We start from the raw sequence: 55,123 nt of genomic DNA, 5'->3' as shown, positions 1-55,123 counted from the left end.
ACCGGTATACGCTGACGGAGAAGGATATCCGCCGCTAGAGCAATCGCGCAACAGTGCGCAGCGGTTTGCGACAACGACATGCGCAAGACAAGAACGTAAAGCGTGGCAGGCGAATCCTGGAGATCGCGACACGCTTCAGTTTCACGCCCGGGATCAACCGGGCACGGAGATGAGACATGTCAGTCGACAGGAAACATCTGAGCGTGGTGGGCAGACGCCCGCGCGCTCACCCCGAAGACGCCGATCTCGAAACGGCTGTCTACGATGCGCTTGCCCATACGGGCGATCTCGACCCCAGCTATATTTTCGTGACGGCGCACGGCAGCGACATCACGCTCGCCGGCTGGGTTTCCGTCAGCGAGGAAATCTCGCTCGCCGAGCAGGTGACCTTGCAAACGCGCGGCGTGCGCAGCGTTCACAACGAGCTGTCGCGGGATCTTTAGCGCACCCATTCGTCTCGGCGCGGCTGCGCGCCGACCTCCGGCAACGCTCGAACGCAGGCCGGAGGCGAGGAGCCCGGCCCCAGCGCCGGGTTCCACGTTGCCGGGCACGTTTCACGTTGCCGGGCACGCACCGCGTTGCCGGGCGCGAGCCGCCCGGTTCCCCCACACGCGACCGATCGCGATCGGCCCACACGACCGACGGATAAGTGATGCGCAAGAAAATCGACGAAATCACCAGACCGGCCCCTTCCCCCACAGGCCGGCACGCCACTGCCAATGAGAACCGCCCTGCCCGAAGCCCCTCAGCAGGCGAGATGATCGCCGAAGCCGAAACCGCCCGGGCCACGCTGGATGCGGACGGCGATGAGGCGGCTGCGGCGGAAAAGCCCGGTGAAGGCCAGGCAGACAACAGGGCGCCGGCGGGCGGCCCGCTTCCGACTATGGAAGAGCTGGAACTGGCCCGTGACGACCACAGCAGAAAGATCGCCGGACGAAAGGCGGATGGGGAAGATTGAGCTGCGCGCGCACGGCGGTTTCGTCGCGCAAGGCAGGCTCGGAAAGCCCGAACCCGCGCGCCAGCATGGCCGAGCGGCTGCATTTTCTGTAGCGTGAATCGACAAAAGCGCCACCGACCAGCCCCGGATAGCCAGCAATGCCAGACATCCGCATCGACCCATTCCCCACGCCCGATGAATTCGCCGCTCTCTGGTCCGCCGCCTGGGATGGCGCGCAAGCGCCGGATCTCGCCCGCATCCTGCCGCGCAGCCTTGCCCATCTCGGCGCCTACCACGAGGGCCGGCTGATCGGCTTCGTCAATGTCGCCTGGGATGGCGGCATCCACGCCTTCATCCTCGATACTTCAGTTCATCCGGATCTCCGCCGGCAGGGTATTGCGACCGCGCTGGTAATGGAGGCGGTGCGGATTGCCCGGGAGCGCGGCGCCGAATGGCTGCATGTCGATTTCGAGCCGCATCTGACCGGCTTTTACCGCGCCTGCGGTTTCAGGCCGACGGAGGCCGGCCTGGTACAGCTGACCTAGGCCTGGGCTACGACAGAAGCGGCCGGTAGCCGCCGCCGGGCTCGCGCCGGGTCAGGAAGAAGTGCAGGAGATTGGCATAGCCGCGCGCATCGTCGATGGCGCGATGCGTGTGCTCGATATTGCCCAGCCATTCGCGCGGATAATGGGCGATATCGCATTCCCACGGCTTGCGGCCCGTCGCACCCGCCACCAGCGACAGGATGCAGAGCGGCGGATGGCGAAACAGGCGATCGGCAATCCACGGCCCTTGGAACAGCGGCCGGCCGCTGAACCGCTTCAGGTAATGATCGAGCCAGGGACCATCGAGCGCCACGGGATGGGCGGCAAAGATCGGCTCGGCCTTGAATTCTTTCACCCAGGCGATGAAGCGGGCCATGACCTCGGCAGCCGGCTCGGGGTTTTCAGTCGCGGCCGCAAAGGCTTGCGGATGGGCCTGCCAGAAGGCCGTCGTCACAGGGTCCTGCCCCGCGCCCTCGAGCGGCTGCAGCACCGCCTCGAACTCGCCGAGAGCCTGGCCGGTCTCGGAAACGGCGACGGAGGCGAAGGACAGCATCGAATGGGTACCCGGTATCGGGCCGTCGAATTCGCAATCGGTGACGATGTAGATATGCGGCACGCGGGTTCTGCTCCCAGGTCTGCTTCGGTGTCGAGGGCAGCATAGCGGGATATTTTCGGGTTGCTATGGGTGGTTTGGGGTGATGGGCGTCGATTGAGGACTTGACGCCTCTCTCTCCTCCGTCATTCCTGTGACAAGCACAGGAATGACGGAGGAGAGGATTGCTAGCGCGCCACCCATCAGCTCCGCTGCGACTACCATCCTGGCAAACCACCCCCACGAGAAAACGCCCGGCCACCCCATGATGACCAGGCGTCCTCAACCCGCGCCGTATCAGGCTCTGGGGATCAATTATTGTGCGCCGCGCAGGCTTCGTCCATCGGGGTGGCGTTGCTGGTGCCACCCTGGGTTTGCAGCTTGCCGGTGCCGGTGCTGCTGGCGGCTTCGCCGTTGCAGTTGAGCTTCTTCATCTTCATGCTGCCCATCTTCGTGCTGCCGGTCTTGGTCTTGTCCGTAACGACAGGCTTCTTCGCGCCCATGCCGGCGCCGCCGCCGGAATCGACGGTGCTCTTGTCCATCGTGTGGGCCGTCGGGGCCGGGTTGGACTGGGCGAAGGCGGATGTGGCCATGCCGAGGGCCAGCAGCGATGCTGCGACAATTTTCATGCGCATTGGTCTTCTCCTGAGAGCATTCGGTTGCTGATCTCTAGTGAACAGCGCGTGGCCAAGATTGTTCCCGGCAATTTTCACCTGCCGCGCTCCCTTCCCCTTTTCAATCTCCGAGCGCGCGCCATCTTAAGCTTCAATCGGTTTCGGCCGGTGACCGCTTCATTCGAAACGGCCAGAGGGGCAAAGGCCGAACACAGAGGCGCAGCGGAAACGAGCCGCCACGCCCGCATTCGACCTCAAGCCCGGAAAACCCCGCCGGGCTTTTTTCCTGCGCCGTCGCGCTTCAGGGCCGCTGGCGCCCCGGCTTCAGTTTGCGAGATACTTCTGCAGGAAGCCACGAATGCTGGCGATCGATTGTTCCGCCGCAGCCGCGTTATATTCCTCCACATGCCCGAACACTGTCTTCGGCGTGGTCACGGCCTCATCATCGAAATCATGACGCGCGCCGGGATAGATATGCAGCTCGACCGGTGGCCCCTTGCCGATGAGCCGCGACACGCGCTGCCGGCAGCGCTCCGCCGGGCTCCAGTCATCGAGATCGCCATTCAGGATCAGCGTCGGCACCGTCGCATCGCTCTCATGCGGCGCGCAGACCGGATAATAGGCAACCGCCGCCCTGAATTTCTCGTCCATCAGCTGCTCATTGCCCTCGATCTTCGTCGCCTCCAGCGTCGCAATCCCACCTGCCGAAAAGCCCATCAGCGCGACGCGCTTGGCATCGACGAAGCCGCTCTTCGTCAGGAAGTCCAGCGCCCCATAGGCATCGAACACCCGATCGGGAAGATAGGTCTTGCAGCTATTCTCGATGTTGCGGGTAGTAAAACTGTCGACCACGAGCGTGACATAACCCCAGGAGACCAGCCGCTCCGGCCAGACCTCTTTCACATGGGCATGAATGCCGCCGCATCCGTGCATCAACACCACAGCCGGAAACGGCCCATCGCCCGGCGGGCGGGTGAGATATCCGATGAGCGGGGTCGCCTGCGGTGATGGCAGCGCTACGCCCTGTTCTTTCGCCTTGCGCTCGCGGAATGGACTTGGCTTGACGGTGGCACTGTCGAAGTGAACCAGCTCGTCGGCATAGGCCTGCGGCACGATGCCCAGGGAGACGACGAGGCAGAAGAGAAACCGCGCGATTTTCACTGAACGACCTCTGGCGGATGCATGGTACGACATTGACACCTTCACCACGCAATTTGGGTGAAGCGACGGTCAAGGCAATGCGGCGGAGAGGCGCATGTTCCGGCGACCGCTGCTGGTATGGAGCGGTGTCACGGTGGGGTGACAGCGATTGCGGTTCAAACAGGCCGATCGCCGAGAAGATCACAGAGGTCGAGCGAGATCCCGCATGGCGGCGGCCGTCAGCGTTTCCATGCGCTCCCTGAGCGCCTTCTCGTCCACATCCTTCCCGGCGGCGCGGATATCCGCAACCATCTTGGCGATCACGCCTTCATCATCGGCTCCGGTCAGCCTGAGATCGATGATCTCGCCGATATAGGCCTCGCTGTCTGTGCCCGTCATGCCGCAGACCCAGCGGGCGAGCAGTCGGTCGCGGCGCGACCGCACCTTGAAAGCCATGTCGGAATCCAGGAAATACATCTGCTCCAGCGCCTTCTCGCGATCTTCGAATACGGTCATGAGGAAAGCCCCCCCGTCGCATTCGTGGTCTCCAGCAGATGGTCGAGAAGTGCGGGCTCGATCCTCACGATCCGGCGCAAGCGGCTGCCTTCCGCAATCGAGGGCAGATGAATGAAGGTTCCGACGCGTCGGTAGGCGATGCGCGAAAGCCCTTCGATCGGCTCCTCATCCTGCACGATCTTGTAATCACCGGCCGGATGGATCTCACCAACGAGATCGGGCAGCGTGAAGGAGGCGGAGAAATGGACGATGGTGTTGGTTGTGCGTGTTGACGATGCGTAGGCTGACATGGTGACAGGCTCCAGGTGAAGGCGGTTGACCGCAGCCGGGTGAAAGCCTCATCGGGCTACGGCATCGGTCTGGCAATCGGAATTCGGAAGCGTGGCTGCCTTCTAAGTCTCTGACACCGGCGAGAGCCATATGGCCAAACGACGACCGGATATCATTGCGCCCCAATTGAGTCGCGATTAGGACGAAAATATAAAACAGCAGTTTTATCGAGTTTTTACACTCATATCCAAAGAATTTTTTAAATATAATTGAACAATTACAACAGAAATATCAAATAAAATAATAAACAAAACGCAGATTTTTTATTGTGTTATTATTTAAGAACGCGAAATCGCGTGCTTTTTTTAAAGATTGGAATTCGTGATGCAAAATATAACATGGCTTCGCCCCGGCCTGTGGGGCGCCGTGTGCGGCGCGGCCGCATTGGCGATTGTGGGTTTCAGCTGGGGAGGCTGGGTGACCAGCGGCAGCGCCCAGAAGGCGGCCGGCATCGAGCGCACCTCGGCGATCGCCGCCGCGCTGACACCCTACTGCCTCGACCGCGCCAAGAGCGATCCGGCCTCGGCGCAGATCATGGCCGAGCTGAACGCAGCCGGCACCTATGGACGCAGCGACATCATCAAGAAGGCCGGCTGGGCTACGCCGCTCGGCACCACCGAACCGAACGCGGACCTTGCGCAGGCCTGCCAGATCGCTCTTGGAAAGCCGAGCTGAGCGTTTCGCCCCCGCAAAAACGAGGCCGGCGAGAAATCCCCGGCCGCTTGCCCCACCGACCGCTCACCCAGGCCACCCGCTCGCCAATCCTTCCCGGAGGATGATCATGTACAGACAGAAATTCGCCTGCGCCATGAGCGCAACGATCTCTGGCTGCGATCAGGCGCCATGACCGTCAATCCCCGTCCGGCAGCGGCAGACCGCTGAGACCATGGGGATACCCGCCTTCGATAGCGATACGGCACGCCAAGCAGCGCCGGCGCAGGAGCGATGAAGGGCGGCGGCTTCAAGACACGAACAGGAGGCATGCAACATGCCTGGAAACACACCCGACAAACCTGCCTCTCATAGGGATGGAAGGCATCACAACGCCAATGCGAAGCGCCCGGCAAGGAGCCCCTCGGCCGTGGAACTGATCGCCCAGGCCACCGCTGCCCGCGCCACCCTGAACGGCCACCAGCCCGGACCGTCAGACAAGGCTCCGGCCGGCAATGATCTTCCGACAATCAAAGAACTCGAGGAAGCGCGCGACGACCACAAAAAGAAGATCGCCACCGAGAGAGAAGCCGACGGGAGAGCACGCGAAGCCCACAAGAAAGCCCGCGCGGCTGATGGGAAAGACCAAAAATCCAAAGAAGAAACCGAGGCGCGAGCAATCCGCGCCCGGTGGAGGCCCGCGGCATGAACGGCAGGCTCAGCGCTGCAGCCGGATCGCCGCCTGGATCAGATCCTGATGGAAGCGATGGTTGCGCAGATCCTCGGTCATCGTGACCAGCCTTTCCCGCGCCAGCCCCGCCGGCTCTCCCCGCGTAAGCATCCCGTCGATCAGGATCTCCTGCGCCGAAATCATCTGCCGGTCGGCAACCACTTGCCGGCGCGCAACGTCCAGATCCTTCAGGGAATAGGTCATGGATAATCATATCACATGCCGGACATGCTGTACGGAAATCCGTTGGGCTCACGCCCCTGCCATCCGGGTGGCTACAGCATCGGCCCGAAAATCGGAATCATGCGCGCGAGCAAGGCCGGATGATCTCCTGCGGTGAGGTTCCCCTACTCCGCAGCCTCTCCGCGCTGCGGCTCCACCGCATCCACCTCTTCCAGCGGCGCCAGAACCTCCACCTCATACGAGTAGCCCTCGAGCATCGTATAGGTATGCTCGATCGTCTGGATCTGCTTTTCAGTCTTGCGGATGGCGTCGGCGATGGCTTCGCTGCGGGCGCGCAGCATGGAGCCGAGCACGTCGGTTTCCGGGCGGCGGCCGAGGCGGTCTATGTGTTTGCGCACGCGGGCGCGGTGGCGTTCGAGCTCCAGGATGTGGAAGCGGCTCTTGACGATATCGTCCGACAGTTTGCGGCGCATGGCTGCGACCGGGTCGAAGCTGCCGGGTTCGCGCTCGTCGAGGATCACCTCGTTGACGAGTGATTCCAGCATAAGGACACCTTCGAGATCCTTGGGGTCGGCCAGTTGCGGATCGTAGCCCGTATCATCGTAGACGCGCCGGCGCACGGGATCCTGCAGGAGTTCGTAGGCGATCTGCAGCCGGTTGAAATGATCGGTGTCGCCGCCGGCATCCGGATGCGCGCCCTTGGCGGCCTTGCGCCAGGCAAGCCTGATCGCCTCGCCATTGGCGTCACGCTCCAGTCCAAGCATGGCATAGGGATCGATCACGCCGGCACTTCCTTCATTCACTGCTTCGTCCCTCCGAGACCTACCGGCTGGCTCGCGCCGCATCAAGCCCCGAAACACCCTGCCATAATTGCGGCCGCTCGGGACGAAATTGTGGAACGGGGTAGATTTTCCCACAGGCAAGGGGTTAACGGGTGCGATTTCTGCTGCGCTGGTCGGCGATAGAGTGGAGGATAGGGCTGAACCCAGGCAAAAGAACAAACGGGCAGCCCTTCCAGGCCACCCGTCGTCTCGACCCTTTCTCGATCAGTTGCCTGGCTTGTTCTTGATCGCCGCGTCTATTTGCCTCTTCACAGCATCCAGGTTGAAGGAGGCCGGATCCTGCATTGGCGGATAGTCAACCGCCGTAAGAGCGAGTTTGGCGACTTCCTGCTGAACACTGACGAAGCGCCAGAATTCGCGAGCAAAGAAGTCATTCATGTAGCCCCCACCCAGGTCATTGAGGCTTTGTTCGCCAATCGACGGTGTTCGCTCGAAGGGATCCTGACGGATATTGACCATGGTGGGCATATCAGTCGTTACCTTCGCACCGGGCCAACCCTGCGGCTGTTGAAAGAACTGAAACTTGAAATCGTCGAGGCGTACGGCACCCAGAGCAGGGCCACCGAAGTAGAAAAATTCATGACGTGCGGACGGTGAATTGCCCTCCAGCAGGTCCAGCTGGTTGTAGCCATCGAGGTGGTTCTTGTAGGTCACGTCACCCAGCTTCACGCCCTTGAGCAACTGGTCGGTGATGTTGGGATTGCCGGCCGCCGCCACCAGCGTGGGGAACCAATCCAGAGCGGAGAAAATACCGTTCTCGACAGTGCCCGGCTTGACCCTGCCCGGCCAGCGGATGATAGCGGGTGCGCGGAAGCCGCCCTCCATCACAGTACCCTTGGTGCCCTTGAACGGGGTCATGCCACCGTCAGGCCAGGTGAATACTTCTGCGCCATTGTCGGTCGTGAAGACGACGATGGTGTTGTCGGTCTCGCCCGCGTCCTCCACGCATTTCAGGATGGCACCGACGCTGTCGTCCAGTTGCGCCATACCGGCTTCTTCGAGACCATAATTGGTCTCGCTGTTCATCAAAGCCTGGTACTTGGGAGACAGGAACGTCCAGACGTGCATGCGCGTCGTGTTATGCCAGACAAAGAACGGCTTTCCTTCGGTCTTGGCCTTGTCCATGAAGTCGCAGGAAGCCTTGACCAGCACTTCGTCGAACGTTCCCATGTCGTACTTGGCCTTGGGCGTTATGTCATGCATGTTCGGCACGTTGGACATATCCGGGTATGGCGCCAGCGGGCCTTCGTCGATGATCCGCTGCTTGCCGATCTTGCCCCAGCGCGGCTGCTGGGTCGCGTCATCAGTATCAGTGGCAAAGCTGTGCACCAAATCGCGCGGCCCGACTTTGTCACGGTAGGACTGGTCATTCGGGAAGGAATACCAGTAGGGGTCCGACATCGCATCGAGGTGGTACAGGTACCCGAAGAACTCATCAAAGCCATGGAGCGTTGGCAGAAACTTGTTCAAATCGCCGAGGTGGTTCTTGCCAAACTGGCCCGTGGCGTAGCCCTCGGTTTTGAGGACGGCGGCGATGGTTGCAGCCTTGTCCGGCATACCCACATCCGCGCCCGCCTGACCGACAGTCGTCAGGCCAGTGCGCAATGGGATTTCACCGGTGATGAAACTCGCCCGGCCGGCAGTGCAACTCGCCTCGGCATAATAGTCGGTGAACAGCATGCCACCGGACGCCAGCTTGTCGAGGTTCGGCGTCTTCCCGGACATGATGCCCCGGTGATAGGCACCGATGTTGAACCAACCAACATCGTCGCCCATGATCACAAGGATGTTGGGCTTTGACTGCTGCTGCGCGACTGCCGGTGCACCCAGTGCGGTTGCGCACGCGGAAGCCAGCAGACCAAAGCAAAGGTTTCTCATGGCACTCATGGTGTATCCTCCGTTGAGTTTGCTCGTTGCTCGGCCCCATTGGCACTGCCTCCTAGAGCAGAAGGATGCCCATCCTCTCGGCCGAAGACGATCTGATGTTGTGACAGTTCGCGGCATGGTGTTGTGGGAAGTCGGGTATGTTGGCTGAATGAATGCCGCGCTGATTATTCGCCATAGAGTGGCGACAGGCGTACCCGCTATCGAAGCGTCGATGGCTAGCAATGAAATACTTGCCCTGGCGTCTGCCGAGGTGTCAGCAGTCGCCTTGACTGATAATCGCACATTTTTACCTTCGCCACCAGATTGAAGGCTCTCGTCGCCACACTTCGATGATCGGGACCGCCCACGTCATGGCCGCTTTGGGCGCAAAATGGCCGCTGGAACCGCCGTGAAGCGGCTTGTGGCATTTGCTGCATCATACCGCCTTTCTCCACCCTTCTCTCCGCACGCTGATAAACGGGATTCCAGGGGAAACGGGAGCCCGTCAGCCGGAAGACGCAGCCCGCCGCCTTCAGGTTGCAAATCTCGCCTCGTCCCGTATTGGCACAACCTTGCAAGGCTCTGCTAATCTTCTGCCAACCATTTGAATCATCACCCATTCTCGCAACCGCGAAAGACATGCCACAATATTGCCGCTTGCTTTTTGCCCGAAATGCTGGCACCAACTGCAACACTCGGGCATTTCGCATGCCGGTGACTGGACTGAAGTGGTAATGCCCTTTCGGAGCGCCAACTCCGGTAGGGCGGTATGGGTGACACCCATGCGCGTAGATGTTCTTTCCCCGTACGTGACGTCTCGACTGACCCTTCGCGCCGGGCTCCAGGGCCGAAACGCGAAAGCTAAAGCCGTCCGCCTCCCCACCGCCGGGGGTGCGGATAAACTAACTACCAATGGGAAAAGGACTATCCCCCATGGCCACTAAGGGCACCGTAAAATTCTTCAACCAGGACAAGGGTTTTGGTTTCATCACGCCGGAAGGCGGCGCGAAGGACGTTTTCGTCCACATCTCCGCTCTCCAGGCTTCTGGCATCCAGTCGCTCCGCGAAGGTCAGCAGGTTTCTTTCGACACCGAGCCGGATCGCATGGGCAAGGGCCCGAAGGCTGTCAACATCCAGGCCTTCTGATCTGATTCAGGTCTTTCTGCGTTAAGCAGGCGACGGCGCTCCGCAAGGGGCGCCGTTTTGCTTTTGGGGGGACGTGAAAGGTACAGACCCCGCCCGTGCCTCGAAAAAAGACCCCTCCCCAACCCCTCCCTACAGGTGGGAGGGGCTTCTCGTGGCACCGCCTCACTCCTCCCGAAACATCGGGGATTTGGAAAGCGGGTGCGGCAGGTTAAGTCCCTCCCCCTTGTGGGGAGGGGTTGGGGAGGGGTTTTCACCACATCCTCTCAGCAATCATCCTTTGCCCCCTGAGCGGCTGGAACAGTGCCCGCATACCCCCTCGAAAATTCCCGCGCTGCCATCAGCACCGGCATCAGCGCCCTTCCCGCCTCCGCCAGCTGATATTCCACACGCGGCGGCTGCTCGCCGAAATCCCGCCGTTCGACAAGCCCGTCCTGCTCCAGCTCCCGCAGATGCTGGGTCAGCATCTTCTGCGAAATGCCCGGCATGTCCCGCTTCAATTTCAGGGTGCGCATCGAGGGCTCGGCGAAGAGCCGGAACAGGATCGGCAGCTTCCAGCGCCCGCTAATCATTTTGAGCACCCGCGTCACATGCGCGACGGAGCCGTCAGGCCCGAGGCAGACGGAGCGTTCTTCCTGTTCTACAGGCACTTTTAAGTGCGTAATTGTGTCGAGCATCGTCCTGTTCTTCTGTGCTTTCCTCCACTCCAAGATAGGAACACCGCGATGGATTTGAAACTCGACGGCAAGACGGCGCTTGTTACCGGCAGCAGCAAGGGCATAGGCGAAGCGATCGCCAGAGGGCTCGCCCGCGAGAAGGCCACCGTCATCGTCCACGGCCGTGACAGGGCCGAAACGGAGCGCGTGGCCCGTGAGATCATTGCCGAAGGCGGCCGCGCCCATGCGGTGACCGGCGACCTCACTATCGATGACGAGGTGGAGCGCCTGATCGACGAGGCACAGGCGCTTGCCGGCCGAATCGACATCCTCGTCAACAATGCCGGCGGCTCGGGCGAGCCGGAGGACTGGGCAAACAGCCGCCCCGCCTCCTGGGTCGCAGCTTACGACCGCAATGTCCTGGCCGCCGTGAGGGTGACCACAAGGCTGCTGCCTGACATGCGCGAGGCGGGCTTCGGCCGCGTCATCAATATTTCAAGCCTCGCTGGCCTGATGCCGCCTGCCGGCAGGCCTGATTACTCCGCCTGCAAGGCCGCCATGAACGCCATGACCTCTTCCATGGCCAAGGCGGTGGCGGCCGAGGGCGTGACCGTCAATACGATTTCGCCGGGCACGATCCGCAGCGCCCGCCTGGACGCCCGCTTCCGCGAGGTGGCGGGTGAGCGCGGCGTGGCTGCGGATGCCGCATGGGAGACGATCGAACAGGCGGTGCTGCCGCTCTTCGCCGAGGTGCCGCTTGGCCGGGTGGGAACGCTGGACGAAATCGCCGACGCCGTCTCCTTTCTCGTCAGCCCGCGTGCGGGATATATTACGGGCGTGAATCTCAGGGTCGATGGCGGGATGCTGCCGGCGATTTAGCGTGGGTACAGCAGGAGACCGGAATTCGACAGCAGCGCCAGCGGCCGAAGGAAGTTCGTGGCCGCTTCGCGCCATTTGCGGTCATTCGCGAGGAAGCTTTTCTACAATTTCTTGAAACTGCGCAGCAGTAAATCCCGTAAGCGTCGGCATCTCCCAGTCAAAAAATGACTTGTTAGAGATCGCATGAAGGATCAGCAGTCGCACGCCGTGCATTTCCTCTGGCGTGAGGCCAGGATTTGGCACCACCGACCTTAATTCCGCGGCGATTTTCTCGGCGGCCTTTCGAGGTGATGGTCCTAGAAGGATGACATCGTCGTCTCGTTCCAGCTCCTTCAAAGCACCGATGATAGTCTGAATGATTGTCGTGTTATAAGGTTCGTTCACTTTGGCGGCCTGTCAGCAGTGAAATTTGGACAGAGAGTCCATAACAGCCACAGCACCTGTGACAACCAAAAGTCCGCAATGGGCCGAGGGCGGTCATTGCGCGACTTCTCCTTCGCGCCAAAAGCGGACGAACCACGCAGTGACCAGGAGCGGCGAAACGATACAATCAGGAAATATAGGTGGCACGGTTTGCCTCCCGACAAAAGCTGCGCAAGCGAACCGACGGATAAGGGGGCCTTCATGTCTCAGCAGATCAAGACCAACGAGCGCGACGACGCCTTTGCGGTGCGGCGCACCGTCTTTATGGACGAGCAGGGCTATGAAAATGAGTTCGACAGCATCGACGACAACCCTGCCTGCGTGCACGTGACGCTCTATATCGATGGCGAGCTGGCGGGGTGCTCCCGCTTGTTCCCCGAGCCACTGAAGCGCGCACTTTCGCCCGAGAGCCCACACTCGCCCATATGCGCGTTCGACGAGGGCGTGACGGCAGGGGAAACGTACCTGCTGGGCCGTGTAGCCGTAATGCCGGCGTTTCGCCGCCGGGGTTTGGCGAGTGTGATCATCGCCGCGAGCGACGAGGCCGCGCGCGAGGCCGGCGCCAAACTGGTGAAGCTGCATGCCCAGGAATACGCGCACGATCTCTATGCCAAGCAGGGCTATAGGCAGATCAGCGATGTCGATTACGAGGACGAGGGCAAGCCGCACCTTTGGATGGCCAAGCGGCTGTGATCGCGGTCAGTTCCCTGCCTCAGCGACCTTCGTCCGCAGGGTCATGCGCCTGTTGGAAACAGTCGATCAGCATGTCGGTCAGCACGCGCACCTTCCGCGCGGGATACTGACCTGGCGGGCGTATGACATAGACGCCTGCCGGAGGGGGCGGATGGCGTGGCATGACCGGAACCAGCGCGCCGGAGGCGACATGATCATCGATGACGCCATCGGGAATCCAGGCGATGCCTAGCCCTTTCAAAGCAGCCGCAAGCAGAGCCAAGGCGTTGTCGGCCTTGAAGCGCCCCCGCGGGTAAACAGTGACAATCTCCTCGCCATCCATGAATTGCCAGGCCTCCGTTCCCTGCATGAGGGCCTCGTGGGTGGCGAGATCCTCCGGCTTTTCGGGGGCCCCATGCGCCCTGATATAATCGGGGCTTGCGACCAGCTTCCCGTAGATCGGCCCGACGCGCCTCGCGATCATGTTGGAATCCTGCAGATAGCCGACGCGGATCGCGCAATCAAAACCCTCGGCGATGAGATCGACGAAACGATCGCTATAGACGGTCTGGAGCTGGAGCTGCGGGTGGCGCTGCGCCATGTCCGCGAGCACGGGCGCGAAGTGGGTCGGGCCGAAGGACAGCGGAACGGCCACTCTCAGGCGGCCGCGAAGATCGCCGGCGGGTAGGATCGTTTCCCGGGCGATGTCGATCTCGGCACAGACCCTCGCCGCATGATCCCGAAAGGTTATCCCAGCCTCCGTGAGAGCCGCGCCGCGGGTCGTACGTGCCAGAAGCTGGACGCCGAGGTCCGCTTCGAGCCGGGCGAGCCGCCGGCTGACGATCGACTTGGTGACGCCCAGCCGGCGCGCAGCGGGCGAAACACCCCCAGCATCGGCGACCTCGACGAATGTCCTGAGCTCTTCGATATCCATTTTAGCGTTCCCCGTTGCGCGACACAGCATGGCAGAAGCGAGCACTACCGTATCGCAAAGGGGAATGACAATGTCCCGCGCGGAGGCGGCGCGGCTGCCAGCGCAGGTCTTTCGTCGAACCAAACTCAAACAGACGGCAGCAGAGGATCCCTTCATGACCTTTCGTAATGGCCTTGCTTCGCTTCTTCGTCCCGAAGATTCGGTACTCGTGCTGATCGACCACCAGCCTTACCAGCTTGCGAACCTGAACAGTCACGAACCTCAGATGGTCGTCAACAATGCGACGGCCCTGGCGAAGGCCGCCAAGGCTTTCGGCGTCCCCACCATCCTGACCAGCGTGGTCGCTGCTCGTGGCGGTCTCATCTTCCCGCAGATTACCGATGTGTTTCCCGGCCAGGAGGTGATCGACCGGACGTTCATCAACACCTGGGAGGACCAGAAGGTTGTGGATGCGGTCAAGGCGACGGGCCGCAAGCAGCTGATCATCGCTGGTCTATGGACCGAGATCTGCGTCGCCATGCCGGTAATCCAGGCCCTCGGCGAAGGCTGGGATGTAACTGTCATCACCGATGCATCGGGCGCCGTTTCGGTCGAGGCCCACGCGGTCGCCATCCAGCGCATGATTGCGGCCGGCGCGAACATGATGACATGGCTGGCGCTGGCCGCCGAATGGCAGCGCGACTGGGCCCGTCTCGAAACTGCGGGCAAGATGACGGACGTGCTAGTGCAGCACGCGGCCGGCAGCGGCATCGCCTATCTGTGGGAACAGCAGCTGCTCAACACGCCGGTGCCAGGCACCGCAGGCTGATCTGGGCGGGGATGACGACAATCTTGAACGAAGCGATGCGAAAGTTCATCGCTTATCCAGGCTCGTCATCCCCACCAGTTGGACGCGAAGGTTCGATGTTTCGTTAGGCCGAAAGGCGTCATCCGTAGATTGACCACCCTCGCATTCATTCCCCACCCAGATAGGTCCCGATATACTCCCCCCGCTTCCAGACCTCGGCGCACAGCCGGGCCTCGACACCCCCGGATGTCACCGGGCGAAGACACAGCATGCAGTCGGCAATCACCTCCCCCGGCTGCAGGATCGCCTCAATAGTGGCTACCTCCTGCGCGATATCAGTGCAATCAGCCATCGCCAGCAGTTGCCGCTCCGCCACCCTTGCGGCTTCATGCAGTTTGCGCCTGAGCGCAACAAGCACCGCATCGTCGTCGCCGGCCGGCGCTTGCTGCATCGTGCCGCCACCCGCCTCGATCCGCGCAAGCAACAGCTCGATGCTGCGGCCGAGATCGTCACCAGCCGCCAGCCGCGTCCGCCATGCCTCGACCGCCCGCCTGCACCGCGCACGTTCCCGGCCGATCGCCGAAGCAATTGCCATCAGGTCTTCGGGAATATCCTTCAAGAACGCCACCCATTGGGCGCAAGAATGGCTGGCGTTTCTGCCGGCTGGAAGCATGCCGCCGAGCGGTGATAAACATCATCGGACACAGCAGATAGAGCTGCGATCCACCGTGATAGCGTCTCGTGTGCGAATGCCTTGATGGTAGTGATGTCGCTCCTTTCGAGCGGGCAGGCATGCATGTAAAACTCTCCTGTTGGATATCGCCGCCGTCATAGGGTTGTACCTGCCAATGCCGGCAACAATCAAGGAAATTATTCCTATCATCGATCACGATCCATATCAGACGAGACTTTTCAGGGACCGGGAACTCGCGAAAGCAAACAAAGATAGGTTTATGTTCCGCATCGGCACACGGCGCTCAGGCTGCCTCGCTGTGGCGCTCCACGAGCTCGGCCCATTCCATTGCCGCGTGGCGGCCGAGAACCGTCTTGTCGTTCCCGATGACGGCGGCGATGCGCCGGAAGAGTTCGTCGGCAAAGGGCGCGGGTCTGCCGGATTCGGTATTGCCGGTCGGGTGCAGCACCGTGCCCTCGGCAAGATGGATCCTCTCGACGCTGAACCCCTCATGATCACCCGAGAGTTCTGCCGAGCAGCATAGCAGCAGGCCATTATCGTTCCGGCCGAGGATGGGGATGACGAGTTCATCGAAATCGAACCGCAGGCTGAAGGCGTTCATCGGCCGATAACCTCCTGCTGGAGGCGCTCCGCACGGATGAGCTGAGCCTCATAGCGGCCGGCGAGCGAGAGCACGAAGCCGGCGGCGAGGAGGAGGCCGGCAAGCGGCTGGAGCCTGCCGATGGCATCGAGGCGGCGGACGCCCGGCATCAGCGCAGGCGCGCGGAAAGGCGCCTCGCCCCTTGCTTCAAAATATCTCGATATCATGCGGCAACTCCTGCATCGGCTTTGATTTCAGCGATGCGGGAAGATGCGATGCCAATGGTTGAGTGGTGGAATGGCGGCCGGCGGGCCTATGCGGCCAGCGAGCGTATATCCTTGGCCACGTCGGCGAGATCATTGTCGAGCTGGTGATCGCGCCCCGGCAGCGAGCAGAGGACAGCATCCGGGATCGCCCTGGCGTAAGCCTCGATATGGGCAAAGGGCACGGTGTCATCCTCGCTGCCGTGATAGATGAGCACGGGCAGCCCCTCCGGCAGGCTTTCGGAAAAGTCATCGCGCCCGGCGATCTCATCGCTCTCCCATCCGCCGGCCCCCATGAAGGGCGGCGCGATGAGGATGACGGCGCCGGGCTCGAATGCCGGCCACTCTTCGGCAAGCGTGTGGAGAAGCACCGTGCCGCCGAAGGAATGGCCGATCAGGATGGCGCCGTCTTCGAGGGTCTGGAACTCGGTGACGACTGCGGCTTTCCAGGCCTGATAATGCGGGTCCGCTTCATCGGGCATGCGGGGGTAGCGGATAGCATAGGCCTCGCCGAGTTCGCGGGCGAGGCTGTCGACGAGCTTGTTGTCCCACTGGTCGTGGGTGGTATCGCCGGCGCCCTGGATGAAGAGGATCTGTGTTGGCATGGGTAATGTTCCCGGTTGTGACCGTCAGGGAGATGGGTCGTTACGGGAACAGGGCAAGAGCCTCGCCCCCTGCTTCGGCCCCCCCAAGGAGGGAGATTGACGAGGGCGGAATTCGCCAGCAGATGCCACCAACCTTGGTGGATGCGCTCAGAACAGCTTTGCGCCAGAACCGAGCAAGCGCGTGCAGATCGTGGGTCTCACCTTCCAGGCACTATCGCCTTCCACCGATGCGGCGCATATCCACAACGCGGCCATCACGCTGCCGTATGGAAATCTCGAACCGGCTGTTGCCTCTCCGGGCACGATAAACGAAGAAACGACCACGGCAATCGATCCGCCTGACGTCCCTGAAACCGCGACTGCGGAGCAGCCTCTCGCCCTGACTACAGGTAATCCCTCTGCCTCTGTTGAGATTGGTGCCAACGCTGATGGAGATCTGGGTCTGTGCGCTTGCTTCAGTCGGCACGGATATAGATGAGACTGACAGGCCGACAGCCAGCGCGAGTGACAGAAACAACGATGATCTGGACAAGGCATCCTCCCTTGGGTAACGGGGTCTGAATACACCATGCTCGTTTGCCGGCGGAATTATACAACCGTGGGGATAGGAGCGATAGAGGGTCGCGTCAGTACGAGCCGTCTCCGCTGCCCATTCGGTTAACCAAAGGCATATTGAGGACCGGCCAGGACGGTTCGAGACCCGTGGCGCGACCCCCGGCAGAACGGAGGGGGTACTTCCGGCACACACCCTCCTCATCCATGCACCCTCACCCCGCAGCAACCACCTTCCCTCGCTTCAACACGACAGCGATCACAAACCCGCAAACCGCCGTCGCCCCACCGACGAGAAACACGCTGCCATAGCCCGCCCGATCCGCCAGCACGCCCGCCAGCGGCCCGGTCAGCCCGTAGGCCAGATCCTGAAAGGCCGAAAATCCCCCGAGCGCCGTGCCGCGCAGATGCGGTGCCACGAGATGCACGACTTCTCGCCCCATGGCGGGAAAGATCATCGAGCAGCCGAGGCCGGTCATGAAGGCGCCGATCAGCGCGACGGTGGGATCGCCGGCACTCCAGATCAGCAACTGGCCGATAGCCTCGACCGCGAGTGACACGACGGCGACCGCCAGCCCGCCATAGCGATCCGGCAGGTGGCCGAAGAGCAGGCGCACCAGCACGAAGCCGCAGCCGAAGGCAGTCAGGCCGAGGCCGGCATGATCCCAGCCGAGATCGCGGAAATAGAGGGTGAAGAAGGAGCCGATTGCGGCAAAGCCCATGCCCTGCAGGCAGACGATCAACCCATGCACCCAGATGCGGCCGATGACGGCGGCAAGCGGCGGGCGCTCCCTGCCCGGATGGGTGGCAACGGCGGGCACGCTGCGGATTGCGGCAAGCCCCAGCAAGGGCAGCACCGCGCTGACAGCCATCGTGCCGGCAAAGCCGAGATGATCGAGCAACAGCAGCCCAACAGGCCCGCCAAGGCCGAGCGCGCCGTAGATCGCCGCACCGATGAGCGCCAGCACCCGGCCGGAACGCTGCGGCCCGACAAGCCCGATACCCCAGGCAATGACGCCGACGGCGACGAGGCTTTCACCAAGCCCGATCAAAAGCCGCCCGGCAACGAGAATGGCGAAGGCCACAGCCGGCGCCTGCAGCGAGAGCCCCGCGGCAAGCGAGATCAGCGCGCCCGCAACATAGAAAAGCAGGCCGCGCTGCACGGCAAGCTTGGCGCCCCTGCCATCCGCAAGCCCGCCGGCATAGCTGCGGGTGAGGATGGTAGCGAGAAAGGCAATGCCGACGCCAAGGCCCGCCCAGCCATTGCCGAGGCCAAGCGCGCCGGTCACGAACACGGGCACGACCGGAAGGGCAATCGCAACGCAGAGATAGGAGATGAAGAGGATCGCGGTCAGCAGGTAAAGCCGGGCCTGCTCGCGATCACCAGTAAGACGGAAAGCCATGAAAACCTCCTGGCTATTCCCTCGTCCGACGGGCACAAAAAAACGCACTCCGACCGGCGAGGATCGATAAGTGCGTTGCTTGACGTCAAACGCTTACGGCCAGCGGACTGGCATGGGCTGGGAAATACGGGATATGTGGAGGAGTGTCAACGGTGGGATTGGGACACTCCGTCGCCCCTCACATCAGCACCAAGCGGCCACCTAAGCCGATTTCATCGCACCTGCATTGAACCTGGAGCGATCGACGAGAACATCCCTCTTCTGCCCCCACAACAGGCCGGCAACGAGGTTTCTCGCCTTGATGCTTTCGAGCTCCAGCCGGCGCAACTGCTTGCGCACCTTGCTGAGCGGCAGGAAGACCAGATCCTTTTCCGGGCGCACGAAATCTGCACTCTCGCCCTCACCCTCCAGAAACCGCTGCTGGATGACGGGCGCCGGCTCGATCTGGTAGGCGGCAAGCCAGGAGCGGTGCCAGAAATGCGCATCGATCAGCGAATAGGTGGTGGTTTCCGCAAGCATGCGTTTTGCCGCCTCAGGGCCGATGACATAACCGGCCAGCCCCACGCGGTTCTGATAGACGCGGGTCGCGCCAAAACGGCCGGCCTCGTCCTGCCATGCGCGCTTGCGGTTGAGGATATGGCGACGCGGGGCGAATTCGAGATCGTAGACGCTGTTCCACGCATCGTTGCGGGCTTCGATATTGGCGAGGACAGCGGTGATGTCGTCTGACAGCACCGCATCGTCTTCGAGGATGAGCATCTTCGCGCCATGCGCGATCACCGCCTGCCAGGCCTTGCGGTGGGACAGGAAGCAACCGATATCCTGCCGCCGCGTCGGGCTCGGCCAGTTGCTGGCAGCCGTCTGGCATTCCTCGGCCGTGAGATCGGCAGCTTCGAATGCGTCGAGAAACTCGAAGGACAGGCCGAGTGCGGCCAGCTGCCGGATCTGGAAGCTCCGCCGAACCTCCTCTGCCTTGCGGCTGATGATCAAAATTCTCAAGTGAACTCCCTGGCGCCCTACGCCTGCCCTGTCAGCGCAAGCATATAACCGTGTTCCGATGCGAGCAAAAGTGCGGAATTCGCCAGGGTCCGGACTCACAGCAAGCCGGCGGCGGGGCAGACGGCAACCCCTTGCCCAGAGGCCCAAAGCAGCGAATTGCTAGGAGAGGAGATAGCGAGTAGAATCCCAAAGGTTAATTCGACCATAGGGAGTGGGCAATGAGCAGACTGTTGATACTGTCGGCTGGTGCCATCCTGGCACTAACGTCCGTGGCGTCCGCTGCGCCGGCTATGCAACCTCTAAAGATTTCTAAGGAATGCAGCCAGTACAGCGGCGATACCCCGAGCTTCTGCACCATTACGGAATCGAACCTCGCGGCGATCCCCGCGGGCACCAAGATCTTTTACTATGGGCCGGTGACCGGCAGTCCCCTTTTCGGCAGTAGCACGACGGTTATTGCCGTCGGTAACGGAGACACTGCGGTCGGGTACTGCGTCACCTACGACACCGCCAGCCCGATGCAAGGAACCTGCGCGTTCCATGCCGGCAGCGGAACGCTTGCCGGGTTCCAGGCGGTCGTCAAGGTGACGGTCGACGACAAGCAGATCTATCACTGGGACGGGGGCTATCTACTTGGCGCCGCCAAGTGAGAACGAATGAAATACTGCTCTCGTCGGCTGTTTGCCGTGAATTCCTGCCCTGGCTCATAACCAGCAGGTGACAGTGGCGGCGAGGCAGACGGCCGCAAGGAAGTTCATCGCAGATCGATCCTACCGGGTGCCGCTGATCACCCGGCAGCCATCGACTGCTGCTTGCCGCGCATGTCGGTAGGCAGCAGCGCCTGCAGCCGCGAAAACTTCTCCTCCGTGAGCCAGAAACAATTCCGATTCATCTTTGGTCTCCCCTTGGAGACCGTGAATCATGGAACCGCCGTCAACGGAATCCTCTTTATGGGTCGGGGCCATAACAGATGCCACCGGCCGAAGCGAGTTCATGGCCGCTTTGCGCCGCAAGCGAACATGCCGTTCTGGCGGTGTGCTGGTTGCGCTGCTTCCGTGGGTGTAGACTGCCGCCACTGTTGCATGTTCATGCAAGGCAACGATGATGAGTACCCCCGCATTCGACCGGAAGCTGCTCGCGATCCTGGCGGCGGATATGGTAGGCTACTCGAAGGCGATGGAGGCCGATGAGGCCGGCACCATCAGGCGACTGAAGGCCATCCGCGCCGACCTGATCAATCCCGCCATTTCTGAGCGCCACGGCACCGTTATCAAGCTGATGGGCGACGGCACGCTTGTCGCCTTCGACAGCGTGGTCGACGCGGTTGCCTGCGCCGCGGAGTTCCAGAATAGCGTGGCGGCGCGCAACGCCGACCTGCCGGAGCCTGAGCGCATCATCTTCCGCGTCGGGATCAATCTAGGCGATGTGGCCCTGGTGGATGGCGATCTCTACGGGGATGGGGTGAATGTTGCCGCGCGGCTGGAGCAGTTGGCGGAGCCTGGCGGCGTGATGGTGTCGGGTACGGCATACGATCACCTCCAGGGCAAACTCGACTGGCCGCTCGATTTCGCCGGCGAGCAGCAGGTCAAGAACATCAGCCGCCCGGTGCGGATGTATCGGCTGAGGCTCGACGGCAAACGGGCGCGTCGCCCGCTTCTCGGAATGATACCGCACTGGGCCGGGACGGCTGCGGCGGCAATCGTTACGCTTGCTCTGGCGGGCGGCGGGGTCTGGTGGTTTTTGCAGCCCGAACCGTTGAGCGGCAAGCCGTCGGTGGCGGTGCTGCCCTTCGACAATTTTGGCGGCGACGAGGCGAGCGGGCGTCTGGCCGATGGCCTGACGGAGGACATCATCACCGACCTCGCGCGCTTTCCCGAATTCGAGGTGGTGGCGCGCAATTCGACGGAAGTTTTTAAAGGCAAGCCGGTGGATGCCCGCCAGGTCGCAACTGCGCTCCATGTCGGCTTTGTATTGGAAGGCTCGATCCAGCGGCAGAGTGGCCGGGTACGGATCACAGCACAGTTGATCGATGCAAAAACCGGCCACCATCTTTGGTCGGAGAATTGGGACCGGCCCGCCGAAGACGTGTTCGCCGTTCAGACCGAAATCGCCGAGCAGGTCGCCAACCGTCTCGGCGGCGGCGTGGGACTGATTCAGGCGGCCGGCCGGGCTGCGGCCAAACGGAAACGGCCCGAAAACCTGAATGCCTATGATTATTATCTGCTCGGGTCCGAGAAGATTGAAAATCTCACCAAGGCAGATGCGGAAGAGGCTATCACGTTTCTCGACCGCGCTGTCGAGCTGGACCCGGGGCTCGCACGGGCCTGGGTGGAACTTTACCATGCCCATGATCTAATGGGCGTGTTTGGCGTCGATCCCGAGAGCAACCGCAAGGCGGCTGCCGATGTGGCCGAACGCGCGGTGCGGCTTGATCCGAGCGACGCGGAAGCACATGCGGTGTTTGGTATGAGCCTTGCCAACAAGGGCGACATGGGCCGCGCCAAGTCTGAGCTGGACACGGCCCTTCGTCTGGCTCCCGGTTCGTCCGAAATCCTGACTTTTTATACCGGCTTTGCCGCACGCTTCGGTGAACCCGAACGCGGCGCTCAAATGGTCGACCAGGTCATGCGGCTCGATCCGAACTATCCGATGTGGACGTCCAACTTCTTCTCACCTGCCTATTTCATGGCGGGCCGGTATGAGGACGCGGTGAAGATGCTGGAGCGCATGACCCCCAACAATTACCAGAAGTGGACCTGGGTGGTGCGCAGCAGTTCCCTCGCGGCACTGGGTCGAACCGACGAGGCGAATGCTTCGGCCAGAGAAGCTCTCAAGCAGCACCCGGACCTGACTGTGGAGAGCATGATCAATGAACCCGGCCTAAGCTCAATAGAGCGCAGCCGGTTCATTGAGACGATGCCGTTAGCCGGCTTCCCGGCATGCGCCAAGCCCGAGGCGCTGGCGAAACTCGCCAAACCCGTGCGACTGCCGGAATGCGAGGCGGCGAAGGCGGACCCTATCGCGCAGCCATAGAACAGCCCTGTGCAACGCGCTTGCGAGGCACTGATCGCCCCCGGTACCAGCGAGCACCCGCAACATTAGTCCTGCGCCGGCCGCCACGTGACAGGCAGAATTTAGCACCGAGTTGTTCTCCTGTGAATCCGGGCAGCCGGCTCTTGGCAGATAGGCGCATCCGTGGAATGTTCTACTTATGTTCAAATTGAAGGGTGTGTCATGGATGGACTGCAGGCTTTTATTCTGGAAGCAAAAGCGGCGACATATGTCGGAGGCGGCAGCCCATCACCGGGACGACACAGGTAGAAAAATATGGCTGTCCCTCAGAACAAAGATGAACTGCTCAAAGCGATAAATTCAAACTTCGACAAGCTGTTGAAAGACCTGCGCAACGTCCCGCTGTCGATGGTTGATGAACGCAGCATGGAGGGCCACGCCAAGGGCACGGAGATGAGCTTTGCGAACCTCGCCGCCTATCTGGTTGGGTGGAACGAGTTGGTGCTGAAATGGCTCGGCCGGGACGCGGCCAGTGAGCCTATCGACTTCCCTGAAACCGGCTTCAACTGGAACGAGCTGGGCCGGCTCGCCGAGAAATTCTATCACGACTATCAGGCGGTCCCCTATCCACAGCTGCTTGACCGGCTGGAAGCGGCCAAGGGCCGAATTGTTTCGGAGGTCGAGACCCGCCGCGACGACGATCTCTATGGCCGCCCTTGGTATGAGAAATGGACGATGGGGCGCATGATTCAGTTCAACACGTCATCGCCCTACGCCAATGCGCGTGGCCGATTACGGAAGTGGTTGAAAACGAAAAGCATGTCGCGCAATTCCGGAAATTTGCGACAAGGTCAGCACCACTGAACTCTCAGGAAATTTCTATCGCAAAACCCGCTCGCAAAAGTCAAAAGCGAACCGCCGGCGAGCGGCGCAGCTCTTTCAGGAATCCGTCAGCCGTCCAGGCGCAAGCCCTCTGCCTCACTGCGGATAGAGGGTCGAGACACGGCCGGCGAAATAATAGGCGACGATGCCGATCCATTCCCGCAGGCCCGTCGTAAACAGGTCGGCATTGTCAATCGGATGGCCGGCCGACAGCGCCAGGCCTTGTTCTCCAGTCGTACGGTAATCGGCGACCCAGGGCGTGACGTCCATGCCGAGATTGCGGAAGATTGCCACCGCACGCGGCATGTGGAAACCCGATGTCACGAGCAGGCAGTGGTTAAGGTTCAGTCGCTGCAGGATCACCCTTGTATTGATGGCATTCTCATAGGTATCGCGCGACTCCGCGTCATATTCGACACGGGCCGGGTCGATATGGAAATCGTCGAACATCCTGCGGATGATATCCGCTTCCTTGACGTAGCCGCCGGTGAGACTGCCATCGCCGCCAGACATGATGATCCTGGCATTGGGATAGACGCCGGCCAGCCGCACAGTTTCGATATAGCGATCAGCCGCGTCATCCAGGTTGTAGCCACCGCGCACGCCATCGACCTTTGTCGCGATCCCGCCGCCGAGCAGGACGATGCAGGCGACATCGGCAGGAGCGGCCGGCCGTGGAAAACGATCCTCCAGCTCCTGCACGATCAGTGCACCCGATGTGGTGTAAAAGCTCACGAAGATGAGCGTGAGCGACAGGAGCCCGGCCGCGATGGCGAGCCGCCGGATACGGAAGATCATCAAAATGACGCTGAGACCGATCAGCAGGAAGCCGATCGTGACGGGTTGGGACGTGAGCCAGAAAACCTTCGCGAAGAAAAACATGGGCGTGCCGGTATCCTACTGAAATGCGGCCACGAAAGCCTATTCGTGGATCCGGGGCAAGTCTGGCTTTTTGGAGACGTCCTGCCTTTTCCAGCTGATCAAGTCAATTGATAGGGAGAGTGGCGCGCAAGTCCCGCTCCCCCATTCCGCTTCGCCGCTCGCAGTACGAATTTACGGTGGCATTTACGGTAACGTACTTCCCCGGCATGCGTGTGGTGTGTTTAGGACGTGGGCAGCATAGGGGCGCAGACATTAGCCCGCCGACCATTCGGTCTCGCGTATGCGCCGGAGCCCCGGACATGACGAGAGCCATGATGAGCGGCATCGGGTCCGTCGCGCTGCTCCTCGACGGCATCGAGAATCGGAAACGGAGGGGTTTCTGTGAGACATTATCAGGGAGACAGTCCGAAACATGCGAGGCGCGCGCCCGCCGGACCGCCGCAAAGTTTCAAGCGACCTGCGGCCATGCTTGCCGCCACGGTATCGCTTTTCATCGCCTCGGTATCCCTTGGCAACGTCCAGGCCGCCGATCTCGTGATCGCCGTGCCGAACTGGCCATCGGGACAGGCGACGGCCAATATATTGAAGGTCGCGATCGGCAAGAATTTCGGCCTCGAGGCCGAGTTGCGCGAGATGGGAGAGCTCAATGCCTTTGCCGGGCTGGAATCCGGCGAGCTCGATATCCACCCGGAGGTCTGGCGGCCGAACCTCGATGCGGCAATCGAAAAATATGTCGATGAGAAGAAGGCGGTGGTTCTCGCAAAACGCGCCGTTGCCGCCTGGCAGGGCCTCTGCGCCACCGAGGACGCTGAAAAGGCCGGCATCAAGAGCGTCAAGGATCTCTCGGACCCTGAAAAGGGCACCCTGCTCGATACCGATGGCGATGGCCGCGGCGAGCTCTGGATCGGTGCCGCAACCTGGACCTCGGCGAGCATCGAGCGGGTGCGCGCCTTGAGCTACGGTTACGCCAGCAACCTCACGCTGGTGGAGGCGGAAGAGGATGTCGGCATGGCAGCCGTCGATGCAGCCGTCGCCACCGGCCGGCCGATGGTCTTTGCCTGCTATGCGCCGCACAATGTCTTCGAACTGCACAAGGTGACGCGGCTGGAAGAGCCGGCTTACGACCCCGCACGATGGAAGATCGCGCCCGGCAGCGATCCGCTCTGGATCGAACATTCGAAGGCGGATGTCGCCTGGCCGCCATCGGAATTCCACATCGCCTGGTCGACGTCTTTCGGCGCCAAACATGCTGACGTCGCCGCCTTTCTGGAGAAGGTCGATCTGACGCCTGAGGAAGTGACTGCCATGACCTACGCGCTGCAGGTGGAACGGACGCCGCCCGCCGATTACGCGGAAAAATGGGTGGTCGAGAATGCCGCCCGCATCCAGGGATGGGCAAAACCATGAACAGGACATTGCAGAAAACCGCCCTCGCCGCGCTGGCGCTGACCCTCGCCGCCTATGTCGCCCTCGCGGCCGGCACCCAGATCTACGATCCCAAGACGCGCCAGTGGGTCGATTACGACAAGAACACGGCGCGCAAATATTTCGCCCGCAACAAGCAGGTCCCGGATGCCTTCCGCCGGCAGGTCGTGACCTTTCGCACGGCTGAGGAGCCGGGCACGATCATCATCGACGGCAATCAGCATTTTCTCTACCTCGTGCAGCCGGGCGGCCAGGCGATCCGCTACGGCATCGGGGTCGGTCGCGAAGGCTTCGGCTGGGCCGGAATCGTACGCGTGGGCCGTACCGCCGAATGGCCGACCTGGACCCCGCCCGCCGAGATGGTGGCCCGCGACCCGAATGCCGCCAAATGGGCAGCCGGCCAGCCGGGCGGCCCCGACAACCCGCTCGGCGCCCGCGCGCTCTATCTCTATGCCGGCGATGCCGACACGATCTACCGCATCCACGGCACGCCGGAATCCTGGTCGATCGGCCTCGACGTATCCTCGGGCTGCATTCGCATGAACAATGACGACATCATCGATCTGCATTCGCGGATAAAGGTCGGCGCCAAGGTCATCGTCCTGATGCAGGGCGCGGCCCTCTATAAAGGCGTCTGAAACGGGGGAATTAGTATGCGCATGTTCTTGAAGAGCCGGCCGCTCCCGGCCCTGCTCCTTTGCTCGCTATTGGCACTTGCCGCCTGCCAGTCGGCCCCGCCGCCCGACCAGATGTCGCGCACGGCGGTCGAGACCGCTCCTGCCGACCTGCAGCTGCTCTGCGCAGATGCCGCCGCCAAACAGGCCGGTCTCGACAGGGCGAAAGTCCTGCCGACGAGTTCGCGCCCGGTCGAAGCCGGYGGCTTCACCGTCGATCTTGACGCCTCGGGCCGCAAGTTCGCCTGCGTCATCGACCGCACGGGCGTGGTGAGGAGCGTTCAGCCCGCGTAAGAGCGGGCCGCTCCCGACGCCCACCATTTGCCCCGCCGAAAAGTGAGAGCTCCGATGCCTGCCCGCCGATCAAGTTTTGATATTGCGGGCGATCGGCAGGTTGCATGCCCATGCCGTTCTCTTTTGAAGATTATCGGGAGTGTCGGGCAATCGTCAAAAAAGAACGGTATGGTAGCAATACGCATCGGGTCTGCAGCGCGTTCATTTTCTCGGTACTGTCTATCTGAGGAGGAAGGTAAATGCCGTTTGTGGAATCTCAGGTCAACACGTTCACGGTCAATTTTCAGTACAATGCCGCGACCACCCAGCTGCCGGGCGGCGGATGGGTGACCACATGGGCCTCCATGCTGGAAGACGGCAGCGGTTCCGGCGTTTACCAGCAGGTCTACGACGCGACAGGTGACCTCGTCGGTCCCGAAACCCGCGTCAACACCACCGTCGAGGGCAATCAGGACATGCCGGCTGTGACGGTCCTTGCCGATGGCGGTTGGGTGATTACCTGGGGAGACCAGGGGATTTCCACCCCCGGGGTCTATCAGCAGGCATTCAATGCGGATGGCACGCCGCGTGGCGGCGAGACCCAGGTCAACACGTTTGAAGGCGCCGGACAGGGGTTGCGGTCGGTCATGGGGCTAGCCGATGGAGGCTGGGTCGTCAGCTGGCTGTCGGTAGGCCAGGACGGTTCCGGATACGGGATCTACCAGCAGGCCTTCGCTGCCGACGGCTCCAAGATCGCCGGAGAGACCCGGGTCAACACCCACACCGATGGAAACCAGTGGCTGGGCTCGATGGCGCCACTCGATGGCGGCGGCTGGGTCGCCACCTGGTCATCGCCCGGCCAGGACGGTTCCGAAACCGGTGTATTCCAGCAGATCTACAATGCCGACGGCACGCCGCACGGCGGGGAAACCCTCGTCAATACCTACACCAATTCCTATCAGGACAGCGCATCCGTGGTGGCGCGCGACGGCGGCTGGGTCGTCATCTGGGAATCGAATGGCCAAGATGGATCCAGCGGCGGGATCTATCAGCAAGCCTATAATGCCGACGGAACGCGGCTCGGCACGGAGACACGAGTCAATACCACGACGGACGGCAACCAAGCCTATCATGGCTCCGCCGCATTGGGCGACGGTGGCTGGGTGGTGATCTGGATTTCGGGCGACGCCCATATCATGCAGCAGGCCTACAATGCGAACGGGACGCCGCAAGGCGGCGAGACCCAGGTCGATACCGATGGGACATATGCAGGGAACCAGAAGGTGACGGCTCTTTCCGACGGCGGCTGGGTGGTGACCTGGATGGTGATCGGCAGTAGTGAGACCTTTTATCATATCTACCAGCAGGCGTTTAATGCCGACGGGACGAAAAACGGCGATGAGACGCTCCTCAACACGCTGACCCACAGCTACAAGGATATTCCCCAGGTGGCCGCGCTCGATGACGGCGGCTGGGTCGTCAGCTGGGCGTCCGACAGTGATTATACCGATGTCCAGGGATATGACTCCGGCATCTTTCAGGTCCGCTTCGATACCGACGCCCATGCGGTGGAGCTTCAGAGCAACCGCATCTACGGCACCTATCCCGACAAGAACCTGGTCGGCACGGCCGGAGACGACGCCATATACGCGAGTTCCGGCAACGATACGCTGACAGGCCTTGCGGGCAATGACCATCTGGACGGAGGATACGGCCACGACCGGATGACGGGCGGCCTGGGCGACGATACCTACATCGTCGACACCTCGGCCGACAGGGTCGTGGAGCTGGCAGGACAGGGTACCGACACGATCCTTGCCGAAGTGAGCTACTCGCTGGCGGCCAATGTCGAGAACCTCGCCTTTGTCGCGGAGGGTAACCTGTATGCGAGCGGCAACGCGCTCGATAACGTCATGACGGGCAATAGCGGTAACAATACTCTCGGCGGCGCTGCCGGAAGCGATACGCTTTCCGGTCTCGATGGCAACGATTATCTCGATGGCGGCGCCGGCAATGACAAGCTGTACGGCGGCTCCGGTGACGACATACTCGCGGGCGGTACCGGCGACGACACCATGGATGGCGGGGATGGAAACGACAAATACAAGGTCGACAGCGCCGGCGACGTCGTCCACGATACCGGCAGCAGCGTCTGGGATTGGAACGATATCATCTATTCCACGGCCGAAACCTATTCGCTCGCAGGAACCGAAGCTGAAACGCTGATCCTTCAGGCGGGCGCCGTGACCGGGATCGGCGATAGCGGCAACAACCAGATAACAGGCAATGCTGCGGCCAACACGCTCGTCAGCGGCGGCGGCAGTGATGGCCTAGCGGGCGGCGGCGGCGCTGATACTTTCGTCCTCGCCGCACCCAGCGCATCGAACTTCGCTTTCATCAACGATTTTGGCGCGGACGATTTCCTGTCGTTCCAGCCCGGCGATTTCCAGGGCATGACCGCATCCACCCTGGATTTCCATGTCGGCAAAACCGCCATTGGCACAGACGCCCAGTTCTACTTCAACACCTCCGACCGCACGCTCTACTGGGACGATGACGGCACCGGAGGAGACGGCGCCGTCAGAGTTGCCACACTCAACGGAGCCTATATCCTGCAGTCCGGCGACTTCCTGTTCGCCTGACTTCCTGTTTGCTTGATCAGGCGCCGACGCAACATTCGTGGCCCCGCCGGCGCCTTTTTGCTATTTGTACTCGTCATAGAGCGAGAGAAGCGAGGCCTGCTCGGCAATCGTCGTCTTGATCGTTTCCGCCGTTGCCGGCTTCTTGCTCGCCGCGTCGATGGCGTCCTGGAAATTCTGCAGCGCCTCCTTGGAGGCCTCCAGGGCCTGCGCCCGGATGCGCTCGGCCATGTCGGCATCGAGATGGCCGACCTTGAGCGGCAGAAGGATCTTCAGGCCCTCGATGATCTCATTCTTGTCGATCGCCCCCTTGCTGGTCGGATCGAAGGTCGACCAGCGTTCTTCGGCGGCATCGATATCGAAGATCCTGTTATCGGCATCGGCCAGCCGCTTTTGAGCGGCCATGTACTCGTCCTTGCTCATCAGCCCGTCGCCATCGATATCGGCATCGTCGAGCGTCTGCTGGGCGGTGCGATCATAGAGTTCGGCCAGCAGTTGATCATCCGTTTTTTCCGGAGCGGTATTCACCAGTTCCCCGGTTGCTTTGTCGACCCTCCCCTCGCCAAAAACACTGACGGAAACTCTGGGCATATAGCTGAACACGTTGCGGGTTGAATTATCGGAGCCGACGATCACGGTGTTTCATCCTTTTGTTTGGCGTGTGAATGCGCGCAAACTGGAAAGCAGAACTTGCTTGAAACTGGCCGAAAACGGGTATTTGAGCCTTGCGTTACAACTGTAACGAAATTCCCGGAGAGGGCTATTCTCCTGCCCGCAGAACCGAGGGATAGGCAGCACTGCCCTCCCCGCCGAGCCGCTCCAGCATGATATCGATCAGCGCCCGCACCTTGGCCGGCACATGCGGCCCCGGCGGGCGCACCACGTAGATCGCGCCCTCATCCAGATAATAGTCGACAAGCACCGGCACGAGCGTGCCCTTGCGGATCTCATCGGCGACAATGAAAGACGGCAGTTCCGCCACGCCGAGCCCGGCGAGCGTCCAGCTCAGATGCACCTCGGCATTATCGGTCAGAAGCCGCCCGTTCGGGCGGATCGACACCATGCGCTCGCCGACCCGAAACTTCCATTCCGGAATATGGCGCCCGGAATAGATGATGCAATCATGCGAAAGCAGGTCTTCGGGCCTCTGCGGGCGGCCATGGCGGGCGATATAATCGGGGCTGGCGACGATGAAGGGCCTGACCGGCGCGATGCGGCGCGCAATCAGCGAGGGGTCGCGCAGCTCGAAGAGCCGGATCGCCGCATCGTAATGCTCGCCGATGAGATCGACAGCGCGGTCGGAGAAGGACACATCGAGCTCGAGGCGCGGATGGCGGCCGGCAAGTTCGGTCAGGATCGGCCCGAGATAGCGCTGGCCGAAGGCAAGCGGCGCGGCAAGCCTCAGACGCCCGGTGACATCGCCGCCGGCATAGGTGGCGACGGCATCCCGCGCTTCCTCGAGTTCGGCCAGGATGCGCCCGCAGCGCAGCTTGAATTCAAGCCCGGCCTCCGTTGGACTGATGCCGCGCGTGCTGCGGTTGATCAGCTGCGCGCCGAGATCCGTTTCCATGCGTGCAATGCGCCGGCTGACGATCGACTTCGAGACGCCGAGCTGCTGGGCGGCGCGGTTGAAGCCGCCGGTTTCGACCACCGCCACGAAGCTTCTGATATCATCCAGGTCGATCATCTGCGTTCCACTGAGCGCAACACCCTGTTGACGGAAGCGGGCATTGTGCCGCCCTTGCCCCCGCTCTAACCTGCCACGACTCTATTCAGCCTGATGGCTACTATCATGACGGATGTGGTGTCGCCAATGGCGGCCGCGAGGTGGATGCGCGCTCAAAAACGGCGCGCGCCCGCAACGGGAAACTATTGTCTCAAGCAAACTATTGCCCCCGCTGAAACATATGAGCCGAAACATATTGGCTGAACACATAGGAAGCGCGCATGGCCGACACGCCGATAGCGAGAAACATCGCTGCTCGATGGAATGACGCCAGACGCAGCGAGCGATCTGCCGAACAGGCGCCGATCGTCGTCATCAAAGGCGGTGTCGGAAGCGATCTGCCGGCAAGGCGCCCGCGCGGCGACGCACATCACACGGTCTCCATCCATCACCTTCCGGTTCCGGTCCTGCAGCTCGACGCCACCGGCCTGCGGGCGCTCTTTGCAGGATTGAAAGCCAGGGGTGACGCCGAGCACCTGTTTGCGAAGGGCATGTGGCAAGGGGGCATTTCAAAGGCGGGTCTTTTCGTCGCCGATGCCAACGAGATGGCCGTTTCTCTTTTACAGGCCTCTTCGTCAGAGGATCTCGTGGGGCCGGCAAGCTACCTGTTTGCGGCCTCGCCCGAGACCATCAAAAGGCTGATGCGCGCCTGGTTTGACGGAACCAAGCTCTTCTCCGAGCCGATGAAGATGCGCGGCTTCAAGGGCGCCGTCCTCGACGTCAAACTGTCGGTCACTTTCCCCTCGTCCGAAAGTCCCGACACATTGCTCGTCGCGCTGGAGGATATCACCGCACGGAGACAGCCACACGAACATGAGGTCGACCCGCTGCATACGGCGCGGCTATCCATCCTCGGCAGGCTTGCAACCTCGATCGCCCATGAGGTGAACCAGCCGCTTGCCGCAATCGTCACTGACTGCGAAACCACCATGCGGCACCTYTCGCGCGACGAGCCSAACCTTGCCAAACTCGGCGAGCTTGCCGCGCGCATGGCGGCGAGCGCCCATAGGGCGAGCGAAATCGTCAAGCGCGTCCGGGGCATGGCGAGCGGCCAGACGAACACGCGCATGCCGCTCGATCTGAACGACATCGTCAAGGACGCGCTGTCCTTCGTCGGCCATGAGACCGATATGCACGCGATCCGCCTTTCGGTTGCGTGCAGGCCCGGCCTGCCTGCCTTCCTCGGAGACCGCATCCAGATGCAGCAGGTCGTCGTCAACCTGCTCCTCAATGCCATCGAGGCCATCGTCAGCAGTGGCAAGCGGCCGCGCCGCATCGAGATCGCCACCAGCGAGGCGGACGGGAGGGTCCAATTCTCCATCCGTGACAGCGGTGGCGGCATTTCGGCTGCCGATCTCGGCCGCATCTTCGATTGCTTCTATACGACGAAGCAGGACGGCGTTGGCGTCGGCCTCTCCATCTGCCAGTCAATCGTCCTCAACCACGGCGGCGACATAAACGCCGCTAACGCCGGCGATGGCGGCGCCCTCTTCCGCGTCTCGCTGCCGGCAGGCTGACATTGCGTGATCCGGGTTGCGCATATCGGGACTGACGCCGGACAGAGCCCCCTGACAGCTTTCCTTTGCGCCAACCGACCGCTAATGCGTGTGAGCAAAAGCACAGGAAAGGCGCCCGATCATGACACGTTCCATCAAGTCCATCGCGGTATTCTGCGGATCGAACTTCGGCGCAACGGAAGATTTCGCCGATGGAGCCCGGGCGCTTGGCCGGGCCATGGCCCGTGAGGGTATCGGCCTCATCTATGGCGGCACGACAAAGGGCCTGATGGGCATCGTCGCCGATGCCGTGCTCGAAGCCGGTGGCACGGCGCATGGTGTCATAACCGAAAGCCTGCATCAGCGCGGCCATTCGCACCCGAAGCTCACCACGGATGAAATCACGCCGACGCTCCGCATCCGCAAGCAGCGCATGGCCGAACTTGCCGATGCCTTCATCGCGCTGCCGGGCGGCATCGGCACGATCGAAGAACTGATGGAGGTCTGGACCATGAACCAGCTCTCCGAGATCGATAAACCCGTCGGCCTGTTGAACTCCGCGGGCTTCTTCGACGTCTTTCTCAAGTTCATCGACCACATGGTGGAAACGAAATTCCTGCCGCCGGCGCATCGCTATTCGATTTCGGTCAATGCGGATGCGAGCGGGTTGATTGGGGATCTGCGGGCGTTTCAGCGGGTTGAAGTGCCGAAGTGGTTGTGAGGGGCCTCTCCGGCACGCTGGGTCGGTGCCGTGGTAAAAACCCCTCCCCACAAGGGGGAGGGACTAAACGCGGCACCGCGTCACTCCTCCCGAGACGTCGAAATTGTGGAAAGCGGGCGCGGCAGTTTAAGCCCCTCCCTCTTGTGGGGAGGGGTTTGGGGCGGGGTCTTTGATCAGGGCCGAACCAGCCGCAATCCCCCTACTTCCCACCAAGCTCCTGCCCGACCAGCGACAGCCAATAGCGCACCCCATGCGCAATCGCCTTGTCGTTGAAATCATAGGCCGGGTGGTGCAGGCCCGCGCTATCCCCATTACCGATCAGGATCATCGCGCCAGGCCGCTTCTCCAGCATGTAAGAGAAATCCTCCGCCCCCATCGACGGCTCGTAAGCCGCATCCACCTGTCCATCGCCGGCGACCTTCGATGCCGCCGCAACGATGGCCGACGTCCTCCCGGCATCGTTGACCGTGACAGGATAACCCGGTCGCCAGTCGATTTCTGCTTCGGTTTCGAACAGCTTCGCCGTGCCATGCACGATCTCGCGGAACCGCTGTTCGACGGCCTTCCTCGTATCCGCCTGCATGGTGCGGATCGTGCCGCCGAGGCGTACGGAGGCCGGGATGACATTCAGCGCCTTGTCGTTACCCGCTTCCGAGAAGGTGATGGAAACGACGACCGGATCGAAGGGATCGGTGAAGCGCGAGGCGATCGATTGCAGCGCGGTCACCATATGTGCGCTGACGAGAACGGGATCGCGCGTCATGTTCGGCGCAGCCGCATGCCCGCCCTTGCCATTGATGGTGATGACGAAACGGTCGGCACCCGCCATGAACGGACCGGCGCGCGTCGCAAAGGAACCGATCTCCAGGCCCGGCTCATTATGCATGCCATAGACCTCGTCGATGCCGAAGGTCTCGAGCAACCCCTCCTCGATCATCACCCGCGCTCCGCCGCCGCCCTCCTCCGCCGGCTGGAAGATCAGCACGACCTTGCCGGAGAAATCCCGGTTCTCGACAAGGCACTTTGCGGTGGCAAGCAGCATGGCCGTGTGCCCGTCATGGCCGCAGGCATGCATGCGGTTGGCATTTCTGGAGGCATAGGGAAGATTGGTCAGCTCCGACATCGGCAGCGCATCCATGTCGCAGCGAAGCGCGATCGTCTTGCCCGAACCCTTCGTACCCTCGATAACGGCGACGACGCCGGTTTTGGCAAGCCCTGACGTGACATTCTCGCAGCCGAATTCCGCAAGCTTGCCGGCCACGAAGGCCGCCGTCTCCGGCAGATCGAAGAGCAGCTCCGGATTCTGATGGATATGACGGCGCCAGCCCTTGGCCTCTTCGGCGACGGCTTCGATAGTGCTCATGATGGTATCCTCGTGATGTGGCTGGCCGGGCCGTGGGGAGCGGCGAAGGTGGGGTAGTGCGAGATTAGCCGCTGCGGCTGCGATTTGCCAACCGGGGAATGGATCGGAAATACGAGAGAGCCGGACTTATCGATCGTCGCCGGCCATGCGCGTTCCAGGGCAAAACAGATCTTGTCCTAGTTTTTGACTCCCCGCTTTTTCCCATCGATTAGTCGATGCGGGCCTGGCCCCCTCAACGCAAGTTTGTCTCCCCAGTTGACTAGCCCGCATTTATCGAGGGAAAGACACCCACAGCCGATGCAATCGGAAAGTCCATCGCGCAATTTCTGGAGTTGATGTATCCGTGAGTTCAATTCCTCCCGCCACCGCTGGGACATGGTCTCCCAGTCTTCTTTGGACGGTGGTTGTCCCGCTGGAAGGCAAGACAACGCGTCACCAATGGAATTCAAAGAAATCCCAAGATTCTGAGCGACTTTGATTACTGCCACTCGCCGTAAAACATCGCTTGAATACCGTCTCTGATTTCCTGCTGTGCGGTAGCTTCGGACGAGACCCTTGGTCTCGTAAAAGTGAAGCGCGGAAACCGCCACCCCCGACCGTCTGGCAACGTCTCCAACAGTAAGCTCCCGCGCCATTTACCTACCCCCTTGACCTCAAGTTCACTTAAGGTTGTAGGAGACTTATCGCGGCAAGACAAGATACGTGATTTTCGCAGTTGGGCCGCGGTCAGGATGATGGATGGCTTTCTTCAGATATTCAAAAATTCGGAACTCCAGAGGACGCACGGCGATCGCGGCTGTGGCCTCGCAAACCTTTGCAGTTGCGTTCCTCGTGCTTACGTTTCGCGCTATCAGCGCCTATAGCGAAGCATCAACTCATGCCGTCTCAGAATTTGTGACAGCGATCGTCGGTTTTGAAACGGGTTTTTTCTATGCTGTATTTGCCTGGCCGCTAACGGTTCGACGAGCCGTCCTCGTTTCTGTCGCAGCAGTTGCGCTCGCAGCGTTCTACTGGGCGGTTTCTCCAGAGCCCCAAGACCAGTGGCTTGCCCAAATCATAGCTGGCGCAGGCGCCGGGCTATTGACCGCGGTAGCATTCGATGGCGCTTCTTCACGCCCCCTGCTTTTCCAAGGGTGCGGTGATGCTTGTATCTAGATACCCGCCAATGCGTAACATCAAGGCAACTTCTCATCGGAAGGCGCAGTAATGGTCAAACTGCTCGGCGATCGCGACCTCATCGGCTACGATGTCATGGCCAAGGCAATCGATGTCCTGGAATTGGCCTTTCGAGCGAGGCTCGACAACAAGATGGTATCGCCACCAAGGCATCACGTTTCCTTCGGAGAGCATGGCGATCTAGTCTTCACAGTGGGAGGGATACTTGGCGAAGCTCCACTGGCCGGATTCCGTGTGTACGATACGTTTCAGAATTCGAAGCAGTCGCAAATCGTCGCCGTCTGGTCGACGAACGAGGGGACGCTGAAAGGCCTGGTTCTTGGGGAACGTCTCGGTGCCATCAGGACCGGCGCAATTGGCGGCGTTGCGATACGGCATCTGAGCTCGCAGCATGCGAAGTCTGTCGCCGTAATCGGTAGTGGCGTCCAAGCACGAACTCAGCTTGCTGCGGCCGTAGCAGTCAGAGCGATATCCTCAGTTCGGGTGTACAGCCGGGATGTGGTCAACAGAAAAGCTTTTGCCGAAGAGATGCAACGCGATCTCGGTGTAGAGGTCACGCCCGTCGAAAGTGTTGCGAAGGCGACGATGGATGCCGACATCGTTATCTGCGCGACCTCGAGCCGGACCCCAATATTACATGCTGCAGATCTGACGCCGGGCGCTCACGTCAACACCGTTGGCCCCAAGCTTGTTGGAGGGCATGAAATTGGGCTCGACATCGCCGATACTGCCAAGATCATAGCCACCGATGCGCCCGAACAAATGCAAGCCTACGCGTCACCTTTTTTTCTCGCTGGCACGCGACACGAAAATCGAATGGTCGATCTGGCTGAGTTGGTTTCTATGCCCGGAAACACCTGGTCCTCGTCAGAGGACATAACTCTATTCTGCTCTGTTGGGCTCGCCGGAACCGAAGTATTGCTGGCATCTGCTCTGCTCGACGCATTTTGACCTCATAGATATTCCTGCGGCGTGCGCGCGGTGGCTGGATTCCCGTGACATCCCTCGCGCTGGTGCGGGCACACAGGAATGAAGGAGGTATATGGGTGCCTCACCGGCAGCATTCATCCCACCGCGCCGGGATATGCCGAAGCGAACGATGTAATTTTGACTAAGCTCTCGAGGCCACGCGCGGCGCGTGGCCCATGACAAGATTGGGCTCAATGCCATGCTCAAGGCAGAACTTCATGGCTGCCTTTCCGATATGCAGCAACCGTCATCCACACAGCCGACAGCAGGAAATAGAAGGCACCAAACCCCGCATAGGGCGCAATGTCGAGGATGCTCGGCGGCGTGGTACCGAACGACTGGCTGATCATGAAACCGCCGGCGAGTGTCGATTGCGCGCCGCTGAGGATCATCGCCCATTGCGCGCCGTAGATGCGCCAGCGCCGCACGCCGGCCGAAAGCTGCAGGAGGCCGGAAAGGATGGCCCAGACGCCGAAGACGGCGAGGACGGCATAGGTGCTGTTCAGGACGGCGATGATGACGGCAAGTGTGGTGATCGTGCTGACGGCGACGTTGAACGTCTGGGCGGGATTGGCCTTCAGGCCGCCGTTCGAGCGGGCATCCACCAGGTTCGCCGCCGCATCCCAGGCCGGATAGATGACGAGCAGCACGGAGGCGAGCGCGGAATGCCCTCCCGAGAGAATGGCGGCGAGGATCCAGCCGATCGAGAACAGCGCACGGACGAAATAATAGGATCGCAACCAGCTCGATTGCGGAGAAGATTGGTTTTGCATGACAGGCTCCTTGTTGTGTCTTCCTACTAGTAGGTAGATAAATTTGCAGAGTCAACCGTCAAACGCCGCTGCCCTCTGCTCGGCTGGAACACATGCTCGTGAGCGAGCACTCTGTGCCAAACTTGACAGCCTTCCTACCCGCAGATAGGCAAGCTGCATGGAACAGACGACCTCGGAAAAGATCCTTGATGTAGCGCAGTCCCTCGTCGTGGCGGGAGGCTATAACGGATTCAGCTATGCCGATATTTCCGATGCGGTCGGCATCCGCAAGGCAAGCATCCACCACCATTTCCCCACCAAGGCCGAGCTGGTGCAGGTCCTGGTCGATCGCTATACGCAGCGCGCCGAATCCGGCCTGAAGTCGCTGAGGGAGCACGTCCCCGGCCCTGTCGAGCAGCTGCAGGCCTATCTGAACTACTGGCAGAAATGCATCCTCGACGCGTCGGAGCCCTTCTGCGTCTGCGCCATGCTCGCGGCCGAAATACAGATGCTGCCGGAGCCGGTGGCAGCCCATGTGCGCCGGCATTTCGAGAACCTCGCAGCCTGGCTGACATCGGTGCTGAAGGCCGGTGTCGAGAAGAAGCTCTTCCGGCTCGCCAGATCGCCCGAGGAAGAAGCACAGATCCTGATGGCGTCAGTCCACGGCGCCATGCTGTCGGCCCGCGCGCTTGGCAACCCCAGCCTCTTTGCCGCGATCGTCGGCCCGCAGATCGCCAGACTTAAAGCATAGAAGCACTCAAGGCATAAAAGCGGTCGCCGCGCCGTCCCGATGGACCACATGCGTAAAGCCTGATGGCGTCTGCGTAATCAGCGGTATCAGGGCTGCCGGCTTGAGATCGAAGCCTGACAACTGCTCCGGCAGCGCCCAGCGAAATTCCAGACCGACATTGTCTTCCGCGCCGCGATAAACGATCTCGTTCTCGATCATCGGTGGCGGTGCGTGCAGTTCCACATCGTAGTAGAATCCCAGCTCATGGGCTTTCCTGCCGCCAAGCTCGAAGAAGTTCTCGATCAGCAAGCGCAGAGGACCGATGGTCGAACCGCTTCCAAGCTCTTCCTCGATCTCCCGGGCCAGCGCCTCGGCCGCCGCTTCATGAAACTCCACCCTGCCGCCCGGAAGCGCCCAGAACGGATCGCTGACGGCCCGATGGATCAGGATGCGCCCTTCCCGCCAGATCAGCGCCGCCACCCTGAAGTGAAATCGTGAAGCGCCCTTGTCCAGGACGATCATGGTCCGATCGCTCATCATCTTCCCCTCTGGCAATGCGCGTTGAATCAAGGCGATCCCTGTATCGCACCTGGCGCCGGATGTCCCCCATCGGCTGATAGCGCGGATGCGGCACACTGCCTCGGCTGCCGGCCAGTGCCTGCAACAAGCTTTTTGAAGAGATCCCCAACAGTCGAGCTGGATGCTCTGGCGATCATCATCTCAACAAGAGTGACTTCTTCCGGGCTGCGGGCTTGCGCGGCGTCAACGGCAGGCCGGCATCGCAATTCCGCTCAACAAGGGTTTCGGTGACGGCCTCGTCTGCATAGGTCTCCTGCATCCGGATGTAGACCGCCGACAGGCTCGGATCGAGAGAAAGTGCCTGCCGAACCAGGAATTCAGCCTTTCCAGCGTCGCCGCAGGCCATGCTTGCGGCAACCTGGTAGAGCGACTTGCGCCTGGTCTGGAAGGGCAGCGTCAGGGCGACGCGCATCATGTCTTCGAAACGGCTCAACGCGTAGAGGGCCGCAACCCGCTCTTCGGTGATCCAGACCGGCAGGAAGGGATCAAGCGTCTCGGCGCGATCAAGCATTTCGAGGGCGCGCTCGGCCTCCCCGGCATAGACATAGAATGCCGCGCTGCGGCCGAGAATATAGGCGTCGTTCGGAGCGAGTTCGTGGGCACGAATGTGATGGTACCGCGCCGAAACGAAGTCGCCCGATTTCATCTTGATCGCGCCCATGATGCGATGGGCTTCCGGGTCGGACGGGTCGAGGGCGAGTGCGTGCGCAACCTGCTGTTCGGCCCTATTGAGGTCAAAGCTTGGCAGGTTGCTCCACGAGCAGACATGCATTGCGAAGGGACGGCCGAAACCGGGATCGGCAGCCATTGACCGCTCGAACCAGGCCATGGCTTCGTGCACGTGAATATCCGACACGCCAATCAGGCGGTGATGGTCCAGACCACGCAGATAATATTCATAGGCCGTCATATTCTCCGGGCGTTTCAGCCGTGCTGCCGCAAGTTCCGACTGCTCGACCCGTCCGGACACGGTTGCTGCAACACGAGCGATGATCTCGTCCAGCACATCGAGCAATTCGCGAAACGGACGCTTGATACGATCCGACCAGATGACGAGCCCTTCTCCCGTCTCGGTAAGCGCGATGTTGACCCGCAGGTCGTCGCCCACCTGCCGGATCGAGCCGCTGATGACATAGCCGACGCCGAGAAGGCGGCCGATTTCGACGGGATCTTTCGTCGTCAGCGCGGTTGCCGCCGAGCGCGAACTGACAAACAGGCCCCTCAGGCGGCTGAGTTCGAGCGTCAGGTCGTCGGTAATGCCCTCCGCCAGGAAACATTGATCTGCAACAGCGCCGGGCGCCACGTCGAACCGAGCTACTGCAATCGAGTTGGTCCGGGGAGATTGGGCAGCATTGGGGGCGGATCGCGTCGGAGCGAACTGAAAGACGTGACGATCCACCAGTTCAGTGACCCGGTAAATCCGGATCGGCTCCAAAATTCCCTTCAGCTGCCTTTCGCCGATGTCTTCGAATCCGCAAGGCGAGACCCGCCGGACCTGATCGTAAAGCAGCCCTGAAACCTCGATCGCGCCAGGTGGCGCAGACGCCTCGATGCGCGCGGCGATGTTGACCCCATCGCCGCGCAGGTCCGAGCCGACGACGACGACATCAGCGAGATGGAGGCCGAACCGCATATCGCCGCCGCTCGCTCCGGGAAGGGCAGCGATCTCGGCACGCGCCTCGATAGCAGACCTGAGCGCATTGACGGGGCTGGCGAACTCGGCAAGCAAGGCGTCACCCGCCGTGCCGAAGACACGGCCGTCATGGCGCTGGACGACCATGCGAACAGTCTCGAGGACAGTATCGATCCGGGCAATCGCGCCTTCCTCATCTGATTCCATTGCCGTGGTGGAGCCGACGAAATCCCCGACCATGATCGTAGCCAGCTTGCGCTGCATTCTCGATCCCTCCCGCAACAGAAGCACGCGATGACGCAATGTAGCATATTCGCAGGCTCGGATGTTTTGCGATTGGCAACGGCGAGGCGATGGCAGGCCGGTGGGACATTTGCCGCTTCCGGCACATGGTCGCGGACGATCCGCGCTTTGACGGTCGACTACAACGTGCGCGTTCGCCCGAACGACCGCAGAAGAAGATTAAGAGAGACCGCGACTTTATCGATGTCGCGAATGTCCTGCGAATACTGACCAGTGTAGAGTTTCACAATCATGCTGTCGCGAGCAGAGCCACTGAGTTCGAAATACAGGTGCAGGTAGTAAGATTGCTTGTCACCGCTGCGACTTATGCTCCTGCGTCGTTGGGTGACCTGTTTGAGCTCTGATTTGAACGGAGCAAAGCCGGGCAGTTTAAGCACGACGGATTTGGATTGAAATCGGGCCATGGTGGGGACTGCAACGACCGCCTTGTCCAGTGCCAAACTTACGATTTGGCCAGGGACATCGTCTACTACAGCGGGTTCATCGAGCTTGAACGCATGAAACAGGCGCCGGGGTTTCTCAAAGCAGATGAGTGACGCGATGAGCAAGACGACGATATTGATACCTGCCCACCAGGCCGCGACCGGTGAAAACTGGCCTTGTACATGCGACGTTTCCGGTACGATGTTGACCAGCAGACCAAAGACGGTGACCGTAATCATGCTTGCGATCCAGGCGAAGCTGTAGCGGTCGAACTGGTTCGACTCGTTGCCACTGCCCTTTGGCGTTACCCTGAACGGCTTGCCAAATGGTCGCACCAGGCTGGAGACCACGGTAGGCAACATGCGAAATGTCGCAAAGGTTCCGACGGCACTGGAAATCACAGGCAGATAGCGCGTCGGGGTGATCCACAGCATAAGCAGAAAATACGCCGCCAGCAGCGGCACCTGATGGGCCACATAATCGGCGATATCAGTGAAATAAAGCGGGATCAGGCCGAACCAGAGATAGACGATGGGAACAAGCAATATCATGAAGCGGACCAGATATTGCACGAGCCATGATGCGGGCAGGAACATGATCCGTTGAAAGAGCGTCAATCCCGGGCCGCGCAGCGGGCCGTTATAAAGGTAAAGGGTTTGAATTCCTCCCTGGCACCACCGTTCGCGCTGCACAAAATAACCGGTCAGGTTTTCGGCAGCCAATCCCATCGACAGCCGCTCGTTCAGGTAGCGCGTTTTGTAGCCTTTGTTGAGCATGGAAAGAGTTGTCAGCAGATCTTCCGTGATCGACTCCGTCGGAAACCCTCCTATCGCGTCAACGGCCTTGCGGCGGGCAATCGAGCATGACCCGCAGCAGAAGCTGACGTCCCAGGCGTCTCTGCTGGGCGCGATCTCGTCGAAGAACAAGCGCTGCTCGTCTGGCCAGATATTCTCCAAACCCAAGTTCGATTGCACCGGATCGACATTGAAGAAGTGCTGAGGTGTCTGGACGATGCCGATGCTTTCATCGCTGAAGAAGGGCAGAGTCCGGCGAAGGAAATGTCGATAGGGAACAAAATCGGCGTCGAAGACTGCAATAAACTCGCCCGAGCTGACCTTCAGCCCATTGTTCATATTGCCTGCTTTGGCGTGCTTGTTGTCGCCGCGAGTGACGTGGATGGCGTTCTTCTCTTCGCAATAGGCCTTCAGCCAGTCTCGGCGTTGATCGTCAAGCACATACACATTCAATTTGTCGGAAGGATAATCCAGCGACAGAGCGCCGATGATGGTTCGCTCGAGCACGTCGAGCGGCTCATTATAGGTGGGAATGAAAACATCGACAGTCGGAAGTTCACGTTGCTCTCGCGCAAAGAAAACGCTCGCCAGCCTGTCCGCTTCTGCGCTCCGGTCGACGTAGCGGCTCATCAATACCAGAAAAAGGATGACCTCGACGCAGGCCAGAATCTCCACGACGAAGAGGATCCAAACCCAGTAGAAATTCGCACCGTCGTTGGGATAGGGAAGCACTGTCTCCGCCAAGCGCCAGAACATGTATCGCAATGCGACTGCTGCGACAAACGCGCAGGTCACCGCCCGTGTCCAGCTGTGATGGCGCGACCAATTGAATGGCCCCAGGAAAAAGAAGGCTAAAACGAGAAATGTCGGAGCCAGCGCTACAAGATACTGAACCACAGGCTTTTGACCCAGTTGGACACGTCTATGCCATGCTTGGAAAACCGTACCTGCACTGTGCGCCCAACTTGGCAGGAGTTCGCGAAATCGTCGTTCATGAAGGATGGATCAAGGCGAACCCGAATACGGGCATTGCGCTGTGTCGACGGCGGCAAACTGGCGGCAAAGGAATCGGTCTCGACCAAAGCCGAGTTGCCTCTGACAGAAATGACCGTGCCCTTGAAGACATCGCTGCGACCGAACAAGCGCACCTGCGCGACAAGTCCAGGATAGATCTCGTCGTAATTGACCTCGGGAACAAGGATATCCACAAATAGCTCTCGACAGTCGAGGAGGCGCATCAGCTCGTCGTTCAGCACGACGTTCGAACCGTCGACGATACTCCTGCTCCAAACAACGCCGTCGAACGGCGCTATCGCGGTTGCGGATTCAAGGCTGTCGACACGGTTTCCCTCTTCGACCAACTGCTTTTGAACTTCAGTGGCTTTTGTCTCATTTTCCGCGATGCGTGAGTTCAAGTCGTTGATGCGAACGACAACCTCGTCCTCGCGCTGTCGCGAATATGGCACGTCATTCTGCCCGTCGCCGAAGACAAAGATTCCCTGGCGGACCGCATTGAGCCTTTGTTGCAATTGCTCGACAGTTAGATTGCTGATTTCGACTTCGCCGCCGGTCGCAGCTCCCGCGGCGCGCGCGGCCTCAACCAGCTTCTGCGTAAGTATGCCTTTTGACTCGAGCTCCATCCGACGGTTCAGGTCGACCTGCGCGACCAGATCCTGCGCTTGCGACACCTCGACTTTCTTCCGCAGGATTTCGACTTCGCGTTCGAGATTGGCAATGGTAGTCTGCTTGTAGACTTCCAATCTGGCAGATAATTCTTCGCGAAGCGCGGAAAGCTCCTCCCGTTCCTTTTTAAGTGCCGAGACGCGGTCGAGCGCCGTGTTGCGATCTGCCTCGAGCGAAGCGAGGATTGCGCGATTGACGCGCGTATTTCTGATTTCTGCGAGGGATTGCCCCCCTCTGACCGGGCTACCGACCTTGAGCGGTTCTTCCGCAATCGTGCCGTCGATAGGAGCATTGACAACAGCGAACCGCGCATTGACGGTGCCATCAAGGCTCGTAAAGCCGGTAATCGCTGGCAATGAGACGACAGCGATGATTGCCAGCAGCAGCAGACCAACGGTGATGCGTGTGATGCGATGGTTCCAGATCATGGTGTCATCCGAAGGTATCGCTTCGCCATCCATTGACCTGTCGATCTGGCACAATGAATGCAACTAAATCTTGCATAACCTAATGCAGCGAAACCTAATAGACAAGTGATGGTCGTATACGTTCGGCAGAAACAGGTCAGCCATGGACGAGGCGCCGCATTGAAAGCCTGCAGCGCCCATTAAGGGTTCCGGAACTCGCAGATGCGGCACTCGTGCCTCGGTTGCCGGCCCTCTACGGCCAGGCAGGCGCAGCTTGAGAGAGATCAAGGAAAAATCCTGTTATTGTGCCAAATTCCCGGGCGCGTAACCGGTGTCGGGCAGCGATTTCAGAGCATCGATCCTGCGCACCCGAAAGGAAAATGGGAGGCGTGCGACCATGAGCGTTCTGGACGAGACGAAGGCTTATCCCCGAATTCGCATTTTCGGGGAATTGCCGGCATGGATGCCCAGCATCGGCCTGAGGTCGACGATCATGGCGTCGGCATCCCTCATCGGTCTGTTGTTGGCTCTCTGTCTGTTCCTGCTTGGCTACGGTTCTGCAAGCCGGTTCGTGCTGGCGGCAAGCACCTGCACTGCTCTCGCATTCCTGTTGATCGACATCTTTGCCAAGCTCAGAAACGGCGATCTCGGTCTCGACCTGATCGCCGCGCTCGCTATGGGGGCGACCCTCTGGTTCGGCGAATATCTTGCAGGAGCGATCGTCGCCCTCATGTATGCCGGCGGCCAGTTTCTGGAAGCCTATGCGCATCGGCGTGCCGACGAAGGCATGACGGCCTTGCTGGCGCAGGTGCCGCGAACGGCACTTCGCCTGCGCCAGAATGGTATCGAAGAAGTCCCCATTCCGGAACTTGCAGTGGGTGATGTGCTGATGATCCGCAGAGGCGACGTCATCCCCGCAGACGGCACGCTGATGACAGGCCATGCATCGATCGATCAATCCGTCCTGACCGGCGAAGCCTTTCCGGTCATCGTCTCCGGCGGCGAGCGGATTTCGAGCGGCGCCACCAATGCCGGGGACGCGATCGAGATCAGGGTGGAAAGCCGCGCCGAGGACAGTACCTATTCCGGCATCGTCAAACTGGTCGAAGCATCGAAGCGTTCCAAGGCGCAGATAGCGCGGCTGGCCGATCGATATGCAATCGCCTTTCTTCTGCTGACGCTGGCAATCGCGCTCGGCGCCGCCATCCTGTCCGGTGACATGGCGCGGATCGTCGCGGTTCTCGTCGTTGCGACCCCCTGCCCGCTGATCCTCGCCGTTCCCGTCGCCCTTGCGGCCGGAACCTCGAAGGCAGCAAAGGCGGGTGTGCTGGTGAAGGGTGCAGGGCCGCTGGAGATCCTGGCCGACGCCTCCGTCGCGGTCTTCGACAAGACCGGCACGCTGACGGCGGGCGATCCCGAGGTCGTCTCGATCGACGGGCCGGAAGGCCCGGACAGGATCTTGCGGCTTGCCGCCTCGCTGGACCAGGCATCCTCGCATGTCGTCGGCCGCGCGATCGTCAGGGAGGCGCAGAAACGCAACTTGGTCCTGTCACGCCCGGTGGAGGTGACGGAGCTTCCGGGCGCCGGCATCTCCGGGCTTGTCGACGGTATCAGGGTGAGCGTTGGCGGCGATACCTATTTCACGCCCGATGGCAGGCCGCCGCGTGCCCCCGAGAAAAAAGGCACAATGCAGGCAAGCGTCTTCATCAATGGCCGGCTTGCCGGCGAAATCGGCTTCGAGGATCGCCTGCGTGGCGATGCCGTCGAACTTGTGGCCAAGCTCCGCAAGCTGGGTTTTGGCAGGATCGTGCTTGCGAGCGGCGATGAGCGCAGCGTCGCCGCCGCTATTGCCGGCTCGCTGTCGCTGGATGCCGTCGAGGCGCGATTGTCCCCCGTCGAGAAGGTCGAGGTCATCGCCAGGGAACGCGAGGCGAGTAAACGCCTGGGCGGAAAGGTTCTCATGGTCGGCGACGGCGTCAACGATGCTCCCGCACTCGCAGCAGCCGATGTCGGCATCGCCGTTGGCGCCACCAATCTTGCAGCTGCAGCCGAAGCCGCCGACATCGTCCTGATCCGCAACGATCTGGGCAGGATCGCCTCGGCCATCGAAATAGCCAGACGCTCCCGCGCCATCGCCGTCCAGAGCATTTTCGCGGGCATCGGCCTCTCGCTCGTCGCCATGATATTCGCCGGCGCCGGTTTCCTGCCACCGGTCACGGGGGCCATGCTGCAGGAGGTAATCGATGTGGCCGTGATCCTGAACGCGCTGCGGGCGCTGCGCTAAAGCGCTTCAGCTGAGCTGAGGCTCTAAGCCTTGCCCAGATGCTTCGGCCAGAATTCCTGATGGACTTCGGCGGCTTCGTCTTCGAGGTTCGGTCCATCGACAGTGACGATGCGCGCGCCGGTTTGCAACACCGACCGGCTCGGCACGTTCAACCCGATCCCGGCAATCTCGCCAAGCCGCGCTTCGGAGCACGCAAACACCATACGCCCGATGCCGGACCAGTAAATCGCCCCGGAGCACATCGCGCACGGCTCCGTGCTGGTGTAGAGCGTGCAGTCGGCAAGATATGCAGTGTCGTAATGCTGTGCCGCCAGTTTGATCAGGTTCATCTCGGCGTGGTTCGTCATATCGTGACCGGTGAAGACGCTGTTTTCGGCGCGCAGGATGACTTTGCCGTCCTTCACCAGCACGGAGCCGAACGGTTCGTCTCCCTGTTCCACCGCGGATTTCGAGAGCGCAATCGCCTCGCGTAAAAACGGCTCATGGTTTTCCATCAAAGTCTCCCCCTCTAAAGCTAGAGCGGGATGATCTTCCATTGGATTGGAGAGATTTCCAAGGGCTACAAATGGGGTACAAGGCGCCGATCCGTATCGCCGCGCCGTCATCGTCCGGCTCCAGTCAATGAGTCCTGAGCCTGCCGGGGAACCGGCAGAAACAGACGATGTCGCCGTCAACTGCGCCCATCGGGATCTCAGATGACGGCGACGAACTTAATCGGTTCTCTGGTCTCCCGAGCGGGCGGCTCAGTGGGCGAGGAACAATGGCAGCTGGCACTCCTCGATCATCCTGCGGGTCACGCCGCCGAACAGGCTCTGCTGCCATCTCGGGTGGTTGTAGGCGCCCATGACAATCAGGTCTGCGCCCATATCCACCGCATGCCTGGTGATGATCGCGTCCGCGCTCCTGCCTTCGCTCGAAAGGCGATCGACCTGGACGTTGACGCCATGGCGGGCAAGGAAGGCTGCTATATCGGCACCCGGCTCTTCGCCGTTCGTGCGCATGCGCGCGACCGGGTCGACCATGGTCACATGAACGATCTCGGCTCTTTCCAGAAGATCGAGCGACTGGCGGGCGGCCCGCGCCGCCTCGTTGCTGGAATCCCATGCCAGCACAACAGCCCTTGGCGACGTGGTGACGGCCTTTCGCCCGCGGTTGATCAGGATCGGCGTCGGCGCCTGGAAGAGCGCGCCATCGAAGATCCGCTTTCTGAGGTCGGCATCCTCGGCCGCGTCAGGTCCCAGAAGCACGATATCGGCATAGAGTGCGCGCTGGGCGATATCCTCGTCGGCCCATGCAAATTCCGTGTAGAGATCCTGGACTTCGAACGAGAGGTCGCTGTCTGCAAGCACCTCCTTTATTTTCGCAGCCGTCGTCGCGAGTTCGTCGATCTCCCGCTGCCGCTCATCCAGCCAGATGGTGGAGATGGCATCGTATTGACCGAGTGACGGGGCCGCACCGATGGAAACGGCGAGCGCGGTCAGATGTGCCCCATAAGTGGCGCAGAAGCTCGTCGCGCTTTTCAGGTCCTGCTCGTATTTGTTGCTCTTGAGGATACCAAGAACTGTCGTAATGGCCATGATGGCTGTCCTCCGTGATGGATGTCACAACGGTAGCGGTCCGAACCGGCGCAGTCTTTGACATCGGTCAACAACGATCCGCCTCCCCCTTTTCGCCATTGTCGACGGTCTGCGACCCGTGACAAAACCGCAAGATCGGTCGAGCGCGTCATGTCTGCCTGCGCTTAGTTGGTGCGGCCACGGAGGACGGAACGATGAAGGCGGCGCTTCAGAACTACCATGCCCGGATGCAGCGGGTGCTGGATCACATAGACCGGCATCTGGACGACGATCTGGACCTGGACGCGCTGAGCAGCGTCGCGGCCTACTCGAAATATCATCTGCACCGGCAGTTCACGGCGACCTTCGGTCTGTCCCTGCATCGCTATATCCAGCTCGCCCGCATGAAGCGCGCTTCATACCGGCTGGCCTACAGGGATGCAGAGAGCGTCACCGACATAGCGATGGACGCCGGTTATGATGCACCGGATGCCTTTGCCCGCGCCTTTCGGCAACGGTTCGGGCAATCGCCTTCGTCGTTCCGGAAGTCTCCCGACTGGGAGCCGTGGCTTGCGGCCTTCGGGCCTTTCGACAACGCAAGGAGCAAGCTCATGCAGAAGACTTTTAGTGATGACGACGTGACGATACGCGATGTGCCCGCCATACCGGTGGCGATCATAGAGCATCGGGGCGATCCGGCAACGCTCGGCACCAGCATCCAGCGGTTCATCGCCTGGCGCAAGGCCGCCGGCCTGCACCCCAGGACAAGCCCGACCTTCACCGTCTGGCGTTCCGAGCGGCGTCCGGCGTCGCCTGCAGATTACAGCGTCGACCTTTGTGTCGGGACCGGCCAGCCGATCGAGGCTGATGGCGGTGAGATCAAGGCCGGCGAGATCCCTGGCGGGCGCTGTGCGGTACTTCGCGTCATCGGCAATACCGACAATCTGGAACCCGCCGCGCTCTACCTCTATCGCGACTGGCTTCCGGCGAGCGGCGAGGAAGCACGCGACTTCCCGATCTATTGCCAGCGGCTGAGCTTCCCTGCGGAAGTGCCGGAGCATGAGGCGGTCGCGGACCTGTTTCTGCCGCTGAAATAGCGCCCTGCGACGGCGGCCTGTCCCCTCCGATCGCAGGGAAATGGACAGGCCGCGATCCCGCCAATCGTGGAGGATGCGCTCAGCCGAGTTCCTGGGCTAATCCGATGAGAATCCCTTCAGGCCCACGGATGTAGCAGAGCCGATACGCGTCTCTATACTGGACGACGTCGCCGACGAGCTGCGCGCCGCGCGTGCGCAGCCTTTCAAGCGTCTCGTCGATGTCATCGACGGCGAACATGACGCGGAGGTAGCCGAGCGCGTTGACCGGGGCGTTGCGGTGATCTGCGACGACATCAGGCTTGAGGAAGCGGGAGAGCTCGAGCCGGCTATGGCCATCAGGTGTGCGCATCATGGCAATCTCGACATGCTGATCGCCCAGTCCGGTGATACGTCCGGCCCATTCTCCTTCGACCATGGCCCGCCCTTCGAGCTCGAGGCCAAGTTCGCGAAAGAAATCAATCGCCTCTCCGAGGTCTTCGACGACGATTCCTACATTGTCCATCCGCTTGAGCGCCATGTTTTCCATCTCCAAGCTGTCGTTTCAATCTGCGAGGTGTCGCCTCGTCGAACAAAGGACGTTTGAGGCGCCCCAACACCGACAGCCGTCCAGGCGAATTCGCTGCTGTCGACATCGGAAGCTTGAATCATGGACCGCCTCAAACCGCCACCCCGTTTCCAAACGGTCTCCTGGAGCGATTCCGGACGCAAAACCGCTGCGCACTTTGGCTGGAATTGCCCTAGCAGTCCGGGCGCGGCCAAGGCCCGGCAGGCAGTCGATGCTGGGTAGGATCATGGTCAATGGATAACGCAACACCGCGCACGCGCCCTTCGATATCATGGGCGCGATGATGTTCGATCGAGAGAATGTCGATAGAGGTCGCGCATCCTCTGTCTTGCGGTGCTCTACGATGCCGATGACATCAGGTTTTTCTGAAAGCGATGCGTTTGTACCGCAAACCGGTCGGCAATGCCTTTTGGCACCCATAGAAAATCTTCAAACGTCCGGGACAGCACCCATCCCTGTCGCTGGTAGAAATTCTCGGCGCGAATGTTGCCCGCCGTACAAAAGAGCTCGGCCTCCCGCACGCCGTTTTCCGAGACCTTTCGTTCCGCGAAGGACAACAGGTCTTGCGCCAGGCCTTGGCCGCGCGCACGCCTGCCGACATAGAGCTTGACGATTTCCGAGCCTTTTATCGACACGAACCCTTGCAGTTCACTGTCCACGGCGACGTAAAAAGCGTCTCGCGCTTCGCTGAGCCACGTCCCGAAATCGCCTATCTTTCTAAAGGCCAGAACCGCGGGCGGAACGAGGGCGGCGTGGGCATCATGCCACCCCTCATGCCACAGGCGCACGATATCCGCCTGGTTCGCCGCCTCCGCCGGCCGAATGATGAGCACGCGATTACCTTCCAAATTTGCGGTTAAACGTCGGGAGCGTTCGACACACGCCAGCAGGCGCGTTTAATGGCACAGCGCAGCCGTGCGCACGCGCCCATCGATGTCATGGGCGCGATGATGTTCGACCGAGAGAATGTCGATCAGGTCGGCGAGTTTGAAATGGTGCTCGCAGCCGCCAACGTCGATGTGAATCTGGTTGCCGCTAATGTGTAAGCCGACGGCAACGAAGTTTCTCTCTTCACCTTCATCCAATACCGATACAATAAACAGAGGCCCCTCCCTCTTTCGCTTATCCCTTTTTATAGAGTAAATCCGTGAATTCTTTATTATTAGCAGTTAATAATAATTTGTACTCAATACATTGCTATAATTCAATATGCGGCAGGCGGAAATGCGCCCTTGCGGCCATTTGCCGATCAGAGGCAGGCGAGCCAAATGCTGCCCTGTCTTCGAATTCTGCAGACGCTGAGACCCGGATGGCATCAGGATCGTCAGAGCATTCTCTTTTCGCCGATAGCGGCAACTGGACCGCGCGAGCGTCGGATCGCTGTTCAAATGGAGATCCATGCCCTACTTAAGGGCGGTCACCATTGTCAGGGAACGCGCCAATGACGATACCCACGGCACTTGCAGACTGGCTTTCTCCCGATCGAACCGCATTGCTGGTCTACGATATGCAGATCGGCATTGCCCGGCAGGTGGCGGGATCGGAAGAGACGAGCCGTCGCATCGTTGAGATTGTCGCTGCCGCCAGACGCGCCGGGATGAGAATTGCCTTCTGCCGCCATCTTTCCCTACCCAAGCCTTGGATGGGGTTGTTTGCGACGCGCATGGCAATGGCATGGCAACGCACCGATGACCCCGAGGCTGTGAAGCCGTGGTTCCCGAGGGACAGCGAAGCGGTTCAGATCATTCCGGAACTCCATCCGCAGGAGCAGGATTTCGTGTTCGACAAGCTCGGAATGTCGGCTTTTGCGGGAACGCCGCTCGAAATCGCCATGCGGGATGCCGGTCTTTCGGCATTGGCGATCTGCGGAATTGCGATGGAGATCGGCATAGAGCCGACTTGCCGCCACGCCGCCGACCTCGGCATCGTCCCGATCCTGATCGAAGACGCGTGCGGATATGGGGACGCGGAAGCCGCCAGACGATCCGTCGACTCCCTCCGCTTCATGGGCGACACCATTCTGTCGAATAAGCAGGAATTCCTGTCAGCCGTCGCTCGTCCGCGGTAGCGCCGGCCCGGGCACGGAACTCCGCCAAGCCATCTGCGCGGAGGCTGCGATTTGGAAGCCCGCCAAGGGGACATCACTTCTTCTTACGGGACAATTCCGCCTCGCTCGTGCCCATACTACCTTTCGCCAGGGAGCGCGGGCTTTCCAAAAGGCGCGAAAGCACATTCCGTTTTCTCTTGCGCGGGATGAGATCGATATCGCTCACGAGCTTGGCGCCTCCCTCGCGCCGCTCCAGGGTGATCTTGCGGCTATGGAAGACTTCGAGCTCGGCGCGATGCGCCACACTGACGATGGTAACCTTGGGCAATTCCTCGATCACCATCTCCATCATCCTGTCCTGGCTCTTCTCATCGAGCGCCGAGGTCGCCTCATCGAGCACGATGATGTCAGGGTTGTGGAGCAGCAGGCGCGCGAAGGCCAGCCGCTGCTTTTCGCCGCCTGACAGGATCTGGTCCCACGGCGCCTCTTCCTCAAGCTTCTCGTTCAGATAGTCGAGCCCGACCTTCTGAAGGGCCGTTTTGATCTCATCCAGCGGCCAGCCGTCAGCGGCCTTGGGATAGGCGACGGCGCGGCGCAGCGTGCCCGAGGGGATATAGGGTCGCTGCGGCAGCATGAACAATTGCCTGTCGGCATGGAAATCGACGCTGCCGCGACCCCAGGGCCAGAGACCTGAAATGGCGCGGACCAGCGTGCTCTTGCCCGAACCGGATTCGCCCGCAACCAGCACCCGCTCGCCCGGCTCAATCTCGACCTGCGTTTCCGTGACCACGGCCGTGCCGTCGTCCAGCGATACGGCGAGATCGTTGAGGCTCAGCATCGCCTCGCCTTCCGTCTCGCCATGCTGGATGCGCCCGAGCGCGTCGCTCTGTTCGGCCCGCTCCAGCCCGTCGAGCGACATCATCAGCGAGGCGACACGACGCGCGCAGGCGTTCCAGTCGGCAAGCCGCGGATAGTTATCGACCAGCCATCCGAAGGCGGTCTGAACGATGGCAAAGGCTGACGCAGCCTGCATCACCTCACCCAGCGTCATGCTACCTTCGAGAAATTTCGGCGCGCAGAGCAGCACCGGAACGACGGGTGCAATCAGCATCGACCCATGCGACACGAAGGTCGTGCGCATATACTGGTGGGCAAGCTGCGCCCATTGGCGGAGCACATTGGTGAATGTCTTGTCGAGGTCGTTGCGCTCCTCCTCCTCGCCGCCGAGAAGTGCGATGCTCTCGCCGTTTTCGCGCACATGCGTCAGCGTGTAGCGAAACTCGGCCTCCACCTGGTTCTTGACCTCGGAAACCCTAACGAAATGCCGGCCGATCACCGCGATCGTCGTGGAGGTGATCGCAGCGTAGAGCACTGCCGTAACGACCAGAAAGCCGGGAATGGTGATCGACATCCCGCCGATCGGAAGGGTCAGGGCACCACCGATCGTCCACAGAACCACGATGAAGGTCGAAGCCGAGAGAAAGGCCGAGATGACGCCGGCGGTGAAATCGACGGGCGATTCCGTTGCGATCCGCAGATCCTCGGAGATGCGCGCCTCCGGGTTCTTGTGATCGCCGCCGATGAGGTTCAGCTGATAGTAACGGCCGTTGGCAAGCCAGCGCGCAATGAGAGCGGTCGCCAGCCAGCGGCGCCAATGTCGCTGGATCATCATGCGGACATAGACTTGCGACGTCACGAGAACGACACTGCCGGCCACGAGCGGCAGGAAGACGGCGCTCAGATAATAGACGGTGGCGGCATCGTGCCGCTCTATGGCGTCGAATATGCCGCGGTTCCACCTGTTGATCCCATACTGGAACCCGACATTCATGCCGATCATGACCAGCAGCCCGATGGAACAGGGCCAGGCGAAGCCATCGCCGCTGCGGCCCCAATAGCCGCGGGCGCTGATCCAGAAACGCTTCAGCAGATATTTCTTGCGCGCCTGCTCGGCCTCCTCCGGTGTCAGATCCGGATCGGGTTCGATAACATCTGGCGGCGGCGCGACTTCGACAGTCGATGCCTTCCCCTGGGGTGTCTCCTCGGCACCATCAGGCTTGGCGCCGTCGACCGATTTCGGCTTCAGTTTTGCGTCGGTCATGCGAGCGAAAACGGATTACCGATCGAAAGGTTTCACGAGGGAGGCAAAGCTTGATGCTTGCCGGAAACCGGAAGGTGGATCGACGGCTTCGACCGGATCGATGTGTCGGGGAGAACCCCGAACCAGGACACAATCAGCACGCGAAAATCCACTATTCGGCAGCAGATGCCACCATGACCGCAACCGGGCACCTAACAGTTATCGAGTTGCGCTTCCATTATGTGGCACTCGCCATCTGTTGGCCCCCGTTGTCAAACCCGTAGGCTCGCTGAACAACAGCGACCCGAATTTCGTATTTCGAGTACCAGTCTTTGCGGCCTCTTCGTTGTGCTTCAACATGGTCGACGACGGCCTTCCATGCGCGGATACTGTCTTCGTCTTTCCAGAATGATACCAGTATTCCGAAGCCATCTGCATCGCGAGCGCTTTCGAAGCCAAGATACCCCGGTTGTTGACTAGCAAGTTCGGTCATTGCGTAACCAATATCGCCATAACCATCGTCTACATTTGTTCGCTGCGATGTGAAGCTAACCATATAGTATGGTGGTTCTGGCAGGGCGGCTATCTGCATGTGATTTCCTCTGTTTTCGAGGCAGAAGTTACTTGCGCAATCCATTTTACATCCATTTCGGCGGGACCGCTAAGTCTGCTTTCGGGCCTGAAACAGACATCCGCTGCCTCCCCTGGAGAGATGATCGGAAGTGGATGATGCTCGCCCGCAAGAGTTCAGGTTAMAAACGGCATGATATCGACCCCGTCACCAGGAAACACGGTGATGTGCGGATGGTCCTCGAACATTCGTGCGGCGGCATCAGCGGTTTCCGCCTGAACCACGAGATAGCCGCAGAATGGATTCACGGCTTCGGCGACGCCATCCCTGGTTATGCGCGTCGTCTTGCCCACCATGCCACCCCGATCAAGGATGGACGCAGCATGTTTTTCCTCCCACGCCGCCCACTGCGCTATGCCAACGGTGTCGATAGCATCCTGCTCGGCTTTGGGCAGGCTTCGGAAGGACGCAAGGTCTTCAGGCTTCATGGTGTAAACGGCAAGAAAACGCGTCATTGGCGCTACCTCCTATGCTCAATGGCTTGTCAGCTTACACGTCACTCGTCGGAAATCATCCGCGTAGACCTATAAAAATGGCGGCTTCGAGGGCGCAAAGCGGTCGTCTACGCCAAGATCGGCAGACAGCGACTTCGGGCCGTTGGCGGACGCCGGCCGGCTTGCGATAGATGACCGACTCGGGGCCGACGAACGAACCCGCTGCGCGGGAGGGCGTCTGCGGTTGAGGTAGAGGGCGCGGGCTGGAGATTGCGCCTGGATTGAACGTCGTCCGGCAAGGGCAGAGCATGACGAGCTTCTTCAACAAAGGAGCATGATCATGCAGTCCCC

General features: G+C 61.0%; 60 protein-coding genes (1 of these 60 cut by a window edge). 26 read left to right on the top strand and 34 right to left on the bottom strand.

Annotated features, from left to right (window positions below):
- The 4 genes from AC1DM5_RS00300 to AC1DM5_RS00285 all read left to right on the top strand — a co-directional run.
- Positions 1-38 carry the final stretch of a DUF1488 family protein gene (locus AC1DM5_RS00300; RefSeq protein ID WP_477822215.1) on the top strand. The gene continues 229 nt to the left of window position 1, outside the view, so only the last 38 of its 267 coding nucleotides appear in the window; its start codon lies off the left edge, out of view; its stop codon occupies positions 36-38.
- 138 nt (positions 39-176) lie between these two features.
- The gene (locus tag AC1DM5_RS00295) at positions 177-443 is read left to right on the top strand and encodes a BON domain-containing protein (RefSeq protein WP_477822216.1); all 267 of its coding nucleotides are present in this window, start codon (positions 177-179) and stop codon (positions 441-443) included.
- 209 nt (positions 444-652) lie between these two features.
- Positions 653-958: a hypothetical protein gene (locus tag AC1DM5_RS00290; RefSeq protein WP_477822217.1), complete on the top strand. Its 306-nt coding sequence runs from the start codon at positions 653-655 to the stop codon at positions 956-958.
- Positions 959-1,095: 137 nt separating this feature from the next.
- On the top strand, positions 1,096-1,482 hold the full coding sequence (locus tag AC1DM5_RS00285) for a GNAT family N-acetyltransferase (protein WP_477822218.1): 387 nt from the start codon (positions 1,096-1,098) through the stop codon (positions 1,480-1,482).
- Between the two features lie 7 nt (positions 1,483-1,489).
- Here AC1DM5_RS00285 and AC1DM5_RS00280 read toward each other — a convergent pair whose 3' ends face one another.
- The 5 genes from AC1DM5_RS00280 to AC1DM5_RS00260 all read right to left on the bottom strand — a co-directional run bounded on the left by AC1DM5_RS00280 (position 1,490) and on the right by AC1DM5_RS00260 (position 4,634).
- Complete coding sequence (locus AC1DM5_RS00280; RefSeq protein WP_477822219.1) at positions 1,490-2,098, bottom strand: exonuclease domain-containing protein; 609 nt, start codon at positions 2,096-2,098, stop codon at positions 1,490-1,492.
- Positions 2,099-2,385: 287 nt separating this feature from the next.
- Entirely contained in the window at positions 2,386-2,709 is a 324-nt protein-coding gene (locus AC1DM5_RS00275; protein WP_477974423.1) for a hypothetical protein, read from the bottom strand.
- Positions 2,710-3,012: 303 nt separating this feature from the next.
- Positions 3,013-3,849 carry a dienelactone hydrolase family protein gene (locus tag AC1DM5_RS00270; RefSeq protein ID WP_477823019.1) on the bottom strand — a complete coding sequence of 279 codons (837 nt, stop codon included), beginning with the start codon at positions 3,847-3,849 and terminating at the stop codon, positions 3,013-3,015.
- A 180-nt stretch (positions 3,850-4,029) separates the two neighbouring features.
- Positions 4,030-4,344 (bottom strand): ATPase inhibitor subunit zeta, encoded by a 315-nt coding sequence (locus AC1DM5_RS00265; protein WP_477823018.1) that lies wholly within the window; start codon positions 4,342-4,344, stop codon positions 4,030-4,032.
- Positions 4,341-4,634 (bottom strand): hypothetical protein, encoded by a 294-nt coding sequence (locus AC1DM5_RS00260; protein ID WP_477823017.1) that lies wholly within the window; start codon positions 4,632-4,634, stop codon positions 4,341-4,343. The genes AC1DM5_RS00265 and AC1DM5_RS00260 overlap by 4 nt, the downstream gene beginning before the upstream one ends.
- Positions 4,635-4,998: 364 nt before the next feature.
- Here AC1DM5_RS00260 and AC1DM5_RS00255 point away from each other — a divergent pair, with 364 nt between their 5' ends.
- Both AC1DM5_RS00255 and AC1DM5_RS00250 read left to right on the top strand, forming a co-directional pair.
- Positions 4,999-5,349, top strand: coding sequence for a hypothetical protein (locus tag AC1DM5_RS00255; RefSeq protein WP_007818485.1), 351 nt, complete (start codon positions 4,999-5,001; stop codon positions 5,347-5,349).
- Between the two features lie 406 nt (positions 5,350-5,755).
- Positions 5,756-6,034 (top strand): hypothetical protein, encoded by a 279-nt coding sequence (locus AC1DM5_RS00250; RefSeq protein WP_477823016.1) that lies wholly within the window; start codon positions 5,756-5,758, stop codon positions 6,032-6,034.
- A 9-nt stretch (positions 6,035-6,043) separates the two neighbouring features.
- Here the strand turns inward: AC1DM5_RS00250 and AC1DM5_RS00245 are convergent, their stop codons facing one another.
- From AC1DM5_RS00245 to AC1DM5_RS00235, 3 genes are all read right to left on the bottom strand, one after another.
- Positions 6,044-6,259: a hypothetical protein gene (locus AC1DM5_RS00245; RefSeq protein WP_113325484.1), complete on the bottom strand. Its 216-nt coding sequence runs from the start codon at positions 6,257-6,259 to the stop codon at positions 6,044-6,046.
- Positions 6,260-6,402: 143 nt separating this feature from the next.
- On the bottom strand, positions 6,403-7,002 hold the full coding sequence (locus AC1DM5_RS00240; protein ID WP_244430578.1) for a J domain-containing protein: 600 nt from the start codon (positions 7,000-7,002) through the stop codon (positions 6,403-6,405).
- Positions 7,003-7,284: 282 nt separating this feature from the next.
- Positions 7,285-8,967, bottom strand: coding sequence for an arylsulfatase (locus AC1DM5_RS00235; protein ID WP_477974421.1), 1,683 nt, complete (start codon positions 8,965-8,967; stop codon positions 7,285-7,287).
- 912 nt (positions 8,968-9,879) lie between these two features.
- Between AC1DM5_RS00235 and AC1DM5_RS00230 the strand changes: the two genes are divergently transcribed.
- On the top strand, positions 9,880-10,092 hold the full coding sequence (locus AC1DM5_RS00230) for a cold-shock protein (protein WP_007818490.1): 213 nt from the start codon (positions 9,880-9,882) through the stop codon (positions 10,090-10,092).
- 263 nt (positions 10,093-10,355) lie between these two features.
- Here the strand turns inward: AC1DM5_RS00230 and AC1DM5_RS00225 are convergent, their stop codons facing one another.
- A complete protein-coding gene (locus tag AC1DM5_RS00225; RefSeq protein ID WP_477823015.1) occupies positions 10,356-10,766 on the bottom strand; it encodes a winged helix-turn-helix transcriptional regulator in 411 nt (136 codons plus the stop codon).
- Between the two features lie 48 nt (positions 10,767-10,814).
- Between AC1DM5_RS00225 and AC1DM5_RS00220 the strand changes: the two genes are divergently transcribed.
- Positions 10,815-11,624 carry an SDR family NAD(P)-dependent oxidoreductase gene (locus tag AC1DM5_RS00220; RefSeq protein ID WP_477823014.1) on the top strand — a complete coding sequence of 270 codons (810 nt, stop codon included), beginning with the start codon at positions 10,815-10,817 and terminating at the stop codon, positions 11,622-11,624.
- 81 nt (positions 11,625-11,705) lie between these two features.
- On the opposite strand, the gene AC1DM5_RS00215 is transcribed toward AC1DM5_RS00220, so the two are convergent.
- Positions 11,706-12,008 (bottom strand): hypothetical protein, encoded by a 303-nt coding sequence (locus AC1DM5_RS00215; protein ID WP_477823013.1) that lies wholly within the window; start codon positions 12,006-12,008, stop codon positions 11,706-11,708.
- Between the two features lie 240 nt (positions 12,009-12,248).
- Here AC1DM5_RS00215 and AC1DM5_RS00210 point away from each other — a divergent pair, with 240 nt between their 5' ends.
- Positions 12,249-12,740 (top strand): GNAT family N-acetyltransferase, encoded by a 492-nt coding sequence (locus tag AC1DM5_RS00210; protein WP_477823012.1) that lies wholly within the window; start codon positions 12,249-12,251, stop codon positions 12,738-12,740.
- 19 nt (positions 12,741-12,759) lie between these two features.
- Here AC1DM5_RS00210 and AC1DM5_RS00205 read toward each other — a convergent pair whose 3' ends face one another.
- Entirely contained in the window at positions 12,760-13,653 is an 894-nt protein-coding gene (locus AC1DM5_RS00205; RefSeq protein WP_477823011.1) for a LysR family transcriptional regulator, read from the bottom strand.
- 154 nt (positions 13,654-13,807) lie between these two features.
- On the opposite strand from AC1DM5_RS00205, the gene AC1DM5_RS00200 reads away from it, so the two are divergent.
- Complete coding sequence (locus tag AC1DM5_RS00200; RefSeq protein ID WP_477823010.1) at positions 13,808-14,461, top strand: hydrolase; 654 nt, start codon at positions 13,808-13,810, stop codon at positions 14,459-14,461.
- Positions 14,462-14,606: 145 nt separating this feature from the next.
- Here the strand turns inward: AC1DM5_RS00200 and AC1DM5_RS00195 are convergent, their stop codons facing one another.
- The 6 genes from AC1DM5_RS00195 to AC1DM5_RS00170 form a co-directional block, all read right to left on the bottom strand.
- Entirely contained in the window at positions 14,607-15,059 is a 453-nt protein-coding gene (locus AC1DM5_RS00195; RefSeq protein ID WP_477823009.1) for a hypothetical protein, read from the bottom strand.
- 358 nt (positions 15,060-15,417) lie between these two features.
- Positions 15,418-15,735, bottom strand: coding sequence for a hypothetical protein (locus tag AC1DM5_RS00190; protein ID WP_477823008.1), 318 nt, complete (start codon positions 15,733-15,735; stop codon positions 15,418-15,420).
- Positions 15,732-15,941: a hypothetical protein gene (locus tag AC1DM5_RS00185; protein ID WP_477823007.1), complete on the bottom strand. Its 210-nt coding sequence runs from the start codon at positions 15,939-15,941 to the stop codon at positions 15,732-15,734. The genes AC1DM5_RS00190 and AC1DM5_RS00185 overlap by 4 nt, the downstream gene beginning before the upstream one ends.
- Positions 15,942-16,027: 86 nt before the next feature.
- Positions 16,028-16,582 carry an alpha/beta hydrolase gene (locus AC1DM5_RS00180; RefSeq protein ID WP_477823006.1) on the bottom strand — a complete coding sequence of 185 codons (555 nt, stop codon included), beginning with the start codon at positions 16,580-16,582 and terminating at the stop codon, positions 16,028-16,030.
- Positions 16,583-17,349: 767 nt separating this feature from the next.
- Positions 17,350-18,537: an arabinose transporter gene (locus tag AC1DM5_RS00175; protein WP_477823005.1), complete on the bottom strand. Its 1,188-nt coding sequence runs from the start codon at positions 18,535-18,537 to the stop codon at positions 17,350-17,352.
- A gap of 201 nt (positions 18,538-18,738) precedes the next feature.
- Complete coding sequence (locus AC1DM5_RS00170; protein ID WP_477823004.1) at positions 18,739-19,536, bottom strand: glycosyltransferase family 25 protein; 798 nt, start codon at positions 19,534-19,536, stop codon at positions 18,739-18,741.
- A 218-nt stretch (positions 19,537-19,754) separates the two neighbouring features.
- Between AC1DM5_RS00170 and AC1DM5_RS00165 the strand changes: the two genes are divergently transcribed.
- The 3 genes from AC1DM5_RS00165 to AC1DM5_RS00155 all read left to right on the top strand — a co-directional run bounded on the left by AC1DM5_RS00165 (position 19,755) and on the right by AC1DM5_RS00155 (position 23,412).
- Positions 19,755-20,186 (top strand): hypothetical protein, encoded by a 432-nt coding sequence (locus AC1DM5_RS00165; RefSeq protein WP_477823003.1) that lies wholly within the window; start codon positions 19,755-19,757, stop codon positions 20,184-20,186.
- Between the two features lie 454 nt (positions 20,187-20,640).
- A complete protein-coding gene (locus AC1DM5_RS00160; protein WP_477823002.1) occupies positions 20,641-22,569 on the top strand; it encodes an adenylate/guanylate cyclase domain-containing protein in 1,929 nt (642 codons plus the stop codon).
- A 294-nt stretch (positions 22,570-22,863) separates the two neighbouring features.
- Complete coding sequence (locus AC1DM5_RS00155; protein WP_477823001.1) at positions 22,864-23,412, top strand: ClbS/DfsB family four-helix bundle protein; 549 nt, start codon at positions 22,864-22,866, stop codon at positions 23,410-23,412.
- A 114-nt stretch (positions 23,413-23,526) separates the two neighbouring features.
- On the opposite strand, the gene AC1DM5_RS00150 is transcribed toward AC1DM5_RS00155, so the two are convergent.
- Positions 23,527-24,312: a YdcF family protein gene (locus AC1DM5_RS00150; protein WP_477823000.1), complete on the bottom strand. Its 786-nt coding sequence runs from the start codon at positions 24,310-24,312 to the stop codon at positions 23,527-23,529.
- Positions 24,313-24,777: 465 nt separating this feature from the next.
- Here AC1DM5_RS00150 and AC1DM5_RS00145 point away from each other — a divergent pair, with 465 nt between their 5' ends.
- The 4 genes from AC1DM5_RS00145 (at position 24,778) to AC1DM5_RS00130 (ending at position 29,326) form a co-directional block, all read left to right on the top strand.
- Positions 24,778-25,719, top strand: coding sequence for an ABC transporter substrate-binding protein (locus AC1DM5_RS00145; RefSeq protein ID WP_477823023.1), 942 nt, complete (start codon positions 24,778-24,780; stop codon positions 25,717-25,719).
- Positions 25,716-26,375 (top strand): L,D-transpeptidase, encoded by a 660-nt coding sequence (locus AC1DM5_RS00140; protein WP_477822999.1) that lies wholly within the window; start codon positions 25,716-25,718, stop codon positions 26,373-26,375. Before AC1DM5_RS00145 ends, AC1DM5_RS00140 begins: the two co-directional genes overlap by 4 nt.
- A 15-nt stretch (positions 26,376-26,390) precedes the next feature.
- The gene (locus AC1DM5_RS00135) at positions 26,391-26,705 is read left to right on the top strand and encodes a hypothetical protein (RefSeq protein ID WP_477822998.1); all 315 of its coding nucleotides are present in this window, start codon (positions 26,391-26,393) and stop codon (positions 26,703-26,705) included.
- 239 nt (positions 26,706-26,944) lie between these two features.
- On the top strand, positions 26,945-29,326 hold the full coding sequence (locus tag AC1DM5_RS00130; RefSeq protein ID WP_477974419.1) for a calcium-binding protein: 2,382 nt from the start codon (positions 26,945-26,947) through the stop codon (positions 29,324-29,326).
- Between the two features lie 60 nt (positions 29,327-29,386).
- Here AC1DM5_RS00130 and AC1DM5_RS00125 read toward each other — a convergent pair whose 3' ends face one another.
- Together AC1DM5_RS00125 and AC1DM5_RS00120 are read right to left on the bottom strand one after the other, a co-directional pair.
- On the bottom strand, positions 29,387-29,959 hold the full coding sequence (locus tag AC1DM5_RS00125) for a hypothetical protein (protein WP_477822996.1): 573 nt from the start codon (positions 29,957-29,959) through the stop codon (positions 29,387-29,389).
- A 124-nt stretch (positions 29,960-30,083) separates the two neighbouring features.
- Positions 30,084-31,010 (bottom strand): LysR family transcriptional regulator, encoded by a 927-nt coding sequence (locus tag AC1DM5_RS00120; protein ID WP_477822995.1) that lies wholly within the window; start codon positions 31,008-31,010, stop codon positions 30,084-30,086.
- A gap of 260 nt (positions 31,011-31,270) precedes the next feature.
- Between AC1DM5_RS00120 and AC1DM5_RS00115 the strand changes: the two genes are divergently transcribed.
- Both AC1DM5_RS00115 and AC1DM5_RS00110 read left to right on the top strand, forming a co-directional pair.
- A complete protein-coding gene (locus AC1DM5_RS00115) occupies positions 31,271-32,566 on the top strand; it encodes a sensor histidine kinase (RefSeq protein ID WP_477822994.1) in 1,296 nt (431 codons plus the stop codon).
- A gap of 121 nt (positions 32,567-32,687) precedes the next feature.
- Positions 32,688-33,266: an LOG family protein gene (locus AC1DM5_RS00110; protein WP_477974417.1), complete on the top strand. Its 579-nt coding sequence runs from the start codon at positions 32,688-32,690 to the stop codon at positions 33,264-33,266.
- Positions 33,267-33,465: 199 nt separating this feature from the next.
- Here the strand turns inward: AC1DM5_RS00110 and AC1DM5_RS00105 are convergent, their stop codons facing one another.
- Entirely contained in the window at positions 33,466-34,629 is a 1,164-nt protein-coding gene (locus AC1DM5_RS00105) for a M20 aminoacylase family protein (protein ID WP_477822992.1), read from the bottom strand.
- 176 nt (positions 34,630-34,805) lie between these two features.
- Entirely contained in the window at positions 34,806-35,264 is a 459-nt protein-coding gene (soxR, locus tag AC1DM5_RS00100; RefSeq protein ID WP_477822991.1) for a redox-sensitive transcriptional activator SoxR, read from the bottom strand.
- A gap of 103 nt (positions 35,265-35,367) precedes the next feature.
- Here soxR and AC1DM5_RS00095 point away from each other — a divergent pair, with 103 nt between their 5' ends.
- Together AC1DM5_RS00095 and AC1DM5_RS00090 are read left to right on the top strand one after the other, a co-directional pair.
- The gene (locus AC1DM5_RS00095) at positions 35,368-35,784 is read left to right on the top strand and encodes a hypothetical protein (RefSeq protein WP_477822990.1); all 417 of its coding nucleotides are present in this window, start codon (positions 35,368-35,370) and stop codon (positions 35,782-35,784) included.
- A 51-nt stretch (positions 35,785-35,835) separates the two neighbouring features.
- On the top strand, positions 35,836-36,756 hold the full coding sequence (locus tag AC1DM5_RS00090; RefSeq protein ID WP_477822989.1) for an ornithine cyclodeaminase family protein: 921 nt from the start codon (positions 35,836-35,838) through the stop codon (positions 36,754-36,756).
- A 221-nt stretch (positions 36,757-36,977) separates the two neighbouring features.
- Here AC1DM5_RS00090 and AC1DM5_RS00085 read toward each other — a convergent pair whose 3' ends face one another.
- A complete protein-coding gene (locus AC1DM5_RS00085) occupies positions 36,978-37,547 on the bottom strand; it encodes a DUF308 domain-containing protein (protein WP_477822988.1) in 570 nt (189 codons plus the stop codon).
- Between the two features lie 157 nt (positions 37,548-37,704).
- Here AC1DM5_RS00085 and AC1DM5_RS00080 point away from each other — a divergent pair, with 157 nt between their 5' ends.
- A complete protein-coding gene (locus AC1DM5_RS00080; RefSeq protein WP_477822987.1) occupies positions 37,705-38,277 on the top strand; it encodes a TetR/AcrR family transcriptional regulator in 573 nt (190 codons plus the stop codon).
- Positions 38,278-38,283: 6 nt separating this feature from the next.
- Here AC1DM5_RS00080 and AC1DM5_RS00075 read toward each other — a convergent pair whose 3' ends face one another.
- From AC1DM5_RS00075 to AC1DM5_RS00060, 4 genes are all read right to left on the bottom strand, one after another.
- Positions 38,284-38,793 carry an NUDIX domain-containing protein gene (locus tag AC1DM5_RS00075; protein WP_477822986.1) on the bottom strand — a complete coding sequence of 170 codons (510 nt, stop codon included), beginning with the start codon at positions 38,791-38,793 and terminating at the stop codon, positions 38,284-38,286.
- Between the two features lie 178 nt (positions 38,794-38,971).
- On the bottom strand, positions 38,972-40,732 hold the full coding sequence (locus AC1DM5_RS00070) for an adenylate/guanylate cyclase domain-containing protein (RefSeq protein ID WP_477822985.1): 1,761 nt from the start codon (positions 40,730-40,732) through the stop codon (positions 38,972-38,974).
- A 158-nt stretch (positions 40,733-40,890) separates the two neighbouring features.
- Entirely contained in the window at positions 40,891-42,885 is a 1,995-nt protein-coding gene (locus AC1DM5_RS00065; RefSeq protein WP_477822984.1) for a glycosyltransferase family 2 protein, read from the bottom strand.
- Positions 42,867-44,099: an HlyD family secretion protein gene (locus AC1DM5_RS00060; protein WP_477822983.1), complete on the bottom strand. Its 1,233-nt coding sequence runs from the start codon at positions 44,097-44,099 to the stop codon at positions 42,867-42,869. Before AC1DM5_RS00060 ends, AC1DM5_RS00065 begins: the two co-directional genes overlap by 19 nt.
- Before the next feature lie 442 nt (positions 44,100-44,541).
- On the opposite strand from AC1DM5_RS00060, the gene AC1DM5_RS00055 reads away from it, so the two are divergent.
- Complete coding sequence (locus tag AC1DM5_RS00055; RefSeq protein ID WP_477823022.1) at positions 44,542-46,362, top strand: heavy metal translocating P-type ATPase; 1,821 nt, start codon at positions 44,542-44,544, stop codon at positions 46,360-46,362.
- A gap of 23 nt (positions 46,363-46,385) precedes the next feature.
- Here the strand turns inward: AC1DM5_RS00055 and AC1DM5_RS00050 are convergent, their stop codons facing one another.
- The gene (locus tag AC1DM5_RS00050) at positions 46,386-46,856 is read right to left on the bottom strand and encodes a nucleoside deaminase (protein WP_477823021.1); all 471 of its coding nucleotides are present in this window, start codon (positions 46,854-46,856) and stop codon (positions 46,386-46,388) included.
- Positions 46,857-47,105: 249 nt separating this feature from the next.
- Complete coding sequence (locus AC1DM5_RS00045; protein WP_477974415.1) at positions 47,106-47,939, bottom strand: universal stress protein; 834 nt, start codon at positions 47,937-47,939, stop codon at positions 47,106-47,108.
- 194 nt (positions 47,940-48,133) lie between these two features.
- Between AC1DM5_RS00045 and AC1DM5_RS00040 the strand changes: the two genes are divergently transcribed.
- Positions 48,134-49,015, top strand: a complete 882-nt coding sequence (locus AC1DM5_RS00040; protein WP_477822981.1) for an AraC family transcriptional regulator — start codon at positions 48,134-48,136, stop codon at positions 49,013-49,015.
- A 79-nt stretch (positions 49,016-49,094) separates the two neighbouring features.
- Here AC1DM5_RS00040 and AC1DM5_RS00035 read toward each other — a convergent pair whose 3' ends face one another.
- Positions 49,095-49,532, bottom strand: a complete 438-nt coding sequence (locus AC1DM5_RS00035) for a VOC family protein (protein ID WP_477822980.1) — start codon at positions 49,530-49,532, stop codon at positions 49,095-49,097.
- A gap of 386 nt (positions 49,533-49,918) precedes the next feature.
- Entirely contained in the window at positions 49,919-50,413 is a 495-nt protein-coding gene (locus AC1DM5_RS00030; protein WP_477822979.1) for an N-acetyltransferase family protein, read from the bottom strand.
- 66 nt (positions 50,414-50,479) lie between these two features.
- On the opposite strand from AC1DM5_RS00030, the gene AC1DM5_RS00025 reads away from it, so the two are divergent.
- Positions 50,480-50,626 carry a hypothetical protein gene (locus AC1DM5_RS00025; protein ID WP_477822978.1) on the top strand — a complete coding sequence of 49 codons (147 nt, stop codon included), beginning with the start codon at positions 50,480-50,482 and terminating at the stop codon, positions 50,624-50,626.
- Between the two features lie 395 nt (positions 50,627-51,021).
- The gene (locus AC1DM5_RS00020) at positions 51,022-51,648 is read left to right on the top strand and encodes a cysteine hydrolase family protein (protein ID WP_477822977.1); all 627 of its coding nucleotides are present in this window, start codon (positions 51,022-51,024) and stop codon (positions 51,646-51,648) included.
- 73 nt (positions 51,649-51,721) lie between these two features.
- On the opposite strand, the gene AC1DM5_RS00015 is transcribed toward AC1DM5_RS00020, so the two are convergent.
- The 3 genes from AC1DM5_RS00015 to AC1DM5_RS00005 form a co-directional block, all read right to left on the bottom strand.
- Positions 51,722-53,728, bottom strand: coding sequence for an ABC transporter ATP-binding protein/permease (locus AC1DM5_RS00015; protein WP_477974413.1), 2,007 nt, complete (start codon positions 53,726-53,728; stop codon positions 51,722-51,724).
- A gap of 217 nt (positions 53,729-53,945) precedes the next feature.
- On the bottom strand, positions 53,946-54,299 hold the full coding sequence (locus AC1DM5_RS00010; RefSeq protein WP_477822975.1) for an antibiotic biosynthesis monooxygenase family protein: 354 nt from the start codon (positions 54,297-54,299) through the stop codon (positions 53,946-53,948).
- 155 nt (positions 54,300-54,454) lie between these two features.
- Positions 54,455-54,793, bottom strand: a complete 339-nt coding sequence (locus tag AC1DM5_RS00005; protein ID WP_477974411.1) for a hypothetical protein — start codon at positions 54,791-54,793, stop codon at positions 54,455-54,457.
- Between the last annotated feature and the right edge of the window lie 330 nt (positions 54,794-55,123).

This window comes from Rhizobium sp. 01T437, assembly GCF_056398505.1.
The sequence above is the reverse complement of the archived record's forward strand: the minus strand, read 5'-3'. Positions and strand labels throughout refer to the sequence as shown.

Coding starts and splice junctions, on each gene's coding strand:
- AC1DM5_RS00205 (WP_477823011.1), bottom strand. CDS start 13,653: ATGGATATCGAAGAGCTCAGGACATTCGTCGAGGTCGCCGATGCTGGG.
- AC1DM5_RS00070 (WP_477822985.1), bottom strand. CDS start 40,732: ATGCAGCGCAAGCTGGCTACGATCATGGTCGGGGATTTCGTCGGCTCC.
- AC1DM5_RS00130 (WP_477974419.1), top strand. CDS start 26,945: ATGCCGTTTGTGGAATCTCAGGTCAACACGTTCACGGTCAATTTTCAG.
- AC1DM5_RS00260 (WP_477823017.1), bottom strand. CDS start 4,634: ATGTCAGCCTACGCATCGTCAACACGCACAACCAACACCATCGTCCAT.
- AC1DM5_RS00285 (WP_477822218.1), top strand. CDS start 1,096: ATGCCAGACATCCGCATCGACCCATTCCCCACGCCCGATGAATTCGCC.
- AC1DM5_RS00060 (WP_477822983.1), bottom strand. CDS start 44,099: ATGATCTGGAACCATCGCATCACACGCATCACCGTTGGTCTGCTGCTG.
- AC1DM5_RS00265 (WP_477823018.1), bottom strand. CDS start 4,344: ATGACCGTATTCGAAGATCGCGAGAAGGCGCTGGAGCAGATGTATTTC.
- AC1DM5_RS00145 (WP_477823023.1), top strand. CDS start 24,778: ATGCTTGCCGCCACGGTATCGCTTTTCATCGCCTCGGTATCCCTTGGC.
- AC1DM5_RS00095 (WP_477822990.1), top strand. CDS start 35,368: ATGGCTTTCTTCAGATATTCAAAAATTCGGAACTCCAGAGGACGCACG.
- AC1DM5_RS00275 (WP_477974423.1), bottom strand. CDS start 2,709: ATGCGCATGAAAATTGTCGCAGCATCGCTGCTGGCCCTCGGCATGGCC.
- AC1DM5_RS00010 (WP_477822975.1), bottom strand. CDS start 54,299: ATGCAGATAGCCGCCCTGCCAGAACCACCATACTATATGGTTAGCTTC.
- AC1DM5_RS00035 (WP_477822980.1), bottom strand. CDS start 49,532: ATGGCGCTCAAGCGGATGGACAATGTAGGAATCGTCGTCGAAGACCTC.
- AC1DM5_RS00210 (WP_477823012.1), top strand. CDS start 12,249: ATGTCTCAGCAGATCAAGACCAACGAGCGCGACGACGCCTTTGCGGTG.
- AC1DM5_RS00025 (WP_477822978.1), top strand. CDS start 50,480: ATGGCACAGCGCAGCCGTGCGCACGCGCCCATCGATGTCATGGGCGCG.
- AC1DM5_RS00050 (WP_477823021.1), bottom strand. CDS start 46,856: ATGGAAAACCATGAGCCGTTTTTACGCGAGGCGATTGCGCTCTCGAAA.
- AC1DM5_RS00200 (WP_477823010.1), top strand. CDS start 13,808: ATGACCTTTCGTAATGGCCTTGCTTCGCTTCTTCGTCCCGAAGATTCG.
- AC1DM5_RS00015 (WP_477974413.1), bottom strand. CDS start 53,728: ATGACCGACGCAAAACTGAAGCCGAAATCGGTCGACGGCGCCAAGCCT.
- AC1DM5_RS00155 (WP_477823001.1), top strand. CDS start 22,864: ATGGCTGTCCCTCAGAACAAAGATGAACTGCTCAAAGCGATAAATTCA.
- AC1DM5_RS00120 (WP_477822995.1), bottom strand. CDS start 31,010: ATGATCGACCTGGATGATATCAGAAGCTTCGTGGCGGTGGTCGAAACC.
- AC1DM5_RS00045 (WP_477974415.1), bottom strand. CDS start 47,939: ATGGCCATTACGACAGTTCTTGGTATCCTCAAGAGCAACAAATACGAG.
- AC1DM5_RS00220 (WP_477823014.1), top strand. CDS start 10,815: ATGGATTTGAAACTCGACGGCAAGACGGCGCTTGTTACCGGCAGCAGC.
- AC1DM5_RS00105 (WP_477822992.1), bottom strand. CDS start 34,629: ATGAGCACTATCGAAGCCGTCGCCGAAGAGGCCAAGGGCTGGCGCCGT.
- AC1DM5_RS00240 (WP_244430578.1), bottom strand. CDS start 7,002: ATGCTTGGACTGGAGCGTGACGCCAATGGCGAGGCGATCAGGCTTGCC.
- AC1DM5_RS00165 (WP_477823003.1), top strand. CDS start 19,755: ATGAGCAGACTGTTGATACTGTCGGCTGGTGCCATCCTGGCACTAACG.
- AC1DM5_RS00290 (WP_477822217.1), top strand. CDS start 653: ATGCGCAAGAAAATCGACGAAATCACCAGACCGGCCCCTTCCCCCACA.
- AC1DM5_RS00020 (WP_477822977.1), top strand. CDS start 51,022: ATGACGATACCCACGGCACTTGCAGACTGGCTTTCTCCCGATCGAACC.
- AC1DM5_RS00075 (WP_477822986.1), bottom strand. CDS start 38,793: ATGAGCGATCGGACCATGATCGTCCTGGACAAGGGCGCTTCACGATTT.
- AC1DM5_RS00150 (WP_477823000.1), bottom strand. CDS start 24,312: ATGTTTTTCTTCGCGAAGGTTTTCTGGCTCACGTCCCAACCCGTCACG.
- AC1DM5_RS00175 (WP_477823005.1), bottom strand. CDS start 18,537: ATGGCTTTCCGTCTTACTGGTGATCGCGAGCAGGCCCGGCTTTACCTG.
- AC1DM5_RS00255 (WP_007818485.1), top strand. CDS start 4,999: ATGCAAAATATAACATGGCTTCGCCCCGGCCTGTGGGGCGCCGTGTGC.
- AC1DM5_RS00245 (WP_113325484.1), bottom strand. CDS start 6,259: ATGACCTATTCCCTGAAGGATCTGGACGTTGCGCGCCGGCAAGTGGTT.
- AC1DM5_RS00090 (WP_477822989.1), top strand. CDS start 35,836: ATGGTCAAACTGCTCGGCGATCGCGACCTCATCGGCTACGATGTCATG.
- AC1DM5_RS00040 (WP_477822981.1), top strand. CDS start 48,134: ATGAAGGCGGCGCTTCAGAACTACCATGCCCGGATGCAGCGGGTGCTG.
- AC1DM5_RS00295 (WP_477822216.1), top strand. CDS start 177: ATGTCAGTCGACAGGAAACATCTGAGCGTGGTGGGCAGACGCCCGCGC.
- soxR (WP_477822991.1), bottom strand. CDS start 35,264: ATGGCGCGGGAGCTTACTGTTGGAGACGTTGCCAGACGGTCGGGGGTG.
- AC1DM5_RS00110 (WP_477974417.1), top strand. CDS start 32,688: ATGACACGTTCCATCAAGTCCATCGCGGTATTCTGCGGATCGAACTTC.
- AC1DM5_RS00180 (WP_477823006.1), bottom strand. CDS start 16,582: ATGCCAACACAGATCCTCTTCATCCAGGGCGCCGGCGATACCACCCAC.
- AC1DM5_RS00085 (WP_477822988.1), bottom strand. CDS start 37,547: ATGCAAAACCAATCTTCTCCGCAATCGAGCTGGTTGCGATCCTATTAT.
- AC1DM5_RS00230 (WP_007818490.1), top strand. CDS start 9,880: ATGGCCACTAAGGGCACCGTAAAATTCTTCAACCAGGACAAGGGTTTT.
- AC1DM5_RS00225 (WP_477823015.1), bottom strand. CDS start 10,766: ATGCTCGACACAATTACGCACTTAAAAGTGCCTGTAGAACAGGAAGAA.
- AC1DM5_RS00235 (WP_477974421.1), bottom strand. CDS start 8,967: ATGAGTGCCATGAGAAACCTTTGCTTTGGTCTGCTGGCTTCCGCGTGC.
- AC1DM5_RS00185 (WP_477823007.1), bottom strand. CDS start 15,941: ATGATATCGAGATATTTTGAAGCAAGGGGCGAGGCGCCTTTCCGCGCG.
- AC1DM5_RS00055 (WP_477823022.1), top strand. CDS start 44,542: ATGCCCAGCATCGGCCTGAGGTCGACGATCATGGCGTCGGCATCCCTC.
- AC1DM5_RS00140 (WP_477822999.1), top strand. CDS start 25,716: ATGAACAGGACATTGCAGAAAACCGCCCTCGCCGCGCTGGCGCTGACC.
- AC1DM5_RS00160 (WP_477823002.1), top strand. CDS start 20,641: ATGAGTACCCCCGCATTCGACCGGAAGCTGCTCGCGATCCTGGCGGCG.
- AC1DM5_RS00190 (WP_477823008.1), bottom strand. CDS start 15,735: ATGAACGCCTTCAGCCTGCGGTTCGATTTCGATGAACTCGTCATCCCC.
- AC1DM5_RS00080 (WP_477822987.1), top strand. CDS start 37,705: ATGGAACAGACGACCTCGGAAAAGATCCTTGATGTAGCGCAGTCCCTC.